The 55198-nt window shown below is 44.3% G+C and carries 66 protein-coding genes and 1 tRNA gene (1 of these 67 running past the window's edge); 31 read left to right on the forward strand and 36 right to left on the reverse strand.

Annotated features, from left to right (window positions below; translation table 11 throughout):
- Positions 1-112: 112 nt before the first annotated feature.
- A complete protein-coding gene (locus J7623_RS16455; protein ID WP_291922311.1) occupies positions 113-511 on the forward strand; it encodes a helix-turn-helix domain-containing protein in 399 nt (132 codons plus the stop codon).
- A 137-nt stretch (positions 512-648) separates the two neighbouring features.
- Here the strand turns inward: J7623_RS16455 and J7623_RS16460 are convergent, their stop codons facing one another.
- On the reverse strand, positions 649-1167 hold the full coding sequence (locus tag J7623_RS16460) for a dihydrofolate reductase family protein (protein ID WP_291922313.1): 519 nt from the start codon (positions 1165-1167) through the stop codon (positions 649-651).
- Between the two features lie 206 nt (positions 1168-1373).
- On the opposite strand from J7623_RS16460, the gene J7623_RS16465 reads away from it, so the two are divergent.
- A complete protein-coding gene (locus J7623_RS16465) occupies positions 1374-2336 on the forward strand; it encodes a TlpA disulfide reductase family protein (protein ID WP_291922315.1) in 963 nt (320 codons plus the stop codon).
- Between the two features lie 9 nt (positions 2337-2345).
- On the opposite strand, the gene J7623_RS16470 is transcribed toward J7623_RS16465, so the two are convergent.
- Positions 2346-3401, reverse strand: coding sequence for a hypothetical protein (locus tag J7623_RS16470; protein ID WP_291922317.1), 1056 nt, complete (start codon positions 3399-3401; stop codon positions 2346-2348).
- A gap of 396 nt (positions 3402-3797) precedes the next feature.
- Here J7623_RS16470 and J7623_RS16475 point away from each other — a divergent pair, with 396 nt between their 5' ends.
- Both J7623_RS16475 and J7623_RS16480 read left to right on the forward strand, forming a co-directional pair.
- Positions 3798-4157 carry a response regulator gene (locus J7623_RS16475; protein ID WP_291922319.1) on the forward strand — a complete coding sequence of 120 codons (360 nt, stop codon included), beginning with the start codon at positions 3798-3800 and terminating at the stop codon, positions 4155-4157.
- Between the two features lie 32 nt (positions 4158-4189).
- A complete protein-coding gene (locus J7623_RS16480) occupies positions 4190-4450 on the forward strand; it encodes a hypothetical protein (protein WP_291922321.1) in 261 nt (86 codons plus the stop codon).
- Between the two features lie 30 nt (positions 4451-4480).
- On the opposite strand, the gene J7623_RS16485 is transcribed toward J7623_RS16480, so the two are convergent.
- Together J7623_RS16485 and J7623_RS16490 are read right to left on the reverse strand one after the other, a co-directional pair.
- Positions 4481-5242, reverse strand: a complete 762-nt coding sequence (locus J7623_RS16485; RefSeq protein ID WP_291922323.1) for a LytTR family DNA-binding domain-containing protein — start codon at positions 5240-5242, stop codon at positions 4481-4483.
- Positions 5223-6245 carry a histidine kinase gene (locus J7623_RS16490; RefSeq protein WP_291922325.1) on the reverse strand — a complete coding sequence of 341 codons (1023 nt, stop codon included), beginning with the start codon at positions 6243-6245 and terminating at the stop codon, positions 5223-5225. Before J7623_RS16490 ends, J7623_RS16485 begins: the two co-directional genes overlap by 20 nt.
- A gap of 254 nt (positions 6246-6499) precedes the next feature.
- Between J7623_RS16490 and J7623_RS16495 the strand changes: the two genes are divergently transcribed.
- Genes J7623_RS16495 through J7623_RS16510 form a run of 4 tightly spaced genes read left to right on the forward strand, consistent with a single transcriptional unit; the run spans position 6500 to position 9140 of the window.
- Positions 6500-7420 carry a heme-binding domain-containing protein gene (locus J7623_RS16495; protein WP_291922327.1) on the forward strand — a complete coding sequence of 307 codons (921 nt, stop codon included), beginning with the start codon at positions 6500-6502 and terminating at the stop codon, positions 7418-7420.
- A gap of 7 nt (positions 7421-7427) precedes the next feature.
- The gene (locus J7623_RS16500; protein WP_291922328.1) at positions 7428-7889 is read left to right on the forward strand and encodes a hypothetical protein; all 462 of its coding nucleotides are present in this window, start codon (positions 7428-7430) and stop codon (positions 7887-7889) included.
- A gap of 19 nt (positions 7890-7908) precedes the next feature.
- A complete protein-coding gene (locus J7623_RS16505; RefSeq protein ID WP_291922331.1) occupies positions 7909-8676 on the forward strand; it encodes a thioredoxin family protein in 768 nt (255 codons plus the stop codon).
- Positions 8677-8732: 56 nt separating this feature from the next.
- A complete protein-coding gene (locus J7623_RS16510) occupies positions 8733-9140 on the forward strand; it encodes an organic hydroperoxide resistance protein (protein WP_291922333.1) in 408 nt (135 codons plus the stop codon).
- A gap of 66 nt (positions 9141-9206) precedes the next feature.
- On the opposite strand, the gene J7623_RS16515 is transcribed toward J7623_RS16510, so the two are convergent.
- Both J7623_RS16515 and J7623_RS16520 read right to left on the reverse strand, forming a co-directional pair.
- The gene (locus tag J7623_RS16515) at positions 9207-9704 is read right to left on the reverse strand and encodes a DinB family protein (RefSeq protein ID WP_291922335.1); all 498 of its coding nucleotides are present in this window, start codon (positions 9702-9704) and stop codon (positions 9207-9209) included.
- Between the two features lie 3 nt (positions 9705-9707).
- Positions 9708-10145, reverse strand: coding sequence for a PaaI family thioesterase (locus tag J7623_RS16520; RefSeq protein WP_291922336.1), 438 nt, complete (start codon positions 10143-10145; stop codon positions 9708-9710).
- 120 nt (positions 10146-10265) lie between these two features.
- Between J7623_RS16520 and J7623_RS16525 the strand changes: the two genes are divergently transcribed.
- The gene (locus J7623_RS16525) at positions 10266-10814 is read left to right on the forward strand and encodes a CHRD domain-containing protein (protein ID WP_291922338.1); all 549 of its coding nucleotides are present in this window, start codon (positions 10266-10268) and stop codon (positions 10812-10814) included.
- A 41-nt stretch (positions 10815-10855) separates the two neighbouring features.
- Here the strand turns inward: J7623_RS16525 and J7623_RS16530 are convergent, their stop codons facing one another.
- Entirely contained in the window at positions 10856-11068 is a 213-nt protein-coding gene (locus tag J7623_RS16530) for a hypothetical protein (protein ID WP_291922340.1), read from the reverse strand.
- Positions 11069-11212: 144 nt separating this feature from the next.
- The gene (locus tag J7623_RS16535) at positions 11213-11779 is read right to left on the reverse strand and encodes a sigma-70 family RNA polymerase sigma factor (protein WP_291922342.1); all 567 of its coding nucleotides are present in this window, start codon (positions 11777-11779) and stop codon (positions 11213-11215) included.
- A gap of 263 nt (positions 11780-12042) precedes the next feature.
- Here J7623_RS16535 and J7623_RS16540 point away from each other — a divergent pair, with 263 nt between their 5' ends.
- Positions 12043-12708: a hypothetical protein gene (locus J7623_RS16540; protein ID WP_291922344.1), complete on the forward strand. Its 666-nt coding sequence runs from the start codon at positions 12043-12045 to the stop codon at positions 12706-12708.
- A 5-nt stretch (positions 12709-12713) separates the two neighbouring features.
- Positions 12714-15491: a TonB-dependent receptor gene (locus J7623_RS16545; RefSeq protein ID WP_291922346.1), complete on the forward strand. Its 2778-nt coding sequence runs from the start codon at positions 12714-12716 to the stop codon at positions 15489-15491.
- Positions 15492-15534: 43 nt separating this feature from the next.
- Here the strand turns inward: J7623_RS16545 and J7623_RS16550 are convergent, their stop codons facing one another.
- Positions 15535-16053: a hypothetical protein gene (locus tag J7623_RS16550; RefSeq protein WP_291922348.1), complete on the reverse strand. Its 519-nt coding sequence runs from the start codon at positions 16051-16053 to the stop codon at positions 15535-15537.
- 178 nt (positions 16054-16231) lie between these two features.
- Here J7623_RS16550 and J7623_RS16555 point away from each other — a divergent pair, with 178 nt between their 5' ends.
- From J7623_RS16555 to J7623_RS16565, 3 genes are all read left to right on the forward strand, one after another.
- Positions 16232-16729, forward strand: coding sequence for a low affinity iron permease family protein (locus tag J7623_RS16555; protein ID WP_291922350.1), 498 nt, complete (start codon positions 16232-16234; stop codon positions 16727-16729).
- Between the two features lie 131 nt (positions 16730-16860).
- Entirely contained in the window at positions 16861-17334 is a 474-nt protein-coding gene (locus tag J7623_RS16560) for a CYTH domain-containing protein (protein ID WP_291922352.1), read from the forward strand.
- 192 nt (positions 17335-17526) lie between these two features.
- Positions 17527-17877 carry a DUF2200 domain-containing protein gene (locus tag J7623_RS16565; RefSeq protein WP_291922354.1) on the forward strand — a complete coding sequence of 117 codons (351 nt, stop codon included), beginning with the start codon at positions 17527-17529 and terminating at the stop codon, positions 17875-17877.
- 22 nt (positions 17878-17899) lie between these two features.
- Here J7623_RS16565 and J7623_RS16570 read toward each other — a convergent pair whose 3' ends face one another.
- Both J7623_RS16570 and J7623_RS16575 read right to left on the reverse strand, forming a co-directional pair.
- Complete coding sequence (locus tag J7623_RS16570; protein WP_291922356.1) at positions 17900-18646, reverse strand: hypothetical protein; 747 nt, start codon at positions 18644-18646, stop codon at positions 17900-17902.
- 84 nt (positions 18647-18730) lie between these two features.
- Positions 18731-19324, reverse strand: a complete 594-nt coding sequence (locus tag J7623_RS16575; protein ID WP_291922358.1) for an alpha/beta hydrolase — start codon at positions 19322-19324, stop codon at positions 18731-18733.
- Between the two features lie 326 nt (positions 19325-19650).
- Here J7623_RS16575 and J7623_RS16580 point away from each other — a divergent pair, with 326 nt between their 5' ends.
- From J7623_RS16580 to J7623_RS16595, 4 genes are all read left to right on the forward strand, one after another.
- Entirely contained in the window at positions 19651-20085 is a 435-nt protein-coding gene (locus tag J7623_RS16580) for a hypothetical protein (RefSeq protein ID WP_291922360.1), read from the forward strand.
- Positions 20086-20138: 53 nt separating this feature from the next.
- Complete coding sequence (locus J7623_RS16585; RefSeq protein WP_291922362.1) at positions 20139-20852, forward strand: hypothetical protein; 714 nt, start codon at positions 20139-20141, stop codon at positions 20850-20852.
- Between the two features lie 70 nt (positions 20853-20922).
- Complete coding sequence (locus J7623_RS16590; protein WP_291922364.1) at positions 20923-21528, forward strand: hypothetical protein; 606 nt, start codon at positions 20923-20925, stop codon at positions 21526-21528.
- A 93-nt stretch (positions 21529-21621) separates the two neighbouring features.
- The gene (locus J7623_RS16595) at positions 21622-21993 is read left to right on the forward strand and encodes a helix-turn-helix domain-containing protein (RefSeq protein ID WP_291922366.1); all 372 of its coding nucleotides are present in this window, start codon (positions 21622-21624) and stop codon (positions 21991-21993) included.
- Between the two features lie 51 nt (positions 21994-22044).
- On the opposite strand, the gene J7623_RS16600 is transcribed toward J7623_RS16595, so the two are convergent.
- From J7623_RS16600 to J7623_RS16610, 3 genes are all read right to left on the reverse strand, one after another.
- The gene (locus tag J7623_RS16600; RefSeq protein ID WP_291922368.1) at positions 22045-22917 is read right to left on the reverse strand and encodes an NAD(P)-binding domain-containing protein; all 873 of its coding nucleotides are present in this window, start codon (positions 22915-22917) and stop codon (positions 22045-22047) included.
- Positions 22918-23052: 135 nt separating this feature from the next.
- On the reverse strand, positions 23053-23451 hold the full coding sequence (locus J7623_RS16605) for a VOC family protein (protein WP_291922371.1): 399 nt from the start codon (positions 23449-23451) through the stop codon (positions 23053-23055).
- Position 23452: 1 nt separating this feature from the next.
- Entirely contained in the window at positions 23453-24022 is a 570-nt protein-coding gene (locus J7623_RS16610; protein ID WP_291922373.1) for a hypothetical protein, read from the reverse strand.
- Between the two features lie 106 nt (positions 24023-24128).
- On the opposite strand from J7623_RS16610, the gene J7623_RS16615 reads away from it, so the two are divergent.
- Positions 24129-25094 (forward strand): helix-turn-helix domain-containing protein, encoded by a 966-nt coding sequence (locus J7623_RS16615; protein WP_291922375.1) that lies wholly within the window; start codon positions 24129-24131, stop codon positions 25092-25094.
- 140 nt (positions 25095-25234) lie between these two features.
- On the opposite strand, the gene J7623_RS16620 is transcribed toward J7623_RS16615, so the two are convergent.
- A complete protein-coding gene (locus J7623_RS16620; RefSeq protein WP_291922377.1) occupies positions 25235-25840 on the reverse strand; it encodes an SRPBCC domain-containing protein in 606 nt (201 codons plus the stop codon).
- A gap of 200 nt (positions 25841-26040) precedes the next feature.
- On the opposite strand from J7623_RS16620, the gene J7623_RS16625 reads away from it, so the two are divergent.
- From J7623_RS16625 to J7623_RS16640, 4 genes are all read left to right on the forward strand, one after another.
- On the forward strand, positions 26041-26436 hold the full coding sequence (locus J7623_RS16625) for a DUF1801 domain-containing protein (protein WP_291922378.1): 396 nt from the start codon (positions 26041-26043) through the stop codon (positions 26434-26436).
- A 134-nt stretch (positions 26437-26570) separates the two neighbouring features.
- Entirely contained in the window at positions 26571-27719 is a 1149-nt protein-coding gene (locus J7623_RS16630; protein ID WP_291922380.1) for a heparan-alpha-glucosaminide N-acetyltransferase domain-containing protein, read from the forward strand.
- A gap of 6 nt (positions 27720-27725) precedes the next feature.
- Positions 27726-28130, forward strand: a complete 405-nt coding sequence (locus tag J7623_RS16635; RefSeq protein WP_291922382.1) for a hypothetical protein — start codon at positions 27726-27728, stop codon at positions 28128-28130.
- A complete protein-coding gene (locus J7623_RS16640; RefSeq protein ID WP_291922384.1) occupies positions 28130-28615 on the forward strand; it encodes a hypothetical protein in 486 nt (161 codons plus the stop codon). Before J7623_RS16635 ends, J7623_RS16640 begins: the two co-directional genes overlap by 1 nt.
- Before the next feature lie 113 nt (positions 28616-28728).
- On the opposite strand, the gene J7623_RS16645 is transcribed toward J7623_RS16640, so the two are convergent.
- The 3 genes from J7623_RS16645 to J7623_RS16655 all read right to left on the reverse strand — a co-directional run bounded on the left by J7623_RS16645 (position 28729) and on the right by J7623_RS16655 (position 31149).
- On the reverse strand, positions 28729-29346 hold the full coding sequence (locus J7623_RS16645; protein ID WP_291922386.1) for a YdeI/OmpD-associated family protein: 618 nt from the start codon (positions 29344-29346) through the stop codon (positions 28729-28731).
- A gap of 75 nt (positions 29347-29421) precedes the next feature.
- Entirely contained in the window at positions 29422-30333 is a 912-nt protein-coding gene (locus J7623_RS16650; protein WP_291922387.1) for an AraC family transcriptional regulator, read from the reverse strand.
- A 159-nt stretch (positions 30334-30492) separates the two neighbouring features.
- Positions 30493-31149, reverse strand: a complete 657-nt coding sequence (locus tag J7623_RS16655; RefSeq protein WP_291922388.1) for a hypothetical protein — start codon at positions 31147-31149, stop codon at positions 30493-30495.
- 92 nt (positions 31150-31241) lie between these two features.
- Here J7623_RS16655 and J7623_RS16660 point away from each other — a divergent pair, with 92 nt between their 5' ends.
- Complete coding sequence (locus J7623_RS16660) at positions 31242-32039, forward strand: helix-turn-helix domain-containing protein (protein ID WP_366839194.1); 798 nt, start codon at positions 31242-31244, stop codon at positions 32037-32039.
- 58 nt (positions 32040-32097) lie between these two features.
- Here the strand turns inward: J7623_RS16660 and J7623_RS16665 are convergent, their stop codons facing one another.
- On the reverse strand, positions 32098-32700 hold the full coding sequence (locus J7623_RS16665) for a hypothetical protein (RefSeq protein WP_291922392.1): 603 nt from the start codon (positions 32698-32700) through the stop codon (positions 32098-32100).
- Between the two features lie 259 nt (positions 32701-32959).
- Here J7623_RS16665 and J7623_RS16670 point away from each other — a divergent pair, with 259 nt between their 5' ends.
- The 4 genes from J7623_RS16670 (at position 32960) to J7623_RS16685 (ending at position 37617) form a co-directional block, all read left to right on the forward strand.
- Positions 32960-33871: a helix-turn-helix domain-containing protein gene (locus tag J7623_RS16670; RefSeq protein WP_291922394.1), complete on the forward strand. Its 912-nt coding sequence runs from the start codon at positions 32960-32962 to the stop codon at positions 33869-33871.
- A 78-nt stretch (positions 33872-33949) separates the two neighbouring features.
- The gene (locus tag J7623_RS16675) at positions 33950-34954 is read left to right on the forward strand and encodes an aldo/keto reductase (protein WP_291922395.1); all 1005 of its coding nucleotides are present in this window, start codon (positions 33950-33952) and stop codon (positions 34952-34954) included.
- A gap of 379 nt (positions 34955-35333) precedes the next feature.
- The gene (locus J7623_RS16680) at positions 35334-36239 is read left to right on the forward strand and encodes a winged helix-turn-helix domain-containing protein (RefSeq protein ID WP_291922397.1); all 906 of its coding nucleotides are present in this window, start codon (positions 35334-35336) and stop codon (positions 36237-36239) included.
- A 346-nt stretch (positions 36240-36585) separates the two neighbouring features.
- Positions 36586-37617, forward strand: a complete 1032-nt coding sequence (locus J7623_RS16685) for a two-component regulator propeller domain-containing protein (protein WP_291922399.1) — start codon at positions 36586-36588, stop codon at positions 37615-37617.
- Positions 37618-38079: 462 nt separating this feature from the next.
- On the opposite strand, the gene J7623_RS16690 is transcribed toward J7623_RS16685, so the two are convergent.
- Positions 38080-38724, reverse strand: a complete 645-nt coding sequence (locus J7623_RS16690; protein ID WP_291922401.1) for a hypothetical protein — start codon at positions 38722-38724, stop codon at positions 38080-38082.
- A gap of 615 nt (positions 38725-39339) precedes the next feature.
- Between J7623_RS16690 and J7623_RS16695 the strand changes: the two genes are divergently transcribed.
- Entirely contained in the window at positions 39340-41166 is a 1827-nt protein-coding gene (locus tag J7623_RS16695; protein ID WP_291922403.1) for a hypothetical protein, read from the forward strand.
- Between the two features lie 278 nt (positions 41167-41444).
- Here the strand turns inward: J7623_RS16695 and J7623_RS16700 are convergent, their stop codons facing one another.
- The 5 genes from J7623_RS16700 to J7623_RS16720 form a co-directional block, all read right to left on the reverse strand.
- Positions 41445-41738 (reverse strand): hypothetical protein, encoded by a 294-nt coding sequence (locus J7623_RS16700; RefSeq protein WP_291922404.1) that lies wholly within the window; start codon positions 41736-41738, stop codon positions 41445-41447.
- Positions 41739-41989: 251 nt separating this feature from the next.
- Positions 41990-42063, reverse strand: a tRNA-Pro gene (locus J7623_RS16705).
- A 64-nt stretch (positions 42064-42127) separates the two neighbouring features.
- Positions 42128-43225: a DegT/DnrJ/EryC1/StrS family aminotransferase gene (locus tag J7623_RS16710; RefSeq protein WP_291922406.1), complete on the reverse strand. Its 1098-nt coding sequence runs from the start codon at positions 43223-43225 to the stop codon at positions 42128-42130.
- Positions 43203-43574, reverse strand: coding sequence for an FdtA/QdtA family cupin domain-containing protein (locus tag J7623_RS16715; RefSeq protein WP_291922408.1), 372 nt, complete (start codon positions 43572-43574; stop codon positions 43203-43205). The genes J7623_RS16710 and J7623_RS16715 overlap by 23 nt, the downstream gene beginning before the upstream one ends.
- Positions 43575-44417 (reverse strand): beta-1,6-N-acetylglucosaminyltransferase, encoded by an 843-nt coding sequence (locus tag J7623_RS16720; protein WP_291922410.1) that lies wholly within the window; start codon positions 44415-44417, stop codon positions 43575-43577. It lies immediately after the preceding gene.
- Between the two features lie 316 nt (positions 44418-44733).
- Here J7623_RS16720 and J7623_RS16725 point away from each other — a divergent pair, with 316 nt between their 5' ends.
- Positions 44734-45006, forward strand: a complete 273-nt coding sequence (locus J7623_RS16725; protein WP_291922412.1) for a DUF4242 domain-containing protein — start codon at positions 44734-44736, stop codon at positions 45004-45006.
- Positions 45007-45127: 121 nt separating this feature from the next.
- On the opposite strand, the gene J7623_RS16730 is transcribed toward J7623_RS16725, so the two are convergent.
- The 3 genes from J7623_RS16730 to J7623_RS16740 all read right to left on the reverse strand — a co-directional run bounded on the left by J7623_RS16730 (position 45128) and on the right by J7623_RS16740 (position 46987).
- Positions 45128-45661: a class I SAM-dependent methyltransferase gene (locus tag J7623_RS16730; protein ID WP_291922414.1), complete on the reverse strand. Its 534-nt coding sequence runs from the start codon at positions 45659-45661 to the stop codon at positions 45128-45130.
- Positions 45652-46638 (reverse strand): helix-turn-helix domain-containing protein, encoded by a 987-nt coding sequence (locus J7623_RS16735; protein WP_291922416.1) that lies wholly within the window; start codon positions 46636-46638, stop codon positions 45652-45654. The genes J7623_RS16730 and J7623_RS16735 overlap by 10 nt, the downstream gene beginning before the upstream one ends.
- Before the next feature lie 94 nt (positions 46639-46732).
- On the reverse strand, positions 46733-46987 hold the full coding sequence (locus J7623_RS16740) for a hypothetical protein (RefSeq protein ID WP_291922418.1): 255 nt from the start codon (positions 46985-46987) through the stop codon (positions 46733-46735).
- 142 nt (positions 46988-47129) lie between these two features.
- On the opposite strand from J7623_RS16740, the gene J7623_RS16745 reads away from it, so the two are divergent.
- Positions 47130-48938: a serine hydrolase gene (locus J7623_RS16745; protein ID WP_291922419.1), complete on the forward strand. Its 1809-nt coding sequence runs from the start codon at positions 47130-47132 to the stop codon at positions 48936-48938.
- A 52-nt stretch (positions 48939-48990) separates the two neighbouring features.
- Here the strand turns inward: J7623_RS16745 and J7623_RS16750 are convergent, their stop codons facing one another.
- The 8 genes from J7623_RS16750 to J7623_RS16785 form a co-directional block, all read right to left on the reverse strand.
- Positions 48991-49269: a DUF4342 domain-containing protein gene (locus J7623_RS16750; protein ID WP_291922420.1), complete on the reverse strand. Its 279-nt coding sequence runs from the start codon at positions 49267-49269 to the stop codon at positions 48991-48993.
- A gap of 101 nt (positions 49270-49370) precedes the next feature.
- Positions 49371-50282 (reverse strand): helix-turn-helix transcriptional regulator, encoded by a 912-nt coding sequence (locus J7623_RS16755; RefSeq protein ID WP_291922421.1) that lies wholly within the window; start codon positions 50280-50282, stop codon positions 49371-49373.
- A 72-nt stretch (positions 50283-50354) separates the two neighbouring features.
- Positions 50355-51251, reverse strand: coding sequence for an SDR family oxidoreductase (locus tag J7623_RS16760; RefSeq protein WP_291922422.1), 897 nt, complete (start codon positions 51249-51251; stop codon positions 50355-50357).
- Between the two features lie 90 nt (positions 51252-51341).
- Positions 51342-52115 carry an isocitrate lyase/phosphoenolpyruvate mutase family protein gene (locus tag J7623_RS16765; protein WP_291922423.1) on the reverse strand — a complete coding sequence of 258 codons (774 nt, stop codon included), beginning with the start codon at positions 52113-52115 and terminating at the stop codon, positions 51342-51344.
- A gap of 87 nt (positions 52116-52202) precedes the next feature.
- A complete protein-coding gene (locus J7623_RS16770) occupies positions 52203-53018 on the reverse strand; it encodes a helix-turn-helix transcriptional regulator (protein WP_291922424.1) in 816 nt (271 codons plus the stop codon).
- A 72-nt stretch (positions 53019-53090) separates the two neighbouring features.
- Positions 53091-53582 (reverse strand): peptide-methionine (S)-S-oxide reductase MsrA, encoded by a 492-nt coding sequence (gene msrA / locus J7623_RS16775; RefSeq protein ID WP_291922425.1) that lies wholly within the window; start codon positions 53580-53582, stop codon positions 53091-53093.
- Between the two features lie 87 nt (positions 53583-53669).
- The gene (locus tag J7623_RS16780; protein ID WP_291922426.1) at positions 53670-54497 is read right to left on the reverse strand and encodes a glycoside hydrolase family 16 protein; all 828 of its coding nucleotides are present in this window, start codon (positions 54495-54497) and stop codon (positions 53670-53672) included.
- Between the two features lie 84 nt (positions 54498-54581).
- Positions 54582-55198, reverse strand: the final stretch of a protein-coding gene (locus J7623_RS16785; protein ID WP_291922427.1) for a sialate O-acetylesterase. It continues 1273 nt past the right edge of the window; the window shows 617 of its 1890 coding nt (coding positions 1274-1890); the start codon falls outside the window, past its right edge; the stop codon is at positions 54582-54584.

The following is a 55198-nucleotide window of genomic DNA, read 5'->3' on the forward strand; positions in this document are numbered from 1 at the left end:
TGGGAAGTGTTAAATTATGTGCCGCAAATTTGCCAGTTATTTGAGTTGTTTTATTTTACATACTCATTAGTATGATACTTACTTTTTTGAAAGAAATAAAACCAGATTGGATATGCCCGAGTTTACCCACAACGGAAAACTGTACTACAACCCGATAGAACTGGCGCTTTCTCATATTGGCGGAACCTGGAAAATGCCGATACTCTGGCGGTTAAAAGACCAGGTGCTGAGATATGGTGAATTAAAAAAAGATATTCCGCATATTACAGATAAGATGCTGACCACACAACTAAAAGAGCTGGAGGCAGTAGGTTTGATTTTAAGAACCGCCTATGCAGAGATTCCACCACGGGTTGAATATAGTATTACTGAGAAAGGGCGCAAGGCGCTACCTGCCGTTGAAATGCTGATCCGGTATGGGCTGGACCTGATCAAGGAATATAATATTGACATACCTGTTACCGATTTGCCGGAAGAAATTGCCAGGATTTTAGGTCTTCCGGAGAAGTAATTCGCCGGCAGCATATTTTTCGTACCCAACTGAAGAATAAGTTCATATTGTTGACCTGTAATGACAATGCCTTGTGTGTTACGATCATTTCCATCATGTTTCTGCCGGCAGGATGCGATTTATTTTGGTAACAACGCTCATTTACCTTTCACCGCATAATGCAATTCCACGGTATGGTTGTTCAGTTTTTCTACGGCCACCAGCGATAACGGCACTTCAAATTCCACTTCTTCTACCAGCGACAATCCTTTGCCAAACAGTACCGGTTCTACCACCAGTATGATTTCATCTACCAGTCCCGCTTCCATAAAGGCGCTTACGACCTGGCGTCCGCCAATGATAACCGCCTCGGTATGTCCTTTGGCAGCCAGTTGCGCTATAATTTTCTCCGGGCTGTTGTCAGTAAACAACACATTAGCCTGGGGAGGAACCGTGTCCTTATCATGTGTGAGCACTACCAATGATCCACTGTCCTTTAAGGGCAGATAGTCAGGCGCCAGGATATGGTAAGTGGTTTTACCCATGATCACGGCCTGGGTGCGCTGGCTGATAGCCATAAATCCCTGTCCGTATTCCGGCGATAACCAATCGGGAACATTTCTATTATTGCTGATCATGCCATTGGCCGATGTGGCGAGGTAAACTATAATTTTCATCGTATAACTTTTTATAAATGTTGGTTAACTGTACACAGGCCTATCCTGCTACTGTACAACGAAGTTACCGGGAGAAAGTAAATATTGGGCGCCCTGGAAACGACATTTCAGGGGTGCTTTACGACACTCCGGAAAAATTTATCTCCCATTGACTTCACCCTTTTTGCCGGTTGCGATGTCTTTATATAATTATTCAACCAGTAAATATGAAGAAAATCTTTCTTTGGAGCATACTCCTTTTTCCCCTGACGGGATTTTGCCAGGAACAGCCAGAACAGAACATTCCCGACAGTTGCGCATTTGATGAGAGAATAGCCGATGTGATGACAGCGCTGAAGAAAGATAGTGTGAAGGAAAGCGAGGTAATGGATGATTTTAATGCCATGAATTCGATTCTCAGGAAAGATATTGGGGAAATCGCCATGTTTCAACAGTTACGTGCACTGGATATGGTAAAGGATAGTGCGGCCTTTGTTCAATTTGTGACCACTAAGCCGGCAGCGCTCCAAAAGAAAAAATTGCTGCTGAAACTGGACTTCATCAAAGCGCATCCCGATTCATGGATGAGCTTATATATGTTGGACGCCAACAACGACATGTACACTGCCGCGTCTTATCCGGTGGCCTATGAGGCGCTGAGCGAGCGGATGAAGCAATCACATTTGGGACAGCAGATTCACAACAGGGCAGAAGAGTGGAAGAAAGCATCGCCCATTGGTAAACAAGCGATAGATTTTACACGTAAGAACCAGTTTGGTAAAACTATTAAACTGAGTGATTATAGGGGAAAATTAGTGATGCTGGATTTCTGGGGCAGCTGGTGCGGCGCCTGCCGCCAATCTCATCCTCATATCAGGGAGGTATATGATGCCTACAAAGGAAAAGGCCTGGAAGTGATTGCCATCGCCAACGAAAATTCGCATGGACAAAAAACAATGGATGCGCGCAAAGCCGCCTGGCTGGGCGCTATTAAAAAAGATGAAGCCAACTGGATACATGTCCTCAACGATGATATGATGGGAGGATTAGATATCATCAAGGCTTATGAAATCACCAGTTATCCAACAAAAATCCTGGTCGATAAAGACGGTAAAATATTGATGCGTGTTTCTTCTGTATTAAATGCTGAAATGGATAGCCTGATTAAATCCATTTTAGATAAGCAGTAATAACGGTATCTAACGACTTACTTTCTGTAACGTTACGCTCATTGTATCTTTTCCCACAGTGCCGGTTAATGTGAGTGGTGCATTTGCATTAACCGGTGAAATAACCCCTTTAAAAACCGGTTTATCCGCCGGGTTATGCCATTGTATGGTCAGTTGGTTATTATGCCGCTGATATTTCCCGTACCATCTTCGTTGCACGGTATTGAATTCAAATACACAACCATTTTTTATATCGAAGTATACCGTGGTGAGCAGGCTGTCTGCGCAACCCGTGCGGTGAAGCTCCCGGCGATTGACGGATAATTGTTTTACTTCGTATTTGCCCATCAGGTCAGGATCCCTGTTAGGTTTGGGGCGACTGGCAAGGAGCAGCAAGGGAATATAAATAATAGAAAGACGGACTGCTATTTTTAAAAATTTTGAAAGATGAAAACGCGGCAACTGATCTTTTGCTGCAAAGAAGAATTCCTTCAGTCGTTTAAATTCTATGAACAGGAAGTACAGCAGGCCCGATAACATAATGGAGGCATGAATGACCACGGAGGTACCTATCTTATAAAATATATCCATTAATAAGATGTTGGCCAGCACCGGCAGTAATATGAAAACGCCCACCAGCCTTGTACGGCGAAATAACAACAGCATACTACCCAGGATCTGGCATCCGGCTATGATACAGCCAAAGGTATAAGACTGGCCGAAGAAACACCAGAAGAGATCTGAGGAGGAGAGGCTGCTGTAAGGAAGATCAAACTTGCTCCCCGGCATAGAAAACTGGGAGTGGAAAATTTTTTCCCATCCGAACATAGCCAGATCAAATGCCACCCCATACCGTATCAATCCCTGCCAGAAAGCGAGGGTAGCCGGATGATTGGTTTTTCGGAACTGCCATATAAACGCATAGATAATAGCGCTCACCACCAGTAACGTAGGCACATTTACGATAACACTCATTGGTAGCCGGGTGAGCATAAACGTAAAGCCCATACGTAACGTAGTGGCGCCAATAATTAAACCCGCAAGGGTACAGGTAATGAGCTTTTGGGAAAACGGGATTGGCTGCATGTGATGATACGTGGTTGATAAAGTAGTGTAGAAGTCAACGTACAAATGGCAATATCTGCCATTACAGGAATAAATGTAAGTGAAAAAAATCAAATGAGAGTGGACGTACTTTTGGTGCTATTATTGAAGCGTTGCTGCGCTGGCGAAGGATATCGCGGCGTGTTTTCTGGGGGGAGAACAGGTAATAACATAGGGAGGTGTTTTAAATGGATTCCTCGCTAACTATACCAGTATCAGGCAAGGAAATCCTTTGCAGTTGATGCCGGGATATTTATGCATGTTGGCACACCGGATCTGTTGGTTTCTGCGAAAAAGGAACTATATTTACTGACTACATAACAACAAATACCGGATAAAGGCACATCAATACAGCTCTCTCATCACTAAACTTGCATAATGCCGAAAGTCCTTGTCGTGGATGACAACCGCGATATACTGGAAGTGGTGGCGTTTATACTATCAAGGCATGAAATGAATGTGACAACCTTACTGGATCCCGCCCTGGTACGCCAATTTATTGCTATTCATCGCCCAGATATCTTATTAATGGACATTGCCATGGGAAACTATGACGGGCGGGTGTTATGCCGGCAAATAAAGCGTTCATCCTGGAAAACATTGCCTGTTATCCTGTTTTCAGCCAGAAATTATCCTTCAGATTCTATCGCGGAAAGTATGGCAGACGGTATCATTGAAAAACCTTTTAGTATTAATGATCTTTGCGGCGCAATACAGCGGCTGCTGTCAACTGCCTGATGAACCTGGTATCACCTGCATAAACAATTTTTATGGTACAATCAGTAAATGTAACTATCGGCAACAAAGACTATCACCTCGATGTGCAGTCGGAGCGGTACAACGGACGTACGATTTACTATTTGTTAAATGAACACATCAGCCAGCTTTTTGATCATGCCGTGCCTGATAACCTGGTATTGATGGAAGAAGGCGATGGCTTCGTGAGTTCTCCCCGGCTTTCTGAAATGCAGGGTGGGTATATTGTACAGCAGATATGGCAGGAAATTAAAAAGAGCACCGGTAATAGTTGAATATCGAAAGACAGGTAAGACATGATTGCCTTACCTGTTCTCCATCCATTGCAGAAATTGCGTCATCTTATCTTTACCCACTACCAGCTGCTCTTCCGTAGCCACCGTCAGATGTAGTCCCAGCTTGCGGGAGGAATAATTTTCCACTTCTTTGATCGCATCAAAGTTCACCAGGTATTGCCGGTTCAGGCGATAGAATTGTTTGGGAGATAGTTGTGACTGCAGTTGTTCCAGCGTTTGCTGAATGATGTATTTCTGTTGCTGGAAGGTAACGATATAAGGTGCATCGTATTTAATGTAGATATAGGCGATCTGTTCTGTGCGTACCGTGATATAACGGTTGTTATGAAAAATCAAAAAGCTGCTTTTGCTCTCCGGCTTATCCAGCCGCTTGATCAGGTCCTGCCAGCTGGCTTCTGATTGTTGCTGGAAGAAATTTTTGAACTGTGCCATCTTCTGAAACGCTGCTTCCAGGTCGGCCGCAGCAAAGGGTTTGAGCAGGTAATCAACGCCATTCGATTTGATGGCATCCATCGCGTATTCGCCGAATGCCGTGGTGAATATTACCGGGCTGGAAATTTTTGCCTGCCGGAATATTTCAAAACAGAGCCCGTCGGATAACTGCACATCCATAAAAATCAGGTCAGGTGGTGGAGTAGCAGTTAAATAAGCCACCGCTTGTTCTATACTGTGCAGCATCGCTTCTACTGTAGCATCGGGGCGGATTTTAGCCACCAGGTTTGCCAGCGATTTCGCTGCTTTAACTTCGTCTTCAATAATGACTATCCTCATGAATAATCGGGAGTTTTACTGTAAAGGTGTTTGATGTAGGTAATATATCAATATTTTTCCCGAGAAGATGATCATATCGCTCGTTGATATTCTCCAAACCAATCCCGGTAGATACTTCAGGGGTCATCTTAGGTTGAACATTATTGGAGACAACGAGGTAGTCATCTTCAGAAAAAATTTTCACATACAATGTTTTATCAGGAGCCACCACATTATGTTTGATGCAGTTTTCCACCAGCAGTTGCAAGGTGAATGGCGGTATCATGGTGGCACCGTGTGCGGGTGTTACCGTTATCTCTACATCAAATCCTTCCTCGAAACGCGCTTTTAGCAGGTAAATATAAGCATGCAGGATTTTTAGTTCTTCTGATAACCGGATCAGGTCCAGCTTCCTGTTTTCCAGGGTAAACCGGTAAAAGTCGGATAGCTTGAGAATAAAATCTACGCTGTGTTCATCACCACTTTCTACCATGTACTTTAGCGTATTCAGGGTGTTAAACAGGAAATGCGGGTTTACCTGTTGCCGCAACAGTTCAAACTGTGCCGCGAGGTTATCCATTTTACTGCGTTCCAGCTCTATGCTTACCCGCTGGTTCTGATAGGTTTGATACAGCAGGTGAATGAACATGTAGAAAGTAAGGTTGATCAGTATCCCTCTTACCTCAAACATCAGCATCACTGGCCCAAAATTGATATGGGTAAGTATCTGCTGTTGTAAATAAGATAACAGGAACATCACCACCACACCTACCACCAGGTTTTTGAGCAGCGGGTACAGCGAAAATCCCCTGGCTACTTCCTGCGAAGTATATACGGGTAGCGTATACATGTTATAGTACCATACAAACAGCGAAAACAGGAAAGTAATTGCTGAGTTGGCGATCACTTCGTACCCGTTATACTGGTGCTGAATCAGGCTGGGTAATGATACGATCACTCCTAAAAACAAGGAGCTTAACCATATGATGCGGCCGGATATTTTAAATGGCTTTCTTTTATTCATAGCGCACCAAAGATAATAGTATTTCGGCGCCATGGCGAATAAGGAAGGGTGAACCCGGCATTTCTGGCCCCGAACCCGGCAACCGGGATGCTCATCCCGGAAAATACGCTGCAATGGCTGTTTTAGCCGCAAAAAGGACCTTGCCGGTTCAGGCGGGAATCTGTCCGGCTCGCGCCCTCTTTTGCCGGATACAGGGTATTCCGTTTTAATGGGACCGCTGTTTTTTTTCTCTTTGTGGCATAATACTTCGGCACATGAAAATAGCAAACAAACGCAGCTTAACAGGAATCATTGCAGGGATCGCAGTACTGGCCACCGCCGCCTTTTCTTTTACTACCACCGTGGCGGATCATCCGCCGGTAACGGGCGACCTCGATGCGCCGGAAGCCGTAAAACAGATTTTCCAGCATGCCTGTTACGATTGCCACTCCAACACAGGGCAGGTGCAATGGTTTGACCGGTTGCCCGGCGTTGCCTCATTCGTTAGCCGCGATATCCGCGAAGCCCGCAAGCACCTGAACTTCTCTGAATGGGACCGGCTCTCTGCGGCAGAAAAGGAAGGTGCACTGTGGCAAGCGTATAACATGATCAACTCCGGCATCATGCCATTGCCGGCCTACAAAACGCTGCATCGCAATGCCACAGTATCTGCATCGGAATTAGCCACACTTCGCAATTACCTTAACACCAGGCGTAAAGCAGTACCGGCAGTTGCCGGTAAAACGGTAACGGATACACTGACCACGCCGGCTACTTTACCCGTAGCCGCCACGGGAATACGCTTTATGCCGGAGTTCCGCACCTGGCAGGTGATGAGCACCACTTCCCGCTTTGATAATACCACCATGCGGGTGATGTTTGCCAATCCCATTGCCATGCAGGCCATCAAAAACAAACAAATCCATCCCTGGCCGGATGGCGCTATCATCGCCAAAGTTGTATGGGAAAAAGAGCGGGATAGTGAAGGATATATTCACCCCGGCAAATTCCTGAATGTACAGTACATGGTTAGAGACCAGCAACGCTACAAGGATACCGGCGGATGGGGCTACGCCAAATTTGAAACGCCGGCACTCAAACCCTATGGTACAGTGCTTACCGCACAAACCTGCGCCTCCTGCCATAAAGCAGCCGCTAATACCGGCGGTATTTTCGATCTTTCCACTTTTAATTAATTTAGTCATGCGTGTTATTATCTTATTCACCGTTTTACTCACCGGCATCAGCAGTTGCACCAGCCATAAAGCAGCGCTGCCCGCAATCCGGCCCTTTGCTTTCAACGATAGTGGCATGCAGGTGATTACCACCATCATCAACGAAAAATCCGGCGAAGTAGCCATGCTATATGGCAACCCCGCTGCGATGGCCGGTCATTTTAATCAGCTGGCTACCCCGCAGCCGGGTGCACAGTACAAGCTGGTCACCTACCGGGAACAGGCTAATCAATTTTGGTTCGGCAGCGATATCAATGGCGAATTGCTCCGAGTAGAAACGGTAGACATGCCGCCCGTGACCTCCGGAAAGGCGCCGGCCTATTCGCTGCAGAACTATAACGGCGATCAATACACGCCGGCAGATGCGGGTGAACGGGCAACCTTCATACCCACTATTGACCGCGCATGGTATCCATGTGATCCTCATTGATCTTTTAAAAAACAGGTATATGAAAACAATTATGATATCCTCCATTTTTGCGCTGTTATTAGGCGCCTGCAATATTTCATATGGCAGCAACTCCCGCACCTTGTTGCCTGCGACCGATAGTACCAACGGCTTCGCGGTAGTAGAACTGTTTACTTCTGAAGGATGCTCCAGTTGCCCGCCTGCCGATGAATTATTGGCCCGCCTGGAAAAGGAAAGTCAGGGTAAGCCCTTGTACCTGCTGGCATTTCATGTGGACTACTGGGACCACCAGGGCTGGAAAGACAGCTTTAGCCAGCATACATTTTCCGAAAGACAGGAAGCATACGCCGCCTGGTTGCATCTCAACAGCGTATATACGCCACAGGTAGTCATCAATGGTACCAGTCAATACGTAGGATCTGATGCCGGGAATATTATCGGGCGCATCAACGACGCTTTCAACGCCAATAGCGGCCCGCAGCTCGTACTGGAAGGGCAACCCGCCGATGGAAAGATGAATGTTTCCTGGACTGTTACTATGCCGCAAAAACATACCAGGCTGCACCTGGCCTTTGTACAAAAAAATGCCCAAAGTAATGTGCGGGCGGGCGAAAATGCGGGCAGGAAATTATCGCATGTGCAGATTGTGCAGCAGTTGACCACGGTGGATCCGGATAAAAGTCAGCATGCAATGGTAAATATACCTGCCGGCTTTAATAGCCGCGACTGGGAGCTGATAGGCTTTGTGCAGCGCAACAGCGATGGAAAAATTATTGCAGCCGGCAAAGCCACCATTGCACATCAATAATCGTATTACACGCATATCAGTATTTATCTCACAAAAAAAAATAAAAACACTTCACCATGAACAAAGTATTATATACCGGGAAAACACATACTACAGGCGGCCGCGAAGGCCAGGCGATCAGCAGCGATGAACAATTACAAATTAAGCTGGGCACACCCGGTAGCGGAAAAGGAACGAACCCGGAGCAACTGTTCGCCGCAGGATGGTCGGCTTGCTTTATTGGTGCCATGGGCATTGCGGCACAGGCAAGAGGTATTCGCCTGCCGGAAGGTACGGCGGTGAATGCTGAAGTAGACCTGGTGTTAGCCGGCAGCGACTATCACTTACAGGCACGGCTAAACGTAGCATTGCCTGGACTGGATCTGGCGATGGCGCAGCAGGTAGTGGAGGCTGCACATAATACCTGCCCGTATTCAAAAGCAGTGAAGAATAATATTCCGGTTACGATAGATTTTAGCCTTTAGCTATTAGCTTTTAACAAAATGCAGCGAAGAGCATATGACGTGGTCTTCGCTGCATTTTGCTAAAAGCTAAATGCTATTTTGAGCTACTTCTTCAGATGTAAGTCCATACATGGGCGGTGTTTTTACACCCAGCAGGTTCAGGTAGATATACAATTCGCCCCGATGGTGGATTTCGTGTTCTACCATGGCCCGCAGCCATTTCCAGGTGCGCATATTGATATTACCCGGTGTAGTACAGGTACGTTGCAGATCTTCATCGCTTAAACCACGGAAAATATCGAGTGATTGTGTGTGCAGTTGATGAAAGAAGGCCAGTACATTGTCGTAACCATCGGCGAGGTCTTTGCCACAGCCCTGGTAGGCGCTTTTCCTGCCGGCAATGGTTTCTGCAAACATATATCTTTCGATGGTGGCAATATGCCTGATTTGATCGCCGATACTGAATTTACCTGGACGGTAGGCCCAGTCCAGCTGCGCTGGCGGCACCACTTCTATCAGGCGAAGCGTACGCGCGCGTACTTTATCGTAGTACTCCAGGAAAGGTTGTATAGTAGTGATTTCCATGGTTTATTTACTTGCTTTCATGAATGTGAGTAATGCAGTGGCTACCTGTGATTCTTTGCCGGCGTTCAATATAAACAGATCGGTTTGCACCACGGTAATGGTAGCACCTCCCTTGATCACCCTGGCCCGTGCGATCAGCTTTTCTCCTTTGGCTTGCCGGAGATAATTGATTTTAAATTCTATGGTCAGAAAAGAAACATCTTCTGCATAAAGCGTGGTGGCGGCGTATCCACCAGCGGAATCGGCCAGTGCGGCAATAACGCCTCCATGAAAAATACCGTTGGTACGCAACAGGAAATCGGTAGGAGGAACGGTGATGGTAATGGCGCCATGGTCAATATTTTCGAGGGAGGCGCCATAAAACTGCATGAGTTTTTGCCGGCCAAAACTGGCGTTGATTCTTTCGCTGATCTGTGGGTCAAACATAAGTAATTGTTTCACGGGAAGATAGACATTTTTATGTATTTATATGGTAGAAAAACCGCATTGGCGCAGCGTTAATGTAACGTTAATTAAGCAACTATTCACACTCGCTGCACGTATTATCTATAAACAACTGTTATGAAAAAGATATCTCTCTCCCGCCTGTGGAAGAGACAGTGGATTGCATACAGTTCTTTATTTTTCGCTGTGTGTATGACTGCCTGTAGTGGCGGAGGTTATAGTAGTAATAATGGTAATCCTGGTGGCGGTAATACGTATTCCATCAGTGCATCGCTGACCGGGGCGCAGGAAACACCTGCCAACAGCAGTGTGGGTACAGGTACTTTAACGGGTACTTACGATCCATCCACGTATAAAATTACTTATACCGTTACGTGGAGTAACATCAGCGGTGCGCCCATGGGAATGCATTTTCACGGACCAGCAGCAGCAGGGGTTTCAGGGCCGGTAGTAGTGAGTATTACTGGTTTCCCCACAACGGCCAGTGGTACGTTTTCAGGAACAGCCGTGATCATGCAGGACCAGGCAGGCGATTTGTTGTCCGGCAGGTGGTATATAAATATTCATACCGCTACTTACCCGAACGGAGAAATAAGGGGGCAGATTACCAGCACCCAGATGACCAGTAGTTCGGGCTCAAATTCAGGATCAGGCTCAGGATATTAACGGTAACGGGGATGCATCTTTTTAGATGCATCCCCGTTGCGTCATGATGGGTTCTTATGTTCTGACTGTTTTGGCCTTGTCATACGGCGAAGGCTATACGCAATGCTCATTGTAATGCAGAGCGGACATACGCCAAACCGGAACAGGGCCAGGAAGGCTTTTTTATACCAGGGCAGGTGAGCCGGGATAATGGGACAATGTGGTCCTGCCTCTTCAAATTCTTTGATCCCCCAGATATTAGCAGCTGTTTTCATGGTCACTGTTTTTAACCGAAGAAATGATAAAGGCAAATACCCGTTAATACCAGGGAGACCATGCAAAGAATTATTTTTGTTTTTGTAGACATATGGAATTATTTTAAAGGTGATTTGTAGATTAATACCTGTTAGGCAACAGGATCACCCCAACAATCCGTTGTTTTCTTCCGTTTGTCTTATTTTTTTAACCTGCTGAATACACTTGTATTGTTGGCTAGCCGCTGTATGCTTGTTTTTCCACTTCATTTTTTTTATCAACGACTCCATCGGTTCCCGGTAAAAAAAGATAGCTTTTAGAATGCGTTGGCAATTCGCGGTAATCCGTTTTATCCAGGATTGTACTTTTTCGTCTTTGCTTTTTTCGGGGTGCAGGGTAGTTACGAAGGCTTCTTCGGGGCATTGGTAGACCGCGATATCAGTGACCGGCAGCAGTTTGTTATCCCGCAGGCGTTTCAGCCAAAGATTCCTGGCGATGGAGAAGAGGTAGGTTTTCAGGGAAGCGGTTAGTTGAAAATCAGGTTGCCTGATTTTTTGCAATAACACGATAATAGCCTCCTGGAAAATATCTTCCGCATCATGGGAGGTGCCATGGTTATGAGTGATATAGCTGGTGATGGCCGGGAAATAGTAGTGATAGAGCACCTCAAAAGCGGCATTTTGTTCGCTTCTGAGCCGGATAAGCAAGGTATCGTCTGAAATTGTTTGCATGCCAGGGTGGTGTTTAGTTGCTACTATATACCGGTAAACGTGTTTTATCACCCGTTAAAGGTAAAAATATTTAACAAAGCAGTTGGAAAGTGTCGAAAGCCGCTGCGGTAGCTATTTATCATAGTAGGTTATGCTTTAAGTGAGGGCCGGATTTTTATCCAGTTCTTTTTTGCCTTCACCCTTTTTGCTGTATTGATTGTCTATTGGAAAAATCAACCATGGTGTTTCGCCGCATACTGTACCTGTTATTATTTATTTGCTGTATGTGTGGCAAAGTAGCTAATGCCCAGTCACCGGGGCCGGAGCATGTTAATGTAGACGGCAACCTGGCTGAATGGGGGAAATCGTTGCGCAATTATGATAAATCGGCGGTGCTTTGGTATGATATCCATAACGACGCCGACTTTTTGTACATCGCTTTTAAGCGACCCAGCCTGGGTTGGAACATTGCCTTGCCTAAACGTTTGGTCATTGAGATCAGCGAGCCCAATAAGCCGGGCGTTCAAATTGTTTATCCGGGGCATTACAGCGACAATAAGGATGAGATGTGGAACCACCTGGAAATTAAGAGAATGGGTGCTACAGCATTTGATACCATGACCATTTATAACGACTTAGGTATCCAGGCGGCTGGTGGTTTCTGGGATAAGAAGGTGCCTGCAAAAGAAGTAGGAGGTGCGCCTGATGAAGGAGAAACGGCCTATATAGTAGGGGCGGATGGAGAATTGGCAATTCCGCGGAAGTTATTACCGGTGGCCACGGGTACCTGTACCATTAAAATGACTATAGGAGGGGGAGAAAGTGATTATATGGTTGCACTTAACAAGTTAAATCAAAATGCACATTTTGATTTGGGAAGGGGATCCGGGGATGGACTCACTGCATTGATTAAGGAATTCAAATTATCTGTTACCTATCTTTTAAAATAAATCTTTTGCATAAGTTCCTATTAACTGTCACATTGTTCTTAGTAACCGGCGCCGCGCTTTTTGCGCAACTGCCGTCTCCTCCCAAGCCTAAACCGTTAGCGATACGGAGGGTAAATGGCGTGGTTCGGGATAGCCTGGGTAAGGTTATCCCGGCTGCTGCCGTGAGGTTAATTGCTGCATCGGACACTTTGCATACATTGACATCTGAATATGGCGTATTTAATTTCCCGGAAGTGCGGAGTGTATACTTTACGCTGGAAGTACAGATGGCCGGTTATCATCCCTATTTCAAGAAATATTTCCTGAATGATGTGAAGCCTATCCTCGTATTACCACCGCTGGTGTTGACTTCCAGCCTGGTGCAGTTGAAGGGGATTACCGTTACCACGGAGAAGGGGCCGCAGCAACGGGGAGATACCACCGAGTTTTGGGCAAAGGATTACATTGTTCGCGATTATGCCCGCCTGGAAGATATGCTGAAGCGGATGGAAGGATTTTCTACAGATGCCAATGGCATGCTGAGTTATAATGGGAAACCTGTTAACAAAGCGCTTTTTAACGGCACAAAGTATTTTGATGGGGATGTAGCGGCGGCTATCAAAGAATTACCGGCGGATATTGTGGAGCGTATACAGGTGATCCAGGACAATGAAGATGGTACAGGTCCTAAAAAATCCATGTCTGCGGCTTCGTCTCAAACACTGAATATTGTGACCAAACCAGATAAATCTGCCGCCAGGATGTACCAGGCGAGTGCTGCTGCAGGTACGCAGGACCGTTATACCGGCGTGCTTTCCGCCAAATCATTGGATGGCAACAGGATGTGGGGCATTGGTGTTTCCAATACGCAGGAGCCCCTGGGTATCAAAAGAGAGGCGCCTTTAGGTACTATTAGTAATATGATGGAACGCATGGTATCCGCCTGGCAAACGGGAGGATCTGGCGGGATGTTGAAAGGATCAGCGGCCCGGTTGAATTACAATGATAGAATAGGGAAAATGTCATATAGCGTTGCCTATTTGTTTAACAGGACGCATATGTTAAACGAGACGGAAAATATGACCGAGGAGTTTTATAAGGATGGAAGTTTGAAAAGAAATACTACAAGCCGGGAAGATGACACCCGCACGGAACATGGCCTCATGTTGAGTGCGGATCTTCACCTGCCTGATTTCAGTATGATGACGCAACTATCCGCCAATACTACTGCCAGCGTGAGTAATAATACCACCGAAACCCGCCAGACCGGGATAATAGATAATTTGCAGCGGGGCGCAACAGGCATGCATACCCAAACACCCAACTACCGGTTTTCGGCTATGTTGAATTTTTTCGAGCATAAAAAGCTGAGGATGTCTGTAAGCCTGAATTCCGGCCTTAACGCCACAAATGGATCAGGACACGATAACACCGATATTTACAGTAGTGCCGGTGCCGGGAAACCAGATAGTTCCCTGTATCTGCTGCAACAACAAAAAATTAGCAACGCCAATCATGCTGTGGGCGTCACTTTTGCCTATGGCCACCGGGAGAAATATGACATTAAACTGGAGATAATCCCCTCACTCTTCAGAACGATCACCAATAATTACCGGGACCAGGTGATCGGCGATCAGCCGGCAAAGCGTTTGAATGACCTCAGCAATGATGAGGCGTTAACGAATGCCAGGCTGCCGGTTGCTTTGTCTGCTACTTATAATTTTACAAGGAAGCTGGCAGTGGAAGTGAGGGGCGAATATCAAACCATTTGGCAACAAACCCAACTTCGTTTGAAAGACCTGGATCTTTCTACCCGTTCTTCTTTTTTCTCACCCCACATCAGTTTCAGTTATCGTCGCTCAAATACCAGCGTGGTCAGAGCGTCGTATCAACGCAATGTAAATACGCCTTCATTGCTGCAACTGAATCCCAAACCTTATTATACAAGCCCTTTTGATGTGATGTTTGGAAACCCGGATCTGAAAAATGGTGTTATGACCACAGCATCGGCTGAGTATCAGAATTTCGGCACCCAATCAGGGATCATCGTTGATCTCTCGGGCCATTATATGTTCACGAATAATGGTATTGGAGCCAACAGGATTGTTCAGGTAGATTCGGTGACTAATACCATCCGTACGGAAACCCACTATCTGAATCTAAAAGGAGGAGATACTAAAACGATCCGTGCTTCCATCGCTAAAAACTTAAAGCCGATGAATATGATGTTTCGTTTGGCTGGAAACGCACAATGGGCAAAACAACTATTTTTCGCAAGCAGTCATGCTGAACAAACGGATCAGCGTACTTACGATGGTAATTTTACTGCTGCAATAACACCGGTAAAATGGCTGGACCTAGCGCCCGCAATAGCCTATACAACAACTAGTAACAATAATTCCCTGCAACCAGGACGTCCTTTGTTTAACAATGAACTGACGACGCAGTTAACTGCTGCTATCTTCCTTCCGGCAGATGTGAAAATGAATATCAATGCCAGGCAAACCGTGAGCCGCGCCAGCAGCCTGCCGGTGAGCCAGCATCCTTTTGTACTCAACGCCAATATTGAGAAACGTTTCCTGAGGAAAAAAGACGCCATTATCAGCTTTATGGTAATGGATGCCTTCCAGCAGAATAACAACAATATCATTACCCAGTCAACTACAGGGTTCTCTAATGCTGTAACAAATCTTAAAAGCCGGTATTTCTTATTCCAGTTGTCGTGGAATCCACAGCAATTTACCCGCAGTAAATCTGTTATCGGATCGCGTAGGGGAGATGGTAGTTTTGTGCCGGTGAAATAATGCTATTATAAAAAAGGTCCCTGAGAAGAGACCTTTTTTTACCTTATATCTTTTCGATGGACCGGATCGTAATGCCCCTGAAGCAATCATCCATGCACCCATTTTCTACGTAACCACAACTGGATATCATCCCGTTATTGGTTGCTTCAAAGTAAGTTTTTACATTACCTCTTTTTTGTAACCAGTCATCTTTCGCCTCGCGGTAAATATCATCTAAGGTGCGGAGCGCATATCCGTTAGCATGGGAACCCAGTTGCGCGGCATTTTCCGTCCATTCTTCCACAATTCGTATCGGGGGATTAGTTCGATCTACAGCTTTGGCAATGTAAGCACGTTGCACTACTTTGCCTTCTTTCACAGTAATCGTTGTTTCCGTGCTGAACCCTGTCCAGGAAGCAGAACTTACCGTATAGCGGTAAGAGTTACCAGATGCTGCTTTAAAGCCTGCCCAGGCGTCGTAGCTCCGGTTAAAATCCTTTTGGTAGGCGATCGTATCCTTTTTGCAGGAGATGAACACGGTACTGGTGAGTAATAGTAAAAAGAAGTAGATATTCGCTTTCATACATGGGCGTTTAGGTGGTTGAACGCACGAAAGGATGTAAATGTTACTGCCCCGTATGTTTTATTAGTTAAAGGTAAAAACCCGCGTTGGTACCTAAGCTCTGATAGCTTTCCGCTTTTCCATCATGGCACACATTTTATAGTACTTTAAAAATATTGTAGTGCTAATAACATACGTTATGGAAAACATGGACATTAACTCCACCAGGAAGGCCGGATTCTTTGAACGGATGGCAGCCATTGCTGTATCTGTTACCGGTAGCGCCGGCGCTTTTGTAGTAGCGTTGCTTGTCATCATTGTTTGGGCAATAACAGGTCCCATTTTTAAATATTCTGATACCTGGCAACTGGTGATCAACACTGGTACTACCATCGTTACTTTTCTGATGGTTTTCTTAATACAGAAATCACAAAATAAAGAATCCAAGTCCATACAACTCAAGCTGAATGAGCTGATTGCCGCTAATAAACTGGCCAGCAACCGCTTAATTGATGTAGAGAATTTAACAGAAGAGGAGCTGGATGTATTGCATAAGTACTACTGCAAAATGGTGGAAATCACCAGTTCCAAAGCCAATATACAGGAGTCACATTCCGTAGAAGAAGCCATATCAGCGGCATTGGGCAAACATGAAGAACTACTGATCAAGAAGAAAGGTAGGGAAAAGGGGGCATGAGGTTAGCATAGACGGCGGATTCAGCGGTATTTTGAGTGCCTGTTGATAGCACATTTTGTGAAAATAAATCTACATTTGAAATATCCTGCATACCTTTTTTGAGGCGTGCACCTTCATTTGAAAGAAATATTATGCCCAAAGAAATAGAAAGAAAATACCTGGTAGATCTGGATAAATGGCAGCAAGTAGAAAAGCCTGCCGGCCAGCATTATCGGCAGGGGTACCTGGTAACAGATCCTCAGAAAACCATCCGGGTAAGGCTTACGCCAACCCAGGGTTTCCTGACAATTAAAGGCATATCTACCGGTGCCTCAAGGCTGGAGTATGAATATGAAATACCTGTTGCAGAAGCAAAGGAATTGCTGGATAATTTCGCGGTATCAGAGTTATCTAAAATCAGGTATCATGTTGACTTTAAACAGCACACCTGGGAGGTAGATGAATTTCTGGGAGATAATGCAGGACTCTTTATTGCCGAAATTGAGTTGAGCAGTGAGGATGAGGCGTTTGAGATACCGGAATGGGTAACGGAAGATGTGACCGGGGAAAAACAGTATTATAATGCCAACTTAACAATACATCCTTATAAAAACTGGCAGCGATAATATGGATATTCATAAAGAAAATATAGCGGTGCAGATCATGGACACAGAGTACATGGTCAGTTTAAAATGGTATCGCGGCGCGAGCCGATATAACAATGGGGCAACACGGTATAAGAGAAAGTACTTGATGCGGTTGATCATATCAAGGGCAAAGGAATTAACTAGCAGGAAATATGATAAAGGTACTGTAATATGAATAATACAAAAATATTCAAAACAGCTTTCGCCGGTGTTTATCCGCTTTACGTGCAGAAAGTGGAAAGGAAAGGTCGTACCGCGGAAGAAGTAAATGAAATTATTTTTTGGTTGACGGGGTATGATAAAAAGTCCCTTCAGCAGCAAATTGATCAGAAAGTGGATTTTGAAACGTTCTTTGGAGAAGCGCCACGCATGAATCCCAATGTTTCAAAAATTACGGGCGTAATTTGCGGGTACAGGGTAGAAGAAATGGAAGAAGGACTGATGAAGCAGATCCGGTATCTGGATAAGCTGGTAGATGAACTGGCGAAAGGGAAGGCGATGGAGAAGATATTGAGGAAGTGAGGAGAAATTATTCGTACTACTATTATGGATTACCATATCCTTCCCACAATGCTTTCTCATACGCTGCGTCGTTAGTGTCGCTTAATATTCGTTTTGTTACGTTTACAGTATCCCCCTGGAGCCGATAATATTCCAGCGTCGACATGTTACTGGTATCGTCCATCCTGGTGGTATTGGGAATGAGCCTGACTCCAGCCAGGAGTTTTAATGTGTCATTTACCCAGTGGTATTCCTCCTTAAATTTAGTAGCATACCAGCTGCCTTCCCAACTGGAACGTATTACATTCCTTTCCGGCACATATGCAAAGTTCCATAGTTTACAATCTTCTCTAACGCATAAGCTGCCATCCTTCCTGGATAATATCGGTATTGTTGGCCTATGTCCATTCATTTGAGGGATGCCTGTGGCAAGAATATCCGTATAGCCGTCGCGGTTAATATCCGCTGTATCGATATAAGAAAGACCCATATCCATAATAGTGTCCTGCAGGTACCACTTGTTGTCATGTTTCCGGGCTATCCAAAGTTTAAAATCCTGGTCGTAAAAATAGAGTGTATCCGTCCTCCAGCCTAATATCATTACGAGGTTCGGATCTCCGAAGCCGCTATCCTTAAAATAAGAGGGTGTTGCAAAGCGTTGCATCGGCAAGCGAATACTATCGGGCAAGAGCGATAGGGAGATAAATGGCTTATTGGAAATTGGTTTACAGCTACTGTAAATGGTGAGTAGCCCAGGTAGTATTATTTTGAACCAGGAATAGGGAGACATAAAATAGGTTGAATGCGAAAATAATGATTTCAGTGAAGCGGAAGAAATTCCCCTTCACTGAATATCTTTTAAAGCAAATTGTTATTACTCGCCAAAATAATTCGTAATAATATGCCCAATCGTATCCGCTTTATCCAAAATCATCAGATGGCCACCGCCTTTGATCCGGTAATCCGGGTGTACCAGCCTGCTGGTAATTACTCTGTCCGCGGTGCCGTGTATCTGGATGGTTCGTTCTGGTGCCTGTTTATTGTTCCAGTAGGCCAATCCTCTTAGTGCCCAGCGAAAAAAGGTCACATCAGTATCCTTCAGCAGGTTCGTCAGCGCTTGCTTGTCTTCCGGTGATTTAGCGCCAAAGTAGCGATAGGTCAAAAAATTGGTACGTTTTATCAATGACCCGGGGATGATGCGGTACATACCTATCTTCATGAAGAAGAACTGTACCGGGTTCAATTCTTTCTTTGTTCGTACGGAGGAGATCAATACCATTTTTTTGAAGGGGACCAGTTTCGATACTTCCACTGCAACGATACCGCCGAAGGAGAGTCCGATAAGATATGGATGTTCCACGGTGATCTGGCTTTTTATCCTGCCGGCGTATTGCGTGAGCGATTCACCCGGTAATGCGGGTATCCAGTTGATAAATACTTTGTGATAGCCGGGGAGCTGCAAGTTCATGAATATACTTGAATCCGCACCAATACCACTGAAAAGATAAACTGTTTTTGTTGTGTCCTCCGGCGTTTGGGAAAACGCACGGAAGCTGATTGGCATAAGCAAAACTAAAAAAATCACCTTTACGCGGTGCACCATAAATGTTCTCATTTCCTCACTTTTTTCCTAAGCTGGCAGTTTTCGATATTAATAAAAAAGATAATCTGCAGGTCGAAAATCGCCATTACAGGCTATATCCTACCCGCATTACTCAAAAATATTGCCTAATATTGCATACCGCGGTCTCAAACGCGAAAACACTGGATTTAACTGTATTCCCGGAACTATATATGTACGATATAAAAATACAATCCCCATTTGACCGCTACCCGGTTGCCCATCCCGATTGCAATAGTGAAAAAGCCATGCACTTATACCAGCAAATGGATTGGGAACGCATTTACCGGGAGATAGAAGAAACCCGCAGCAGCCCGGAGAGCCCGTTTTATTACTTTGAAATAAACCGGAAAAATAACCTTGGAGAACTGGAAACGCTTTGTATTTCCGGGTTTGACGCCTACACTATTGGAATAGGATATATGCGGCCTAAAATGGAGCGGAAAGGATTTTTTGTAAAGAAGGACGTACTCAATCCCAAATTTTCCACTCAAATGGACGGTATGGAAATTCCCTTTGCATTATCCTGTTTGGAAGCATTTATGAAGGGCGACACCAACTACCTGGAAGAGAATTTACATAACAGGAGAGTGCCGCTCAGGCTTTAACTGCCGCGCTCCGGCGCCCTGGAACAATACTGCAGACTATTAAATTTTTTAACATGAAAAAGATGATCGCCGTATTGGCTTTATTAAGTACCGTGTTGATGGCCTATTCGCAGGATAGTGTAGTGTTGAACAGCTATTTAAAAGATAGCCTGGACATTATTTCCAGACGTGTAGAAAAGCAAATCATAAAGACCAGGTATATGGAGCAGGAGTTGGTCAGTACCACCGATACACTTACAGGATGGGAAGGAGTGACCGTGGCTTTGTACAAATATGTAGTGAAAGATAAAGTAAAGGGGCCGCTAACTGCATACGTTTATATGTTGAACGCGGATGCAAAACGACTCGCTTCCTGGATTATTTCCACTTGTGTACTGACCACCGGTAAGCTGGAGAAGAAGCACACCGATTTCATTATTGCGGCTGTTAGATCCGCCTCCGGCGGACAATTCCCTGTTTTAGGTATTGTATATGAAGATATGGACGGAACCGGGTTCAAACCTTATTTCTTTAAAGATGGGGTTACTGTATTTCTGAAGAAAAATGATGTGATCGATATCAGCCAGATCAATGAGGGAAACATGAAAGGTGCCGGCAAGTTTGCGAGGGTGATCAGCACCACCCGGGAAGAATACACTGCGAAATACCCGGCTACCCATCCGGAAGGTGCTAATTGGCTTGCGGTAGTAAGCGCCGCATATAAAGAAGCGATGAATTCAAATATCAATACCTTGTTTGTGGCCTGGGCAAATGGTAAGCTGCACTAGAGGCAGTGCTATTTACCTTTTTAAAGATAACGTTGTATATATTGTTTGTAATTATTTAAGTATCATACCTATGGGTTTAGTTGCCATCCCCTTTGCTGTTTCCCTTGATAAAGTAAAGGCTGTTTTTGGGTCAAAAGATGCGGCACTTTTAGAGAAAATAAAGGCCGCGCATTTATACGATCACTATGCCGGCGAGGACAAAGGCGATGGTCTTTTCGATCAGGCATTGGAAGATATTGTTTTCCATTACGTATGGCCGGATTCAGGACTGAAAAAAAATATAGGGCATCGTTATGGTTATGCACTGTTAGTTGTTTGCGATGCGTTGGGTACACATTTACTGCCTCAATGTGACGGCTTTTATACGGGATGGGACCTCGAAGAGGCAGTTACTATCTTAAATGAAAAAGGAATGGGGTGGAATGCAAACGATATGTTTGAGTCAGATAATGCATTTGGCCTTCCCTATGTTAACGACTTCCCTGCCATAAAAGTATTTTCCAAAGAAGAGATAAGGCGCATAAACGATGTGCTGGATAGCGTGGAAATTGATGAAAATAAAACAGACTTTGAAAAAGATGATTTCGATGAAGTACAGTTAATGCTGGAAAATCTGCGTAGCAGCTTCCGGACCTGCAAAGAGAAGGACGTAGAAATGATCACATTCCTGCATTGATGCCAACCATCCGATCCCATACGGATAATTTTATCCGTATGCCCGTAATTCAGGGATAAGGGATAATTTTGTCCTTGTTCAAACAGTACGACTATGTATGAGAAAAAGATGCCTAAGCAGTTAACCTGTGGGATGGCCATTATCATGGAAATTATTGGTGGGAAATGGAAATCATACCTCGTTTTTTTAATCAACAAAGGGGTGAAAAGACCTGGTGAGTTACATAAAGCAGTTCCTTCTGCCAGCAGGCGGGTATTGGATCTGCAGTTGCGGGAACTGGAATTTCATGGCATTATTAAACGGGTAATCTACCCGGAATTGCCTCCTAAAGTAGAATATTACCTGACAGAATTTGGTGAATCGTTATTACCGGTAGTAGCCGCCATGGATAAATGGGGAGAGCAATACCAGGGAGTATTTGAACAATTAATGCAAAAAAAGGAGCACCTGGCTGTTGCACAATAAAGATAAAAAGCCGCACTTAGTGTTTGTGCGGCTTTGATGGCGGAATATATATTATTTCAGAATTTTAAATACCGATGCCAACTGCTCATTTCCATAGCCGGCAGCTTGTGCTCTCTTGAAAAGACCCAGGATAAAGGAAGGAATTTCTGCATTGATACCTGCATCCTTTGCCTGTTGCACGAAATACTGTACTCCATCCGCGCAGATATTCAATGAACTTTCCGGGTTAGAATAATCGCCTGCCTGAATTACATCTGCCTGTCGTTTTATCATCTCTCCCAATACCGGTGCGGTATGTGCTATCATTGCACCCAGGGCTGCTATTGGGATACCCTCTGATTGAAAAATCTGAGCGCCATGAAAGAAACCTGTGGTCATACCGAATAGTGTTGACAGGAAGCCCATATCCCAGGTAGCAGCGGCGCCTGCTTCTTCTCCCATATATTGCAAACCTCCTGCAAGCGCTTTCAGTATATGTTCGTGTTGTTCATATGCTGGTTTGGAACCCGAAACAAAAATAGGAGTGTCTGGTCTTCCGATCTGGCTGGGCGTAGCCAGGATGGCGCCATCGATGTAATCCATATTTCTTTCCCGGGCCCATATGGCGCTGTCACGTGCATTTTTGGGAGTGCCGGAACTCAGCTCGATCTGTACTTTTCCTGCCAGCACCGGGGCTACTGCCGGGCTGCCTAATATGCTGCGGGTTTTGTCGTAGTTGGTAACACAAGTGATCATCACCGGACTGGCCGCGATAGCAGTTGCTACGTCCGGAATAAATATCGCCCCTTCCGCTATCAATGGCGCCGCTTTGGCCGCGGTACGGTTCCAGATGGTAACCTTATAACCGTGTTTCAACAGGGTACTTGCCAACACCGTTCCCATATCTCCTAATCCAATTACTGTTACTTTTTTGCTGCTTTCCATAATTACTGTTTTATTGACAGCAAAGGTGGATATATTCAAAGCGGCAGACAATCGGGGAGAAAATTTTCAGGGGCGGATAATTATGACCATATGGAAGAATGGGGCAGGCAGGCCACTATCGTGCAAATTGAATAGCTATAACTTCAACATCCAATGGATACCAAATTGGTCGACTAACCCGCCAAGCTTTCCGCCATAAAAATGGTGCAGCGGATATTTTATACTGCCTCCTTGCGATAACTTGTCAAAGTAAGTCGTGATTGCTTCTTCATCTTCACAGATCAGTGATAAACAAATGTTGTTGCCCACAAAGAACCCTGCAGCTTCCACCATGTCTGTGGCCAACAGCATCAATGGCCCTTTTTGCAAGGTAGCGTGCAAAATTTTTTGCTGCGCTTCTTCGGGCCAATCATTTGCCATAGGAGAGTGCTTTACTGTTTCCAGTGTTAGTTCTCCGCCCAGGCATGTTTGATAGAATGTCATGGCTTCGCGGCAGTTGCCGTTGAAAATAAGATAAGCGTGGAGGGTGGTCATATCAGTAATGATTGGGTTTAGCAGAAGGAGGAACAATAGCGGCAATCACCAGGCCTGCCAGCAGGCAACCGGTCACCTGGTCTATGCACTGCGCCAGGAAGAAGGCATGCGGAAATTCATACCAGTTCCAATAAATAGTACTCACGGAAGCACAAGCCAGGGCGCCCAATAAGCCGGCCGCCAGCACCCGTATCCAGTACGATGCCGCAAAGTGCGATAAGATAAAAGCAATGATCAGGGTGGTGATAAAATTACTGGCAAATTGCGTCAGTAACTTATTAGCCGACACCGGTATACCGCCAACAGGCCGGTAAATGATCATGCCCACCGGCCCCGTTTCAAACTTTTTCTCAAAGGTGGCTTCCTGTGTAGCGGTGGTGTGTTTGAAGTCTTTCCCCGGAAAGAAGTACAATCCTTGTTTGGGAAGGTTGCTTTCCAATGTCCTGATAATTGTATCTTCATCCGGGAGTGGCGTAAATCCTGCACCTGTGAACAGGACCATGTGTGAAACCGCTCCCCATATAAACAGGGCAACACACCCGGTGAAAGCGGCAATCAATATTCGTTTCATGATAGCTGATTTATAGCAATATTACTGTCATCTTCAAAATAGTAAGCATGGCAAAAACGACAATCTTATATGTTGATCGCGACAATGGTTTTATTAAATTCACAGTATGAAACACATTTCCATCCTGGCGTTGAATGATGCTACTATGACCAGTATCGACGGAAGCCTGCAATTATTTTCAAGGGTGAATGATTTCCTGAAATACAATGGCACGCCACCTTTTTATACCATTGAAGTAGTGGGCCCGGCGGCACATACCACGCTGAATGGTGGATTGTATACGATTAACGTGGATAAAAATATAAATGACGTCAAAAAAACAGACCTGGTGGTGATACCGATCATCTGTGGCGATTTTCAAAAAATACTGCGTTCAAATGAGAGATGCTGTGACTGGATCCGGAAGCAGTACCAACAGGGAGCGGAATTGGCCAGTCTTTGTGTAGGCTCCTTCTTTTTGGCGTCAACAGGGTTGTTGGATGGCCGGAAATGTGCCACGCACTGGGCCGCCAGGCATGAGTTTGAAACGATGTTCCCCGCGGTGAATTTGCTGGAAGATGCGATTATCACGGAAGAAAACGGTATTTATACCAGTGGCGGTAATTATTCTTATTTAAACCTGCTGTTGTACATTATTGAGAAGCACCTGGGAAGAGAAATAGCTGTGTTGGCTGCTAAAATGTTTGAGATCGATATTGAAAGAAAAAGCCAGCATCCTTTTCTCATCTTTATGGGACAAAAAAAGCATGATGATGCTGAAGTATTGAAAGCGCAGGAGTATATCGAAGATAATCCCGATAAGCGTTTTACAATTGAAGAGATCAGCGAAAAATTTGGCGTAGGCCGCAGAACATTTGAGAGAAGGTTTAAAAAGTCTACCGGTAATTCTCTGATAGAATATATACAAAGAGTAAAAGTAGAGGCCATCAAAAAGCAGTTGGAACTGGGGACTAAAACGGTCAATGAAATTGTTTTCGACATCGGGTATAATGATGTCAATGCTTTCAGGAAGGTGTTCAGGAAATATACCGGTATGTCGCTGGTGAATTACAGGAAGAAATATCAATCGTAGCATGCAGTGGCCGCTGGAAGGAGCGAAAAAGAAACAAGCCGCCCCGGTTGAGAAAGGCAGCTTGTTTTAAGGTATTAATTTCTACACTAAATGATGTACGAAGATGAAAGAGAAGCGGCGTAGATGACAGCCCTGTTTTCTCAGAACAACACATTCATTCCTTTCCCTGTTGTAATCAAACTGAACAGGCTTTTTTCAACAAGTTTTTCCCAGGCCCCGGAGCAGCCATCGTAGCATTCAAATGTTGGTACCAGCCCGTGATGGGTGAAAGTAAGTTTGGTTTTATCTCCTTCTTTAGAGATATCAAAAATTATCTTTGTACTGGTCCATTCGTCTTTATGGGGAACAAAGTTTAGCTTGCTTTCTGTTACCAGCCATTCCACTCTTTTGTTGGGAATAAGGTCTACTATCTTTTGTTTTGAATAGTGAATGTCTCCTGCACGATAGGTAAACTCATCATTGAGTTTGTCGGTGCTTCCGGTAATTTCTCCCTGCCACCAGCCACGAACGTTATTAATGGCATTGAACACCTCCTGGGGGGATTGGTCTACTAAAATGCTGGTCGTATAATCTTTCACTTCCATGGTTTTGGTATTATTTTTATTACATGATGTTGACTTATCAACTGCCGTTTGAGCGTAGCTGCGAGGGATCATTAAAAAAGCCGTTAAGCAGCCAATGAGCATTACGCTCCGAACATTCATGTTCCATGCCCGTCTTGATTTTTTATAATTGGCGTTTGTCATTTTTGTTTTTTTAGATAAAGAGTTGTGTCTTTTCTTTCTTGTTTATCAAAGATATCCTCTTATTCAGGTATTGAAAGGGGGTGAAATGGACTTTATAACGGGGTAATTTGGCCAGATTTTTTTTCCGGTATAACCAGGGCATTTTGGGTTTCATTAACTTGTGTGACTACCAGCATTGGTATCATTGAAAACCAAATTGAATGTCGATGAAAATTAGGAACCTGGTTGAATTGTTTACCGTTCTACCTGAAAACGAAAGAATAATTACAGATGTGCTACGACAAGTAGTTTTAGCCACACTCCCTGAATATTGCAAAGAGAAAATATCTTACAATGTTCCCTTTTTTTATGGCAATAAAGGGATCTGTATCATCTGGCCTGCAACTATCCCGCGGGGAGGCATCACCAGTGGAGTGCTGTTAGGTTTCTGGCAGGGATACCTGTTGCGTGATGAGGATCGTTTTCTGTCGCATGGTACCAATAAGAAAATTTTTTATAAGATCTACCAGGCACCGGAAGAGATTGATGAACAGCCGATAGAACAATTACTAAGAGAAGCCGTTAAATTAGATCGCACTTTCAAAAGCGTATCCTGACAGGTGGAATTGTGTTGATTTGATCTGGTAGTGCGGGCTCACTGCGTAGCTATAATGTCTCATTTGTAAATGATGCAGATATCCCGGATTTTGATTAAATTTAATACATTCCTATACTTCCCAAACTTCTTTACATGAAAAACCGTATAGCCTCTTTAGATGTACTACGTGGTGTTATCATGGTGATCATGGCGCTTGACCATGTCAGGGATTTCTTCTCCAATGTAAGGTTCAGCCCTACTGACCTGGCGCTTACCACACCGGGCTATTTCTTTACAAGATGGATCACGCATTTTTGTGCACCTGTATTCGTTTTTCTCGCTGGTACCGGGGCTTTCTTTTATGGGGTGAAGGAAAATAGTCTTACACAGCTTTCCCGTTTTTTGTGGACCCGCGGTGTGGTGTTAATCGCCATCGAAGTAACCATTATGTATTTTGGTACAGCCTTTAACCTTCATTATAACATCATAGTATTGCTGGTGTTCTGGCTCATTGGTTGTTGTATGATTGTGATGGCTGCACTGGTACATCTTCCTGTAAAATGGATAGCAGCTATAGGTATTTTACTCATTGTTGGCCACAATGCATTAGATAGTATCGGAGCCGACAAGTTTGGTGCAGCGGGTGTGGTATGGATGATATTGCATCAGCCAGGGATAGTGCCTGTTACCGCCAACGTAAATGCGTTAATTGCCTATCCGCTTATACCATGGGTGGGTGTAATGGCGATGGGATATGTTTTCGGCAGGGTTTTTCAGCTGGAGCCAGCCCGCAGGCAAAAAATTATGCTGCAATTGGGCATTGGCCTGGTGGTGGCTTTTATATTGATAAGAGCGGTCAATATTTATGGTGATCCCGTACCCTGGTCGTCTCAGAAGAATGGGCTGTTTACTTTACTATCTTTCCTTAACACCAACAAATATCCTCCTTCGCTCAGTTTCCTGTTGATGACATTGGGTCCTGCATTAATATTGTTGTCTTTTATAGATAAGGGGAACGGTAAGCTGCATTCATTTTTCCAGGTATATGGACGAGTGCCGCTATTTTACTATGTGGTACACTTTTACCTGATCCATCTTTTTGCTTTAATTGTTGGAGTTGGACAGGGCTTTAAAGTGCATGATTTTGTACAGTTTCCCAATCCATTTCCTGTTGGCTATGGATTTAATTTATGGGGTGTATACGCGGTGTGGATGGGGATTGTGGTGGTGATGTATCCACTTTGTAAATGGTATGGGAATTTGAAGGGGAGGAGTAATAGTAAGTTATTGAGTTATCTTTAGGTTTGTATGAAGGATAAATTTATCAGGGTAGAAGGCATTGCATCAAAAAAAGTAGAAGTGTTGCTGAACGCCAAATTAGGTACATGGCCTATTCACGCGAGTAGCTGTATCCTTTTCGTCAGTTATTCAGACTTTGATATTCCCCTGGGAGAAACTTTTTTTTACCTGATTGATAGAGAAGAGCGGGACGCGATGTACATTATCCAGGCAAAGCTAATCCAGGTTACACAATCATGGCTCAAGCCCTTTGACGAAATTCCAAGGGGGCATAAGTCAATTTGTGAAATTAAGCTGGATGATCCTTCGTTAAAGCTATTGCAGTCAAAATTACCGGTGGTAGATGGATGGGGAGAGAATGGGGAGCTGAAGTTTTTATTGGCTACGGGAAACGATATAAATCTAAGGAATTAATGTGGAAACTTATCAATACAATTGCTGTTGGTGGACTTGAAAATATTGGCTTTGACAGTGGAGATAGATTAGTGGTGTTGTCCAGCCAGGGAATTGGCATATTTGATTGCCTGACTGGAGAAAGGATTTTTCGGGATAGGGAATCGTCGTGGGAGGACTTTGACCCTGTTAGTGCTACTGTGCCCGGCATGGATGTATTATCCGGTAGCCTTATCCGGGTTTGTGGGTTGGATGAACCAGATTTTCTTCATAAAGAAACAACAGATGGATGGATGCTTGAGTGCATCGGGCCGGTGCCGGATGACGCACCTTTTGAGAAGTACCTCGTACACAAAATTTTCCTTACGCATAAAGAAGGGCAGTACCGTGAGCTGGTGGATAAGGATGGTCCCTGCGAGTTAAGAGCATATGGTTTTTCCCCAACTGGTAATACGCTTGTAGTAGCACTCAGTTGTGATCTGACGATCTGGTCCAGAGTACATTAAAGGCTTACATTTTCTTTTCTTGAATACCGTTTCCTGTAATTTCTATTATGCCAGGCCAGCATCGTCGATATCAATAGCGAGTTTCTTGCCCTATATGCTGGCCATGGCAGTACTTACTTCTTATGCTTCCAAAATCTGCCCTTTCCCTCTGCTATCCATTCCAGTGCTTCAGAAATTCTTTTCTGTCTGGTTTCGTCAGTTTTAGCGTCACTTATCCATACAATGTATTCTTTACGGAAAGAATTGGATTTGCTTTCATAAACCTCTTTAGCTTTGGGATTACCCGCTAATGCCTCCTGGAAATAATCGGGTGTCTCTAATACCTTTGGTTTCTCATTTACAGGTTTTTCCCTCTTTATCTTAGTTCCTTTTTCATTCAAAGCCATGGCTTCTTTTATAAGCGCAATAAACTCCTGATCGGCAGGTACTTCGTCCAGGCGCGTGATCTTTCCTAAAAAGCGCTTGATGGGCTTAACATCCTTATCTGCTTTCAGGCGCGGATCGCTCATCAGCTCACCTTTTAGAAACGTAAAAGAACAATGTTTGCTGTAGGCGGCCATTACGCACATGTGATCACCTTTATAATCAAAATGTGGGATGCCCCATTTAATAGCTTCTTCAACTTCCGGACAGTTCTTAAGAATCAGCTTGCGCCAGTGCGCTAATATAGGTTTTGCAAAATCTTCCGCACTGGTGATGTAAGCATCAATTGCTGGATTGGAATTCATCATATTATAATTCAAATTGGTCCTGCAAAGAAAACTAATGAAACACAAATTGATCTGTCAAAAACTTGGTTTTACCGATCAATTTGATTGCCTGCGCTGCTGACGGAATGTTGAGGGCGACATGCCTACCTGTTTCCTAAAGAACCGGCCAAAATTGGTTGGGTCGGAAAAATTAAGCTGGTAGGCAATCTGTGCAATCTCAAAGTTGGTGTACTGGATAAGTGATTTGGCTTCGGTGGCCAGGCGCTCGGCAATAAAACTCAGCGCGTTCCTGCCTGAAACCTGTTTAACAGATTGGGAAAGATAATTTGAGCTAACCGATAGCATGTCGGCATACTCTTTAATGGTGCGCTTATGGATATAATTGTTATCGACCATCTGGATAAAGTTACGCAGGAGTTGTTCCTGCCGGGTTGTCGGCATTTCAGCCCTATTTCTTTCGAGGGCAAATCCTTCCAGGTGGCAGAGCAGGCCTAACAGTTTCAGACGTGCTTCGAGGTGCCCGTCCTTATCCGAGTGTTCATAGGCAGAGAAAACAGCTTCAAAATGCTGTGCCAGCTGGCCGAACATGCTATGCCCGAACTTGAACAGATTGGTACGATGCGAGTCAAACAGTGTGAACTGACTGTGAAAATCAGGTCTGAAAAACGAAAATGCCCCTGGCTTAAAGTAGACCAGATACCCTTCCAATGAATTGTTATGGGCAAAACTGTAGACCAGGCCAGGCGAGTGGAATACCAGGTACGCTTCGGGGTCACTGGCGCTTTGGTCCCCATAATTGACGTGGACCTTACCCGAATTCAACAGCAATGCAAAAAAGTAAAAGGAACGCTTGAATGGTGGCCTGTAAACAGGAATATTCCCTCCTTCCAGAGGCTTTAACCGAAGACAGAAAAAATCAGGATTAGCCGTTCTGGATGGCCATGGAATAGACGCAAGAAAATCATTAATTTCTGTATAATATGGAATGGGCGTTTTTATTTTTTCCATAAGGGACATAAAGGAGCCTGGCCAAAATTAGCAATAAATTGCAGGCAAAGAAAAATAAAAAAGCACGTAAATCAATAATTTAAGTTTTTTTCCGTCCAGGCAAAACAATATTGGAACCATTTCTTACATGATTTGAGATAACTATTTGCCAATAGAAAATCAGTAAAGATTTATGCTCATATCCCGCCGGAAAACCAGGGTCTCCGACGTAATGGAGCCAATCCCATTTTGAGCGTCCGGATGATCAATCAAACCACTTGACTTACCATACTCTTCAAAATTATCTGATCCGATGAACACAATTAATTGGTTCAGGTCACCGCCATCTACCACCTGGTAGGCGAGGAGTTTCCGTACTTTTTGTTTGAGAGTGCTTACTAATTTAACAGCTGCGTCGGTATTGGTGATCCTGATAGTCAGCAGGCGTATAAACCGTGAACCTAGCACGAGGCTGTCTTCCGGGTCAGATACTGCTAATCTCACCGCTTTATACCCCACCATAAAATTGGCGAAAGGCTCGGTATGCAAGGCATTATCAGCGGCATCGCCTGAGGGATTAACGCGGTGGTCGAATTCATTCCATGAATGGCCGAAGGTAGCATCCAGGAACTGACCATCACGTGGACCCGCGATGAAGTACCAGCCATACCAGTTCCATGTATCATTATTGGCGAGATGCCAGCGGAGATGCTGTTGATAGCCTGCTTCAAAAGTGGCGGCCTGACCGTCTTTAGGTTTCCAAATAGAAAAGCTGGCAACGTTCTTCTGCGCATTGGCCACAGTCGCCAATACGAGCAAAAAGGGAATCAGTTTCATAAGTTTTGCAGTAAAGCTACTGATTCTGATACCGGTAGAATTGTAAAAAAATGAAGTGGGTTGCTAAGTGTATTTTTAGTTAACTTTCAATTATGATACTTTTCAAAAATCATATACCAGTAACTATAGCCAAATTCGTGAAATCGATCTGGTATATGGAACTGACAACGGACGACCCGGTGTATGAAGAAGAGATCATCCCGGACGGGCACCATGAATTGATTTTTTACCTGACCTCCAGTTGTTCCCAGCGGCAAGTAGGCGCTAACATGTGGAAAGAGGAACCGTATGCGCTGCTCGCCGGACAAACACGGGAGTGCTATCGGTTAAAGATGTTCTCCGGGGCAAAACTTTATGGCATCCGTTTTTTTCCTCATACCCTGTATCATCTCTTAAATTTACCACTTCATTCCCTGAATTCCGCCGTGCTGCCTTTGGATGAGCTAATGCCCGGTCATGGATTCTGGAATCACATCACCGATAACCCGGAACAAACTTTTCAAAATATAGAAAAATACCTCGCAGGTCTACTCACGCCCGGGAGCAATCCATATATTGAATATTCACTCCCGCAAATACTCAACAGTAATGGCACGGTAGCCGTTGGGGACCTGGTTAAAAAGAGCGGTATCACCACCAAACATTACGATGACCTTTTCAAAAAATATGTAGGGATTACTCCTAAATATCTTTGTGCGATACTGAAATTTAACTTCTTTATCAGCTACAAAAGATGTTACCCGGAAAAGACATTAACGGAATGTGCTTATGAGGTGGGATATTATGATCAATCGCATCTCATCAAGGCCTTTTATCAGTTCGCACAGACGTCGCCAGGAAAGTATTTTGATTCAAACCCGATAATCGGCCAACAGTTTGCTGGTCTTTGATATTCAAGATCCCCAAATTATTATCTGGCGCAATAGATCTGCATTCAATGAATTAAAATTATTTTTTTACCAGCGAATCTGCCAGGGCAATTGTTTGATTTTGCTCTTTAATAAACCCTTTCAATTGTTTCGTATCTGGTAAATTATCTTGTTGGTATTTTTCAATGACGGGCAAGGTTCTTACAATTTTCAACACCTGGTGAAGATCTGCGATGCTGATGTCGTTTTCTGTAATTGTCTTCAGCAGCTCATTGTGTGGCGCTATACGCGCATGATAGGTGGCCAGGTGATTGGCAATCAGCGTCTTCATTTTGCTTCTCAGCAGGGAGTCTTTAATAGTAGAAGTGTTTCTATCCGCTGACCTGAAATAGGATTGTATTTTGCCGTCAAACTTGTTAAAAGATGCTGTTGAGTCCTGCTTACTGTTATCAAGGTCGTTAATGTTGAGTTCCAGTCTTTTTAAGGCGGCGTCCTTACTGATAAGTTCACCGTAAAGGCTTTCAACTAAATCATCACCGGGTCCTCTTTTTGAAATGATTTCAAAAGAACTTTTGTCTTCGAGCGCTTTGGGGGTTTGTGGTGGTGGATCCTGTGCACGTCTGTTGTGGCAGGAAACAAGCGTAAGTACAAAAACTGCTGATAGGCATACTTTCATTGTCATATAAGGGATGGTAAGGTTTAATATCCGGAGGCTGCATAGATCCGGAACATATAATCAATTGCTAATGGCAATCTTTAATTAAATATAGGAAAGAAAAAACAATGCGCGCTAAATACCTGCCTGCTCGTTTCGTATAGTTGTGAGCGTAAGCCATTATTCATCTTTCAAAATTTCAAAGGTTTACCAAAGATTGGTTGAATTGTCAAAAACTGTTTTTAGTTATTTTTCTTTGGATTATGTTTGATTTTTATAATTTTATATGATGAAAACGACAGAAAGTGTTGAAGATTTTTATAAAAGACTGCCAGGGCAGGTGGCAACTCCGCAATCAACAAACAATGCAGGAATAGGGCATTTTAATGTTTTCAGCCGGGAGTCAGGGGCGGTCATGTCACCTTACAGCCGCCGGGATTTTTATAAAGCCTCCCTGATCATCGGGCAGGGGAAGCTCTACTACGCTGATAAATGGGTACAGATAGATCGCCCGGCCATGCTTTTTTCAAATCCGGTAGTTCCCTATGCCTGGGAACCGGAATCTGAGCAGCAAGCGGGATGGTATTGCTTATTTACCGAAGCATTTATCCAGCATAGCGAACGGGTGGAAAGCCTGCGTGACTCACCACTCTTTAAAATAGGAAGCAATCCCCTTTTCTTTCCGGACGAAACGCAGCTTGGCGAAATTTCAGCGATTTTTCAAAAAATGATGACGGAGATAGCCGGAAGCTATCCGCAGAAGTATGATGTGCTGCGCAGTTATTTGCACCTGTTGATCCATGAGGCCATGAAATCCAATCCCGCCAGTAATTTCGGAACTTATGTCAATGCATCGGCGCGGGTTTCGGGCCTGTTCCTGGAGCTGTTGGAGCGGCAATTTCCCATAGATTCTCCGTTGGCATGTCTGACATTGAAAACTGCTGCTGATTACGCTAATGCGCTGTCGGTGCATGTAAATCACCTGAACCGCGCTGTAAAAGAGGTGACCGGCAAAACGACTTCTGAGCAGATCGCCGCCCGCATTGCTAAAGAAGCGCGCGCATTGCTGCAACATACCGACTGGAATATTGCGGATATCGCTTACGGACTAGGGTTTGAATACCCGTCTTACTTTACGAATTTCTTCAGGAAACATACGGGCATGTCTCCTAACCAGCTTCGTCATACCACTGTTTGAATAGTTTAAGTATCTGTTTGATTGTTATAAACAAACTGTTTCTCCCGTTTCTACTTTTGCATAAAACAAATATCACTGATGATGCAATACAGAAATCTTGGAAAAACGAATGAACGGTTATCCGCTATTGGGCTCGGCTGCATGGGAATGAGCTTTGCTTATGGTCCGGCCGATGAGAAAGAAAGCCTGGCAACGTTGGAAAAGGCGTTGGATCTGGGCATTAATTTTTGGGACACAGCCGACATGTATGGCAATGGTGCCAACGAAGAGCTGATCTCGAAAGTATTGGTTCCAAACCGACAAAAAATATTCATCGCAACAAAGTTTGGTTTTCGTTTCAGGGATGGCATAGTGGGACCGAGCGGATCAGCCAACACCTACTTTGATGGTTCTCCGGCCTGGATTAAACTTGCCGTGGAGCATAGCCTGAAACGCCTGAAAATTGAGACTATTGATTTGTATTATGCCCATCGGGTGGATCCGAATATACCAATCGAGGAAACGGTTGGCGCTATGGCGGACCTGGTTAAAGCTGGTAAGGTTCGTTACATTGGCTTGAGCGAAGCTTCATCGGACACTATTATAAAAGCAAATGCTGTCCACCCCATCACTGCTCTTCAAAGTGAATATTCATTGCTTACCAGGGATGTGGAAGGAGAAATTTTAAAAACGACAAGGCAGTTACAGATTAGCCTGGTGCCTTATGCTCCTTTAGCTAGGGGACTATTTTCCAATGTACTCAATCTTGATAACCTGGCGGAAGATGATTTCAGAAGGACAATACCGCGTAGTCATGGTGAGTATGCAGCCAATAATGCACAACTCGTGGCTGATTTTGCCTTATTGGCGAAAGACAAAAATTGCACGCCTGCACAATTGGCGTTAGCCTGGGTATTGGCACAAGGCGATGATATCATCCCGATCCCCGGAACTAAAAAAAGAAAGTACCTCGAAGAAAACGCCGGTGCAACCGAGGTTCAATTGACACCGCAGGAATTGGAGCTGATTGATACAATTGCAGCAAAATACCCAAACGTAGGCGCCCGCTATAGCGAAGGAGCGATGGCAATGATCGATCGTTGATACCAGGTAGATAGTTTTTTATGATAAAAAGAGATATTACCCCAATGAAGTAATAGGCGTCATATATTATGCAGGCAAGGATTGGGCGAAAATAAAAAGGACAAAACAGCAGCGATGCTGTTTTGTCCTTTTTATGTAACGATGACTGGATTCGGACCTGTTAACGGAAGATGGGATCCCTGTTCATAAGTTCTTTATTTAAGCAGAAATATCCGAACCAGTTTAAACTGATGGGCAACCAAAGATTTCCTTTAATCGGGCTGTTCAAAAGGGATCCCTTCTTTTTCGTACCATATCAAAATTTGATACGCCGAAATTACTTTGATATCTTTGAGTACCGGAGATAGAAATGTAAACTTTGCAAATAAATCGCAATATTATGTTCGAAAACCACAAACTGCCTGAGGGGAAAGTGAGGTACCTGTACGGATTGGCGCTTCTGTTGCTGGTCTCCGTAACCTGCGTGGCTTTCAGTATGCGGGGAAGTGACGACTTTGATATTGCCAGGAGGGAGGTTTTACTCCGTAGAGTTGGACATGAACTACTTTTGCAGTCGGGCGACAGCACGTCAAGAGTGCTCCCGGTAGAAAAGATTGCCGAAAATGAATATCTAATCAGGTTTGAGCATGAGCTGACTTTTCAGCCCGGATCGCTGGTGAATACCACCCGGCGTTTGCTGGCCAGGGATCCGCTGGCAGCTGATTATGTTGTTAACGTTCTGAACTGCAACAACTCCAGTGTTGCCTACGGATACGCCATATCCCAAAATGTAAAGGATGATATTGTAGCATGCCTGGGAAGAGTGCAACCCAGAGCATGTTATATGATCAATATTAAATTTAAACAGACAGGAATAAATACTGCAAAGAATGGATACCTGCTGGCCAGCCTGCCATTTTTAGCAATTGCCGGTTTTGTTTTTTTGAGATCCATTAAGCCACAGAAAGTTTTACCTGGGGAGCAGAAAAATCAGGAAGGTCAGGGGAACCGGGTATTTGCATGGGGTGGGGTATTGTTTGATGCGGATAACCGGCAGTTGACAATAAATGAAAAGACGATAGACCTGACAGGAACAGAAACGCGGCTGTTGCTTATTTTCGCAGCATCTCCCAACGAGACAATAGAGCGAAGCCGGTTGCAAAAAGAGATATGGGAAGATGAAGGTGTTATTGTAGGACGCAGCCTGGATATGTTCATATCAAAACTCAGAAAAAAGTTGGAACCCGATCCAAGCAGTAAAATTGTTGTTATACGGGGAAAGGGATATAAGCTGGAAGTCAGCTAGAAAGAAGAATCTTCTCACAAAAACCTGATCCGTTTCTCTTCTCCGGAAATTATCAGAAAGAAAAGTCTTGCGTCACCGCAGGGCTTTTTTCTTAAGTCACCTACATATCTTATTGGCTATTTAGCTGCTTCAAGTTACCACGCAAAGCAGGAAATCAGGACTGTGAGCAGTTGTCCCCAATAGCTATCGTATCACCGCCTTTCATGCTGAAATCCGCACAGATAAAGGAGATACATGTTGTTTACAGTTTATTTACAAAGGTTACATTCTTATTTACAATCCAGATTTCCGTGCTGAAAGATGTCAATGTAATTTCGCTGACCTGTTACAGCAAATTACATAAATCATGAAATACATACACTTATATGCTTTGTTCCTGGTACTTGTTTGTAACACCTCCTGTGGACAAAAGCAAACAGTACCCCATATAGATAATATCAATTACGAGATCAAAGACACGATCACTTCGTATGGGCCTTACACAATGGTTCGGAATGTAAAGCAGGACAGAAAAGGGAATATTTTGATTGCGGCATCATGGGGCGGTGTTTTTCGGTACGATGGAAAAGCATTTACTAATCTCACGAGTAGTAAAATAGGTTCGCGCAGATTCTGGGATGTACTTGAAGATCATCGCGGAAACATTTGGTTCGCTTCTACTGATTCAGGAGTTTATTGTTACAATGGGAAATCCCTTCAACATTTCACCACAAGGGAGGGCCTCGCCGATAATCTGGTGATGTCTATTTATGAAGATAAAGCCGGTAATATTTGGTTCGGCGGCGGAGGACTAAGCCGTTACGACGGTAAATCCGTTCAAAATTTTACAACGAAAAATGGACTGCCTCGTAGCGGTAGGGCTATCATGGAAGACAAAACCGGGAACTTATGGATCGCCACAGGGGACGGGCCTTGTTTTTATGATGGAAGGACATTTACCGTTTTAAAAAACAAAGATGGCAAAGCGTTTAAAAACGTTTGGTCAATAATCGAAGATAAAAAAGGAAGCATTTGGTTCGGTGACGTTGATGGTCTTTGGCGCTACGACGGCACAACTTTTACTAAGGTATCGCAGAGAGGACCTTATGCAATAATCGAGGATAAAAAAGGAAACATCTGGACTACCGGTGAAATAAATCCGAAGGTTTGGGCGCTTTCACGTTATGATGTAAAAACCTTGTACCATAAAGTGCCCACTGTTACAGAGATTAAGTCAGGAGGAGGAGGCGATTTTTTAGGGCTATTGGAGGCGAACGACGGAAGTATTTGGTTTGGATCAGGAGGTGGAGTGTATCGTTACGATGGAAAGACCATAACGGACTTTAAAAGTGCAGCCGGGCAGAAACTGATTTCAGACTTACTTCGAAAACGACAATGACGTATAGTTAAAGCAACCTCCTACATAGGTACACACTTAGTGTTACCTGGGAAAAGAAGGCCTGGTGATAAGGAGTACCAGGTTTATTTTACTTCTGATACTGATTTTTTTATGTTGGAAATCGCTGGATCGGAACAAAGATTTATAAAAGATAAAAACAATAAAGTAACAGGCTTTGAGATTAATGACAATGGTTATAAAATGCAGGCCGCTAAAATTGAATAGTTAAGCTATAGCCCATATCGGTTCGTTATACATTATTTTAAAGAAAAGAACCTTTAGCAAAAGAGGAGCGAAAAAGCCAAATTACAACTTGCACCTGCGGGTATTTTAACAGGACTCGGACCACACTATTATTGTATTTGACTAAGTTGTAATCACCGAGAACTATCTAAATGATGAAGCCCTTCACCAGGAAGGGCTTCATCATTTAGTTGTGTGCGTATTTCATAATTTATTTACTCAGCAGCCGCCTTTATGAGGGGGGCGTTTATAAATTATTTTACTATCCCGTTCTACATAGTCGCCTGATACTATTGGATATGAATACTTAGGCGCGTGCGATAAATGGTGGCTTCTTATAATGATGTTGTCGTTAACTTTTAGATCGTGCAGTTGCCGAAATTCATTGTTAAAGCTCCAAAAACTCTTGTCAGATTTTTCCGGCCCAAAACTGAGAATATAATCGTCACCATTAATCCTGACCATTATTCCAAAACCTAATCGTGATCCTGCCGGAAGAGAAAGAGAAGTTACCACTGCCTCCATGTTGGTAAAATCACTTATGTTTTTCCTTATTTTCGCTTCCCCGGCAAACACTTTTTTACCTTCGGGAGACGCTTCCCATTTTTCGTATTTCATACCCTCAGGGGTAGCCAGCCATTTTTCCCTTTCGGCTTTTATTTCAGCAGCAGAGAGTGGCTTTGGCGTTGGGTTTTTAGAAGTGTCATTTTTGATTTCGCGATTAGCAAATACCAGTCCGCTTACCACGATAAGTGGTACCATCAGCAGGTAGATAGCTTTTTTCATTTTTTTTGCAGGTTTAATTGACAGAGATCTGTTTCCTGGTAAACCAGATCTGTCTAAGGCATTTTTTTTATTTTTCATAGCTTATAAAATTGATTTCAACGAAATTAACTTCCTGCTTTTCAGGCAGGAAATCTGGATTGTAAATAATAAGGTAACCTTTGTAAATAAATTGTAAATGGTATTTGGGATTGGTAAAATGCACTCTCCGGGGCAGTCTGGCGCTTCTAAGAAGAATCGTTCTGTCCGAAACTGATGTTTCTCTTACCGGGAAATTGCTGAGAGGGAAGAAGGGGTGTCAAAAGTATTTTGAAGGTGTAATGGATCCTATATTGAACTACTGTACTAAGTTAAAATAGGCTGTCTCAGATTTTTGAGGCAGCCTATTTGATTTTTTAAGTCGGGATGACTGGACCGAGTTCGAACCTTTTTATTGAGGATTTGGTCTAATTGACACTTTCTGTGCACACGTAAGTATAATTGAGCCTTTTAAGGATAGCCCCAATGACTATCCTTTAGTTAAATTCAGTTAAGCCCAAAATAACTTCATGTGATGATTTAGGGTTAGGATATAGTCCTTCCCTGGTATTACCAGCGATAATTCTCTTGTGATAGGTAACGCGTTTTAAAAATTTCAGGTATTCATTATATATCAGCAATATTTCGCTTATTTTTATATAAATCTATCTCTATCTTATGTTAAGGTGCTTTCCTGCCGCGGCAGCGTTATTTATCATGTATTTTTTGTTAACCGGGTGCGAGCGAAAGCAACACACAAACACCCCTTCAGCTTCTACAGACTCGATAGAAGCACCCGTTCCTTTGCGAAATAAGAGGGTAAATGCCACTTTAACCGGCAATATCCGTTTCGAAGAATGGGATCCTTTCATACTGCAATATTATCTGGATGGCTTTGGAGAAAGCATCTCTACTAAGCGTGCAACAAATGACTTTGGTTTCTTTAGCGTTAGCAGTGATCAAATGCCTGAAGACGCCACGATCCTGAACTATTCAATATCCGGGATACCCCTATCTGCTCCAGTGCTCATGCAACAGGGCCGTACGCACTTCATAAAAAGAATCATCTTTCAGCGATATAAAGTTTGGAATATTTCGACATCGGGTCATTCATTTAATGACCCATCACAACCTGATTTCGCCATTCAATATGATGCAGGTAGCTGGTTAAAGAACCAATCTTCATCTGACGCGAGATTTAATATCAACACATTTGTAGTTGGTAATAAAGCTGCAGAGTTGGAGAAATTTCAGCCTGGAGATCTGCGTGGTATTAATAAGGATGGAAAAATGGTGGTATTGAGTCCATATCTCCTTGCAGGTTTTTTTCCCCAAGAAGAGCCTGACGGTCGCTATCAAATAGCTCCCGGTAAAATGGTTGGCGTCAAAGTAACGATTCCCAACGATGCCCAACGCATTGCACCGGATGAAGCTACTGTTTGGGTATATGATATAAAAGAAGCTCTATGGAAAGAAGGAGGAAAGGTTAAACGAACCGGCAATCAATATCTTTACAATGCATCCGTAAGCGGTTTTTTTTGTATTGCAGAACAGTCACCGGCTGTATTTGTACATCTAAAATTGGTAGATAAAAAAGAGAATCCCCTGCCGTTTCGACAAGTGGTTATCATGATACAATCACAGGATGCTAGCCGTGCATGGCCCCTCAATATATATACTAATAATACCGGGGAACTATCTGCTTATCTGCCCTATAATACTATGTGGTCTATGGTGCTTAAAGATGAATGCAATAGTATTTATACCTCCAGGACAATGCAACCCGTTACACAAAATACCTGGAAAGTATTGGAAATAGAAGCATCAAGTACCAATCAAAGCCGGGTGGAGGGAAAGGCATTCAGTTGTGAGATGACACCAATGGAAAAAGGTGCCATTATTATAAAAACCAATACCCTGGAGTATTCTTATCCCATAAAGAATGGTAAATACTCGTTCGACCTTCCCATGTGCGGTAATCGATCTGACAGCTATCAATTTAAAATATATGATTCCCTCAGCCAGCAGATAACAGCTTACAAGACTTTCAATCCCTATAAAGGGACTACTACCACTATGCCTGATGTAGAAGTATGTGCCTGGCTCACAAAATATACAAAGGGAGAGCTGATTGTTAACGTAGACGGCAAGACCTATACATTAACAGACAAGACCGACAGCCTAGCTATTCTTTTCATGATTGATCCATATCTGGGCCGTCGGATTACCGGCGTTACCGTGCTTCATACTGATATCTTTGTTACCTACCCTGGGGAAACTACCGGCACCTTCAAAATATATACCTGCGGTTTTAAAATTCCCTCCTCACAAAGCTATCTGGCGACTTGGGGCATTTATGGGCCAGGAACTATTACCGTAGATGAACTGGATATGAAAAGGGGAATTATGCGAGGTAACTTCACAAGTACTGTTAATAGAAATCCGCGAACAGACAACCTGTACGACACCACTACACTTTCAGGTACATTCAATCTACATCTCTGATGCGTTACTCAAAGAAGAAGCCTACTCAGAGATGAGTAGGCTTCTTCTCTTTAGTCGGGATGACTGGACTGAGTTCGATCCTTTTAATGTAAGATTTGGCCCAATTTGATACTTTTTGTACCGAAGTGGAGATATCTGAACCGTTTTAACGATTGGCCTTTCTTTGTAAGGGAATTAAAGAATACTGTTCAAATCTGTTTACACTAATAACAATTGAATGCATATTATTACAAATCCACTATCCTGCTATTGCTTATAGAACTTCAGCAGCGGGGATTTTACTCCTCCTCATCTTCTGTGTCAAAAGGATCTTCAATTTCGATTTCAATAGAAATATTGTAAAATCTCATAGTCATGAAAGGGCCATAGTACTTCCGCAAGCGGGAAAAAATGTCTTCGGGTGCGCTGTCCTTTTCATAGAAATTGTCAAAATCAGCTTCTGATATAGCGACTACATTACAAATATCATTATTGGTTAACTGAATATTCTCAAGAGCAGCTTTTCTTTTCAGGTCATCAATCGTAAATCTGAAAGATTCAGTTTGAGTGTACTTTTCTTTGGCTTCGCTCATGTCTATTTTTTAATCAGAACTTAAAGTATCAACACTATTTTTATGTAATGAAATTGTTTTGTTTGATATGGGGCTGATGGAGCATCAAATATAGCAACAATTTACCCAAAAACCGAGGTGAAATCAGCATATGAGGCTGGCAATTCTGGAACGGGTCAAATCCAATAAAGCTTAAAACAGTCAAACCCCTCAACACAAAAGTGGGAATAAATGAACCTATTCAGTCCCATTTATTCCCATTTGTATATCTGTCGGGATGACTGGATTCGAACCAGCGGCCTCTTCGTCCCGAACGAAGCGCGCTACCGGGCTGCGCTACATCCCGTTATTATCGTAATATAATAAATTTCACACAAACTCACTTATACCGTTAAAAAAGCTCAGTTGTTTTACCGGAAGGCATTCAACACGTCTATCACATGTAAAATATCTTCTTCGGTATGAATAAAGGAGCAGGGGAGGCTTAAAGTAGCCTGGTGGATATTGGCTGCAATTGGATAATCATACCGGGTAAGATGCCCCTTTAGTGCTAATTGATCTGCAGGCGCTACCGGGTAATGTATTTCACTACCGATACCATTTCCGGCGAGGTATTTTTTCAGCCTGTCCCGCTCGGGGTGCAGGATATTATAGATGTGATAAACGTGATAGTAATCGGGATGCACTGCCGGCTTAATAAATGCCTCGCTTAATTTGGCGGTGTAAATCGCTGCCAGCTTTCTTTTATGTGCATTGATTTCATTAAGGTGTGGGAGTTTAACCCGCAGAAAGGCGGCCTGGAGTTCATCGAGCCTGGAATTGTGTCCAACGATGCTATTGTAGTATTTTTTCTCTGATCCGTAGTTCCTGAGTTTTTTAAGCGTCAAATAGTCCTCGGCTGATTTACAGATAACAGCGCCTGCATCACCAAGGGCGCCCAGGTTTTTGGTAGGATAGAAGCTAAAGGCTCCGAAATCACCAAAAGTTCCGGCCAGCTTATTTTTATAGGTGGCACCATGTGCCTGGGCACAATCTTCGATTAACTTTAGTCCATGCTCCCTGGTAATGTCCATTATAGGATCCATATCACAGCATTGGCCGTACAAATGAACTACGATAATGGCTACTGTTTTAGGAGTGATGGCAGCGCGTATGGATACGGGATCTATGTTATAGGTACGGGCATCCGGTTCTGCCAGTACCGGTACCAAACCACATTGTATAATAGCGAGAATGGTGGCAATGTAAGTGTTGGAGGGGACTATCACTTCATCGCCCTGCTTAAAGCCGCAACATTGCAGTGAAAGTATTAAGGCATCAAGCCCGTTAGCTACTCCAACAACATATTGTTCCTGGTGGTAGCTCGCAAATTCCTGTTCAAACAGCGCCACTTCTTCTCCCAAAATATACCAACCTTTCTCCAGGAACTGGGAGAACTTCTCTTTAAATGCTTCTTCGAAAGGGCGATTCAGTATTTTAAGATCTTCATAGATCATTATATGGCTCATATATATAGTCTGTAGGATCAAATGCAGTAGAGGCTAATACCAGCAGAATAGCATCTGCAGAGAAATTGTGCATCACATGCCAATCTTCGGGCAGTAATAACAAGCATTTTTCGGGGGAATCCAGGTGATAAACTTCCTTTATCCTATTATTGTTGGTAGTAACAGTACAGGCACCCTGAATACAAATGGCTGCCTGATAGGTTTCATGGTGCCGGTGCCCACCGCGGTCTGAATTGTCAACGCCGTATATATAAAACAGCCTTTTGATTTCAAAAGGAATAATATCATCAAGTACAGTGAGTGAACCCCTGCTATCACTAAATGTTTTTACGTCAATTAAGGTCGCCATTTAAACTATATGTTTGTCAATAATATCAAGTATTTGCGGGTGCTGCCGGATATCGAATTTTCTCGCGAACAGCATGCTGGAGTGAATAAGATTTTCGGCATCGCCTTCATCTAATATCTTTGGGCTAGACCCTCCGGCAGACCAATCAATATAGCGATAATTGTTGTTAATTATCCGGTTTTTATAGGCGGAGTTTAAAAGAATGGTTTGGAATACCACTTCATCGCTACCCCAACAAAATTTAAAGAAACGCTTCAGGGTCCGGTCATTACTGACTTTGTTCACTACATACATGGCTGCCTCGGGGCTTAGCATCCAGAACATCGACTGGCCATAAGGATGCATCCCATAAGGTAGCTTTCTTTTGGGCAAAATTTTATTAACCAGGTATTCGATGGCATATTTCCCGGTAAACTGGTAATTGGAAAGATAGTACCGCTCCATTCTAATCATGCCCTCTGTCCAGTCGTTTGCTATATCGCGATAACTTAAAAATTCCTTCCCCTTGTTTCCTAAAAAGAAATCGTGGATAAATGATGCTGATTTGATGGGATAGTCCTGGCCGCTGAGGAAGTTGATAAAGTCATATGAAATCCCCGTAGCTACAATCTCTTTAATGCATTCAAAAGTGGCCAGTACAGTATCGAATCCAGCCCATTTGACATCTGTCCGTTTGTTGATAAAGTAAACATTGGGGAGTTCCTTTAAAAATAAATGTGGACCAATATCACATTTCTTATCTACATGGATATAAAAATCAAAATCTTCATGAAACAGTCTATTAATCATCCTTTCCGTTTGTCCGGGATCTGTATATGTAAGAATAAGATGAGCTATACGCATATTCCTGGCTGGCTTAATGACACCAATATAATTTCCAATGGCTGTTGATATCCAATAGCTATTGGGCGTTAAATATAATGGATAATGTTGAAAGATAGTAGCAGATAGGAGATCCCGCCCTTCAAAAGGTTAACAGGACGGTGGTTTAAACAGAAAAGCCTTTGCCTGGCATGAAGGCGTCTTTTCAAATAATTGTTTATCTTTGGGTATATATTTTCTACTACTTCTTTGGCTTCCCCCAAAGCGCCAACCCCTATAAAAGCCCCGTAATAAGCAGGTTTTAACAGTCATGGTATAAAAAATTAAATCTTACATTATGCCTAAGTATGTTATCGAACGCGAAATTCCCGGTGCGGGAAAGTTATCAGGAGAGCAATTGAAAGCAATCTCACAAACTTCTTGTGGCGTCCTGAGAAATATGGGCCCGCAAATTCAATGGGTACATAGTTATGTGACAGGAGACAAGATTTATTGTGTTTATATCGCACCAAATGAAGAAATGATTCGTGAGCACGCAAAGCAAGGAGGATTCCCGGCCAACGTTATCAACGAAGTAGCTAACATTATTGATCCTGCCACAGCAGAGTAAAACAGATAAACACCTTTACAGCACTGCCATGTTTATAAAGGGAACGCCTGTAATCATCATATTTACCGGCGTTGAAGGCGGTTTTGTGTGGCTTCATCCGGTTTAAAAAAGCCGGGTACGATCAGCGCGAATGCGCATTTTTAGCGAACAACGCTGCATACATAGTGCCTGACTGATACACAGACGGCCTTTCCCCCAGTTTAACCGCCATCGTGAACCCTGCCTGGTGAAACAGTGTTTTCAGTGCATTAAAGGGCACCGGGTAAGGTACCCATGGATTGGCCCTGGTGGTTTCATATTCTACCATTAAAAAGAAGCTTTTCTCCTGCAGATGTGGTTTTATTCTCTCAATAAAAGCAGGCTTGTCGGCTACATAATGAATGGAGTTAGCCATGAGAATGCCAGTGAGGGCGGATACCGGTAAGTCGTCTTTCACGAAATCCACTTGCATTGGTTGAATAACAACCTGGTGCGGATTCGGTAAGGGCGATAAAGAAGGTTTGTCTTTGTCTAACGCATAAATAATACTGCCGGTGTCCAGGTAATGAGCCAGGGCATAGGTAAATAATCCGCTGCCACATCCCAGGTCTGCCCAGTTGCCGGTAGCAGGAATCACGTTGTTTTTAATGAGGGCAATAGCATCTGCTACATGCATGACATCTCAGCCGTTGTTTTATGAAACTTTTCTTTATAGTCAAGTGGGGATAGGCCGGTTATTTTTTTGAATACTTCCCGGAATGCTTTTTCATCGGAGTAGCCCACATCAATCATTACTTCCAGGACGCTTTTATTACTTTTTTCCAGCGTACTTTTGGCTACTTCTACTTTTACCCGCTGCAGGTATTCAACAGGAGTGTTACCGGTAGCTTTGATAAATCGCCGGTCAAAATTTCGCCGGCTGGTGGCCAGTTTGGAGGCCAGTTGCTCAAAGGAAATTCTTTCTCCCAGGTTTTCTTCAATGTATGTTTGGGCCTGGGTAATTAATTCATCGCCATGGTTTTTCTGCACCTGGAAAATCCGGAAAGGCGACTGGGAAGAACGTTCTATATCAATCTGAAATATTTTTGAGCAGTAAATGGCGGTCGCCCGGTCGAAATATATTTCCACCAGGTAAAGGATCAGGTTCAGAAACGAATAGCCACCACCGTTAGTATATATCCTTTGTTCAGCAGTAATAAGATGATCCGGTTGCAGCTGTACGTTGGGAAACAGTTGGCTGAAGTTGGCGGATAACCGCCAGTGGGTAGCACAGCTTTTGCCATCCAGCAGGCCGGTAGAGGCAAGCAGGAATGCGCCGGAACACATGCTGGCAATTTCGGCACCACCTTTATATTGCGTTTTGATCCAGTTAATCAGCGGCCCGTTTTTTTGTATCAGCTCATCATCGTAATCTACAGAGGGAATAATGAGTAAATCGGTTTTGTGGATGTCGCCCAGGTGGCTGGGGCGCACAGAAAAAAAGCCATGATCTACTTTCAGTTCCTTCACAAATCCGGCGATGTGTATTTCCATGAGCGGAGGATTCCCCATAGCCTGCCAATAGGCATGAGCACCCTTCAGTATCTCAAAAGAGCCGGTAATACTACTTAGGTTGATGTCGCCGGAAGGAACTACGATGGTAACGTGTTTCATGGATAATCTTTTGATAAAGATACACTTTTATAATGTCCAGAATGACCCGGAGTGGTCTTTATTTTGTATGTCGTCAGGCGCCGCTTATACAAGATTAATTCAGGCCAATCGCATCTGACAACTGCTGCTCCAACTGCAGGTAAGCCGGCGGACAAATATTCCGGTCAGTAATTTTGAAATTGATGCCATCATTGGCCTGCATGTGAAAACGTAGCTGCGCATTATTGTAAGGCGCATACACCTGGTACAGCTGCTTTTCACGGATATTTACCGGGTGCATGTCAAACGTTATTTCCTGGTCTTCCACCTGTGTGGTGAAAGTGAATTTCTTTATTACGGGTATCGCCATCGTTGTTTGTACTAAAGTTGGAGCGCGAAGGTCCGGTATTAAAACAGGAATTGCAAATTTGATCCATCATCACAAAATATCTGTGGGCATACTTGTGCAAGTCGCTTATTTACCGTAAACTTATTGGGTAATAACTAACCCGATGAGCATCTCTTTTGTACGCGCGGGCCTCAGCGCTTTTTGTTGTGTAGGTATCATGTCCCTGGCCAATGCCCAATCCCCGGCCCAGAAACTGGAAAAAATAGACGCCGCCTTGTCAGATATCCTGAAAGAGGAACATGGCGCTGGCTTTGCCATTGCGGTGGTAGAAAAAAATAAGGTCGTGTTTACGAAAGGCTTTGGCTATCGCGATGTAGCCGGTAAACTGCCGGTCACCCCGCACACACAGTTTGCCATTGGCTCCTGTACCAAAGCATTTACCAGCGCATTGCTGGGCAATTTGCGCAAAGACGGAAAAGTAGATTTTGATAAACCGGCTACTACTTATTTACCGGCGCTCGACTTTTCAGACCCCACCCTGAACTACCAGGTAACCCTGCGCGATATGATGTGCCATAGAACCGGCTTTTCCCGGTACGACCTGGCCTGGTACTTTTTTAATACCAGTTCCCGCGATACCCTGCTGCAACGCATGCACTACATGAAACCTACCGCGCCACTACGTAGCCGCTGGCAGTATAACAACTTCATGTTTATGGTGCAGGGTATGGTAGCGGAACGACTTACCGGCCAATCCTGGGAACAAAATATTAACAGCCAGATTTTTCAACCGTTGGGCATGAGTGAATCGTCTATCGGTACCGTGGCACTGGCGGCAGCGCCGGAGCCATCACTGGGGTATACAACAGACAACAACAATAAGGGCGTTGTCACCATTAAACTACAAAAGTATCATCCTATCATCGCGATGGGCCCTGCCGGCGCCATCAACAGCACCGCCACAGATATGGCCAAATGGCTTATTACCTGGGTCAATGGCGGCAGGTACGCACAGAAAGAGGTGCTGGCAGCGGATTATGTAAAAGAAGCCATTTCCTCGCAAATGATCATGGATGCCAGCGCCCCCAACCCGGAAACGCCGTTTGTACAATTTGGCAACTATGGCTTCGGCTGGATGCTGTATGCTTACCGCGGCCATTACCGCGTGGAACACGGCGGAAATGTAGATGGGTTTACCGCGCTGACTACCTTTTATCCTATAGATAGTATCGGCATTGTGGTGCTCAGTAACCAGGGCAATTCCCGGATTCCATCCAGGGTAATAAATGCGGTATCAGACCAGCTCTTTGGCGTTACTACCCCCGCTAAAAAGAAAGGCAAGCCGGTAGAAGATACCAGCAAACCCTATGTAGATCCCAATTTTAAAGCGCATCCAACCACCCATCCTATACAAGCTTTCACGGGTGTGTTCCGCAATAATGCCTTCGGCGACCTGAATATCTATCAGAAAGGAGATTCCTTATTTGCAGGACTGCCGGATTTTACCTGGCACCTGTATCATGAAGACTACAACATTTATTCTCCCTACGATGCCGCTGATACCGTGGTTGACAGGAGCGAAAAGTCAAACATGCGCCTGCAGTTTTTGATGAATGCTACGGGAGATATTGACCGCCTGAGTTTCACGTATGATCCGTCCGGTGATCCGGTGATCTTCGACAAGCAATTGCCTAAAGTAGAGATAGACGCGGCAGCTTACGCAAAACTCGCCGGCGTTTACCGTATCACCGGTACCGCCATCACCATCAGGTTATCGGATGCCAAAGAGTTGCAGATGGACGTGCCGGGGCAACCTGTTTATATACTGGAAGCCATTGATAAGGATATGTTCAGCCTGAAAGGAATAAAAGGATATAAGGTGCAATTTGTCAGGGATGACAAAGGAGATATTATTGGGTTGATATCTATTCAGCCTAACGGGAGTTTCCGGGCGCTAAAAGATAAGCAGTAGCAACGTATATCGACAGTGGCTCCAACCCGGGCGCCACTGTCAGTATGTAATATTATTTAGCAGCAGTACCGTCCTCAGGCTGTTCCTCCTTCGGCGCTTCTCTCTCCACCACAATACTACACTCCCCAATCAGCGCTGCTACAGCACCTACGCCGGCCAGTACGGGTGCAAACAAAACACCCACCACTCCCAGGGTAAGTGGAAAAGACATTATTTCTTTCCCTTCTTTATCTGCAATACTGATTTTCCGGATATTACCTTCTGCTATCAGTTCTTTTACTTTTTTTACCAGGTTCTCACCATGGAGGGTAAACGTTTCTTTGGTTGTCATAACAAGGTATACTTTGACGTTAAGGTATCGAAAATTGTGTAATAACCGTTGTATGATGGGGAGAAAATTTACAGGAGATAAATACCTTTACAAACCCGCTGTTAGTTAAATCGTTGCCGGAATTCCATCGGGGTCACACTGGTTTTCTGTTTAAATAATTTATTGAAAGATTGGGGATGCTCAAACCCCAGCTCATAGGCAATTTCACCGACAGACAAATCAGTGGTGCTCAGTTTCTCCATGGCACGGTCGATGACCTTCTGATGAATGAGCTGTTGCGTATTTTGCCCTGTAAGCATTTTGAGCAGGCTACGCAGGTAAGTGGGCGACATATGCAACTGGTCTGAAATATACTGCACGGTAGGCAATCCTTTGCTGATCAGCGCTGCATCGTTGAAGTAATCTTCCAGCAGTTTTTCCAGCTGTTCCAGTACATGGTGATTCGCTTTGTTCCGGGTAATAAACTGGCGTTGATAAAAACGATCCGAGTAATTCAGCAGTGTTTCCAGTTGAGAAATAATAATACCCTGACTGAACCGGTCGATGTTGGAATGATATTCCTGCTGGATATTATCAATGATCTGCCGGATTTTTAATTCTTCCTCTCCTGAAAGAAACAGGGCTTCATGTACCGAATAACCGAAAAATTCGTATTGCCTGATGGCCGCTGCCAGCGGCGTATTCCAGAGGAAGTCAGGGTGTATCAGTAACATCCAGCCGGAAGGATTTTGATATCCTTCTTTCTTTTCGATCCGTAATACCTGTTTGGGTGCCATAAAAAACATGATGCCTTCATCAAAGTCATAGTCCTGCTGCCCGTACTGGTATTTATAGTTCATCCCTCTTTTAATAGAGATATTGTAAAAATCGAAGATCAGGCTTTGTGCACCCAGTTCACCTGATTGATCCATGTCATCGAAATTGATCACACTGATAAGTGGATGCTTGGGTTTGGGCAGTCCCCGCAATGCATGATATTCCGATATGGTTTTGATGTGGAGCGGTGTAGTCATGGTAACATCAGTTAATCAACCACGCGGTGGCAATACAGGAGGTATCGCCGCCGCGTGGTAAATGTACGTGTTTTACTTGTTTGCGGGGAAATAGACGTCTGCTTCCATATCTTCCAGCAACGTGCTGTGCCGGGGAGTCCAGCCTAAACTTTGTTGGGTGAATTCGCTGGAAGCCAGGTTATTGAATTGGGCAAAGTGAGAGAACCAGGTAAAGTGGTCCGCTACTTCTTCCGGCTGAAGGGATACTACCGGTAAGTTGAGCTTTTTACCAATTACAGTAGCAATGTTTTTAAAAGGAACCCCCTGCTCTGCTACGGCATGATAATACGTACCGGGATCCACCTCTTTTTCCAATGCCAGGCGAATCAGGTGAGCCGCATCCCGTTTATGCACGGAGGGCCATACATTGGTACCGTCCAGGATCATCGCTGATTTCCCTTTTTCTTTCGCAATACCGCCTAACAGCGTAATAAAGCCGGGATCGTTTTCGCCATGTACAATGGAAAGCCGGATGATAACCGTATGCACACCTTTTTCTGCCAGCCGGGCTGCTGCTTTTTCAGAGGCGGTACGAGGCGCATTTTCATGTGTGATGCGATCATGTTCGGTCACCAATCCCTGTTTGTGAATGATCGCAGTGCCGGAAGCAATGAGCAATGGACGCTTAGTTCCTGCCAGCACTTCACCCATGGCTTCAATCGCTTTTTCATCCACTGCACACATGGCTGCGAAATTTTTAAAGTCATGGATAAAGCCCAGGTGAATAACACCGTCGGCGGCCGCTGCGCCGGATTTCAGGCTGTCTGTATCGTTGAGGTCACCCCGGTGTGGCACTGCACCCAGCGCAGCGATTTTTAAGGCTGCTTCTTCCGAACGTGCCAGTCCCACTACCTGGTGACCGGCTGCCAGCAATTCTTCCACTACAGCCATGCCTATGAAGCCACTGGCTCCTGTTACAAATACTTTCATCTGTTTGTGTTTTTGTATCACAAAAGTGATGGGAAATTTCACAGTATTTGTAGCCGGAACGCGGGTTGTTGTAGCCAAAAAAAAATCCCGTCAGAGAATAGGCGAGAAGCTGTTGGCTGTCAGCGTTTCGCGGGAAAGCGTTGCTGCCTGCTCATATGCCTTACTGAATAGGAACGGTCCCATGCTGGCTCTGCTTACGCCTAATTGCCGGAGGGCATTAAAATCAGGCAAACCAGGTATACACATCACATTCAATGGCAATGAAGTGTTACTGATGGCCACCGCGATATCTGCCGGCGTACTGATGCAGGGGAGAAAAATACCATCTGCCCCATTACTTTCATATATTTTTAACCGGTCTATGGTCTCAGATTGTTTGTCAGTAACGTTCAACAGGAAAGTATCGCAACGTACATTTACAAACAACGATAAATGCGCTTCCTGCAATTGCTGTTTGATATAGGCAATGGTTTGGGCAAATACCCTGGCATCTTTTAATACGCGGCCATTGGGCCCTATGGTGGAGTCTTCAATGTTAATCCCCGCCACACCCAGTTGTGCCAGTTGCCGGATATTGTTGAATATGGCTTCGTTTGTGCTGCCATATCCCATTTCTATATCTACGGACAATGGTACCTGTAACACGGCTAACATCCGTTGAATCACAAACATATAATCGCTGAAAGGCATTTTTTCGCCATCCTCATAACCAAGGGCACCGGCTACTGCCGCACTGGAAGTAGCTACTGCAGGAAAGTTGGCCTGCTGAAAGCCTGCAGCGCTTTTGGCATCCCAGGCATTAGGGATAATCAGTAATTGGCCGGATTGATGTAAGGCTTTGAATTGTTGAAAATTGGAAGACATGTTGAAATAAATTTGTATGCTGATGTAAATATTAACAACACAAAATTATTCCAGGTAAGACAGCCCGAATTGTACAAATCGGAACAATTAATTATTGGCTAAAGCCAAAGTAACGGGAGAAGTTTCCTTCGCATAGCCGGAAGGAGTATAGCCGGTAAATGATTTGAATTCCCGGATGAAATGTGACTGGTCGAAATAACCACAATCGTAAGCAATATCTGTTAACGACACCTCTTTTTTGACCAGGAGCTGCAAGCTGTGCTGGAAGCGGTGAATCTTGCTGTAAAGCTTGGGCGTAAGCCCGGTATATTGCAGGAATATTTTTTGAAGATAACGGGAAGTAATACCGTAGCGGGAAGCGACGTTGTCGATATTATCAAAGAAATCGTATCCCCTTATTTCACGCATTACGTCATTCACCACTGCTATTTTACGACCGCTCTGGGTAGAAATAGCGAGGCGTTGCAACAGGAAGTTTTCTACCAGCTGAATCCGTGTATCCCACAACGTTATATCCTGCAGCCGCGCATACAGGCCCTGCACTGCCTTATCACCGCAATCACGGAAATCTATAACCTGGTTGTTAAATAAGTCGACAGGATCCCGCAAAAACACAGCGGCAGCATGCGGGTAAAAACGAATGCCCAGCATTACATTCCGGCCGGTGGATTTAATCGCCAGCGGACGCGTAATTTGTCCCCACAATTCAATAGGAGGGGTGGTCACAAACGTATTGTTAGCAGCTGTTTGCCAATGTCCGCTACCAAGATTGAATATAATTTCCACGCAGCCGCTGGGGAATACCGTGTCATCAAAAGCCGCAGTTGTATCCGACTCATAGATGTAATAGCATTTTATGTAAGGAGCTAATGGCTTACACGGCTTTATTTCGTTATATCTCATGGCAAATGGTGTTAAGGAGTATAAAGCATAAAGCCTTCGCTATAATAGCTTTTTGCTTTATGCTTTCTACCTTTAGCTTAATTTCCAGTTGGGCCGTTCAAAATGACAGGTGTATCCGTGAGGATGCTTCTGTAAATAGTCCTGGTGTTCTTCTTCTGCATTCCAGAAATCGCCGGCAGGCACTACTTCTGTAACAATTTTTCCCGGCCATTTCCCGGAAGCTTCCATCTCTGCAATTAAAGCCTGCGCAGTAGCCTGCTGGGCTTCATTGAGATAAAAAATGGCGGAACGGTAAGAAGTCCCGATGTCATTGCCCTGCCTGTTCCTGGTGGTAGGGTCATGAATCTGGAAGAAATATTCCAGCAGTTCGCGGTACGATATCTTTTCCGGATCAAATGTAATTTCAATGCCTTCGGCATGTGTACCATGATGGCGATAGGTGGCATTTGGTACGTCGCCGCCGGTGTATCCCACCACGGTATGCAGTATGCCCGGACGGTGGCGGATCAGTTCTTCCACACCCCAGAAACAACCGCCGGCAAGAATGGCTTTTTCACTACCCATATAGCTGTTCGTTTAATGTTTATGTCGACCAATCTGCGGCCGACAGCTTACGAAAATAAACATAATCCGGGACTCCCGAAAATCGCCTTACTGGTATACCTTTACCCAGTCCACAATCATTTGCACCGGCAACGTGGCAGGATCTACCTTGCCTACCCAGTCGCCCCCCAGTTGCTGATCTATCAGGATATAAAAAGGCTGGTCGTACGGCCATTGCGAAGGATCCACGTCTTTCACACGGGGATAGGTAAACGTATCTTTTCCATTGACGGTAAATACAATACGATCAGGATACCAACTGATGCCATAGGTGTTGAAGGACTGCGGATCTACGGCAGCGGTGCCGCCATGCGGTGGATGGGCGGTTTGCTTCAGATCCAGCGTATAATAGGAATGGGTGGTTTGATAAATCAGTTGTTCATAGTTCAGGTGCTCCATGATATCAATTTCTCCATTCCGTGGATATTTGCCGTACTTATCAGTTTCCGCCAGCATCCACATGGCAGGCCATGCCCCCCGGGCACATTCCAGTTTGGCGCGTATTTCAACCCGGCCATATTGAAACGCAAATTTTCCTTTGGTATAGATACCGCCGGTGAGAAAGGGGCGGGGATCTTTTTGTGTATCCGGATTGTTAATGCCGCGGAGGTATATCTTCCCGCTATCCAGCCGGTAACATTGATCATCACTGGTCATATGTTTGCCCCAGGCAGCATGGTTAGGCGGAATACGGGTCCATTTGGTGGTATCCAGCGCCGGACCATTAAAATCGTCCTGCCATACCAGCTTCCACTGCTTATTTTGCCGACCGGCTCTTTGCGTATAGATGTACCCGTTTTTACCTTGTCGTTCTGTTACTTTACATGCGGAAAAGGCGGCCAGCAGCGCCAGCAGGAGCAATGCATTCTTTTTCATGATCACCGGGTTGTTGCTCCACCTGCTTCATTGCAGGTGGAGGGAATGCAAATATAATTGCTGTCACCTGGTTTTCAACGAACGCTATTTATCTGTCCGGAATGGCGAGGCAGGCAACTTTTCCCGGTTATACAAATTCGGATTTACCGGGTTGTCGGAAAAAGCGTAGCGAACATAGGCAGGATGCGGTATTTCGTCATTCCATACCACTATTTTATTATCTACTATTTTAGCCTGCGCCCACACAAATTTTTTATCGGCGCCCGCAATTTCAAAAGTAGCAGGCGCTTCACCATCCGCGGTGATGAGCCCACTGCCGGTTTGCGTAAAGCTCACGATGATATGGTGATCTTCTACTACGGCCGACTGGTACAGCGGACCACTATACACCACCGGTTCCCCGTACGCTACTTTCTGCGCCGCCAGTGCAAGGCGTTCACCTACATCTTTTTTATTGTCCGGATGAATATCGTTCCATTCCCCCAGGTCAATGGCCACGGCCATAGCGGTATGCGGTACCGTGAGCGCCTGCAGTTGCGCATCTCTCAGCAGTGCCCAGTTACTTTCTACCGGCCAATAGTTATAGTCCATGAAGCCGGGTAATTGTACGTAAAGAAAAGGCAGTTGTTCCTGCTTCCATTGGGCTCTCCAATCGTAGATGAGGGCCGGAAGTAATTGTGTGTATGCAGCAGGTTGGCCGG

Origin of the sequence: Chitinophaga sp. (genome assembly GCF_017745275.1) — a bacterium.
GTDB lineage: Bacteria > Bacteroidota > Bacteroidia > Chitinophagales > Chitinophagaceae > Chitinophaga.

Coding starts and splice junctions, on each gene's coding strand:
- J7623_RS16455 (WP_291922311.1), top strand. CDS start 113: ATGCCCGAGTTTACCCACAACGGAAAACTGTACTACAACCCGATAGAA.
- J7623_RS16460 (WP_291922313.1), bottom strand. CDS start 1,167: ATGAAAATTATAGTTTACCTCGCCACATCGGCCAATGGCATGATCAGC.
- J7623_RS16465 (WP_291922315.1), top strand. CDS start 1,374: ATGAAGAAAATCTTTCTTTGGAGCATACTCCTTTTTCCCCTGACGGGA.
- J7623_RS16470 (WP_291922317.1), bottom strand. CDS start 3,401: ATGCAGCCAATCCCGTTTTCCCAAAAGCTCATTACCTGTACCCTTGCG.
- J7623_RS16475 (WP_291922319.1), top strand. CDS start 3,798: ATGCCGAAAGTCCTTGTCGTGGATGACAACCGCGATATACTGGAAGTG.
- J7623_RS16480 (WP_291922321.1), top strand. CDS start 4,190: ATGGTACAATCAGTAAATGTAACTATCGGCAACAAAGACTATCACCTC.
- J7623_RS16485 (WP_291922323.1), bottom strand. CDS start 5,242: ATGAGGATAGTCATTATTGAAGACGAAGTTAAAGCAGCGAAATCGCTG.
- J7623_RS16490 (WP_291922325.1), bottom strand. CDS start 6,245: ATGAATAAAAGAAAGCCATTTAAAATATCCGGCCGCATCATATGGTTA.
- J7623_RS16495 (WP_291922327.1), top strand. CDS start 6,500: ATGAAAATAGCAAACAAACGCAGCTTAACAGGAATCATTGCAGGGATC.
- J7623_RS16500 (WP_291922328.1), top strand. CDS start 7,428: ATGCGTGTTATTATCTTATTCACCGTTTTACTCACCGGCATCAGCAGT.
- J7623_RS16505 (WP_291922331.1), top strand. CDS start 7,909: ATGAAAACAATTATGATATCCTCCATTTTTGCGCTGTTATTAGGCGCC.
- J7623_RS16510 (WP_291922333.1), top strand. CDS start 8,733: ATGAACAAAGTATTATATACCGGGAAAACACATACTACAGGCGGCCGC.
- J7623_RS16515 (WP_291922335.1), bottom strand. CDS start 9,704: ATGGAAATCACTACTATACAACCTTTCCTGGAGTACTACGATAAAGTA.
- J7623_RS16525 (WP_291922338.1), top strand. CDS start 10,266: ATGAAAAAGATATCTCTCTCCCGCCTGTGGAAGAGACAGTGGATTGCA.
- J7623_RS16530 (WP_291922340.1), bottom strand. CDS start 11,068: ATGAAAACAGCTGCTAATATCTGGGGGATCAAAGAATTTGAAGAGGCA.
- J7623_RS16535 (WP_291922342.1), bottom strand. CDS start 11,779: ATGCAAACAATTTCAGACGATACCTTGCTTATCCGGCTCAGAAGCGAA.
- J7623_RS16540 (WP_291922344.1), top strand. CDS start 12,043: ATGTGTGGCAAAGTAGCTAATGCCCAGTCACCGGGGCCGGAGCATGTT.
- J7623_RS16550 (WP_291922348.1), bottom strand. CDS start 16,053: ATGAAAGCGAATATCTACTTCTTTTTACTATTACTCACCAGTACCGTG.
- J7623_RS16555 (WP_291922350.1), top strand. CDS start 16,232: ATGGAAAACATGGACATTAACTCCACCAGGAAGGCCGGATTCTTTGAA.
- J7623_RS16560 (WP_291922352.1), top strand. CDS start 16,861: ATGCCCAAAGAAATAGAAAGAAAATACCTGGTAGATCTGGATAAATGG.
- J7623_RS16565 (WP_291922354.1), top strand. CDS start 17,527: ATGAATAATACAAAAATATTCAAAACAGCTTTCGCCGGTGTTTATCCG.
- J7623_RS16570 (WP_291922356.1), bottom strand. CDS start 18,646: ATGTCTCCCTATTCCTGGTTCAAAATAATACTACCTGGGCTACTCACC.
- J7623_RS16575 (WP_291922358.1), bottom strand. CDS start 19,324: ATGAACTTGCAGCTCCCCGGCTATCACAAAGTATTTATCAACTGGATA.
- J7623_RS16580 (WP_291922360.1), top strand. CDS start 19,651: ATGTACGATATAAAAATACAATCCCCATTTGACCGCTACCCGGTTGCC.
- J7623_RS16585 (WP_291922362.1), top strand. CDS start 20,139: ATGAAAAAGATGATCGCCGTATTGGCTTTATTAAGTACCGTGTTGATG.
- J7623_RS16590 (WP_291922364.1), top strand. CDS start 20,923: ATGGGTTTAGTTGCCATCCCCTTTGCTGTTTCCCTTGATAAAGTAAAG.
- J7623_RS16595 (WP_291922366.1), top strand. CDS start 21,622: ATGTATGAGAAAAAGATGCCTAAGCAGTTAACCTGTGGGATGGCCATT.
- J7623_RS16600 (WP_291922368.1), bottom strand. CDS start 22,917: ATGGAAAGCAGCAAAAAAGTAACAGTAATTGGATTAGGAGATATGGGA.
- J7623_RS16605 (WP_291922371.1), bottom strand. CDS start 23,451: ATGACCACCCTCCACGCTTATCTTATTTTCAACGGCAACTGCCGCGAA.
- J7623_RS16610 (WP_291922373.1), bottom strand. CDS start 24,022: ATGAAACGAATATTGATTGCCGCTTTCACCGGGTGTGTTGCCCTGTTT.
- J7623_RS16615 (WP_291922375.1), top strand. CDS start 24,129: ATGAAACACATTTCCATCCTGGCGTTGAATGATGCTACTATGACCAGT.
- J7623_RS16620 (WP_291922377.1), bottom strand. CDS start 25,840: ATGACAAACGCCAATTATAAAAAATCAAGACGGGCATGGAACATGAAT.
- J7623_RS16625 (WP_291922378.1), top strand. CDS start 26,041: ATGTCGATGAAAATTAGGAACCTGGTTGAATTGTTTACCGTTCTACCT.
- J7623_RS16630 (WP_291922380.1), top strand. CDS start 26,571: ATGAAAAACCGTATAGCCTCTTTAGATGTACTACGTGGTGTTATCATG.
- J7623_RS16635 (WP_291922382.1), top strand. CDS start 27,726: ATGAAGGATAAATTTATCAGGGTAGAAGGCATTGCATCAAAAAAAGTA.
- J7623_RS16640 (WP_291922384.1), top strand. CDS start 28,130: ATGTGGAAACTTATCAATACAATTGCTGTTGGTGGACTTGAAAATATT.
- J7623_RS16645 (WP_291922386.1), bottom strand. CDS start 29,346: ATGATGAATTCCAATCCAGCAATTGATGCTTACATCACCAGTGCGGAA.
- J7623_RS16650 (WP_291922387.1), bottom strand. CDS start 30,333: ATGGAAAAAATAAAAACGCCCATTCCATATTATACAGAAATTAATGAT.
- J7623_RS16655 (WP_291922388.1), bottom strand. CDS start 31,149: ATGAAACTGATTCCCTTTTTGCTCGTATTGGCGACTGTGGCCAATGCG.
- J7623_RS16660 (WP_366839194.1), top strand. CDS start 31,242: ATGATACTTTTCAAAAATCATATACCAGTAACTATAGCCAAATTCGTG.
- J7623_RS16665 (WP_291922392.1), bottom strand. CDS start 32,700: ATGACAATGAAAGTATGCCTATCAGCAGTTTTTGTACTTACGCTTGTT.
- J7623_RS16670 (WP_291922394.1), top strand. CDS start 32,960: ATGATGAAAACGACAGAAAGTGTTGAAGATTTTTATAAAAGACTGCCA.
- J7623_RS16675 (WP_291922395.1), top strand. CDS start 33,950: ATGATGCAATACAGAAATCTTGGAAAAACGAATGAACGGTTATCCGCT.
- J7623_RS16680 (WP_291922397.1), top strand. CDS start 35,334: ATGTTCGAAAACCACAAACTGCCTGAGGGGAAAGTGAGGTACCTGTAC.
- J7623_RS16685 (WP_291922399.1), top strand. CDS start 36,586: ATGAAATACATACACTTATATGCTTTGTTCCTGGTACTTGTTTGTAAC.
- J7623_RS16690 (WP_291922401.1), bottom strand. CDS start 38,724: ATGAAAAATAAAAAAAATGCCTTAGACAGATCTGGTTTACCAGGAAAC.
- J7623_RS16695 (WP_291922403.1), top strand. CDS start 39,340: ATGTTAAGGTGCTTTCCTGCCGCGGCAGCGTTATTTATCATGTATTTT.
- J7623_RS16700 (WP_291922404.1), bottom strand. CDS start 41,738: ATGAGCGAAGCCAAAGAAAAGTACACTCAAACTGAATCTTTCAGATTT.
- J7623_RS16710 (WP_291922406.1), bottom strand. CDS start 43,225: ATGAGCCATATAATGATCTATGAAGATCTTAAAATACTGAATCGCCCT.
- J7623_RS16715 (WP_291922408.1), bottom strand. CDS start 43,574: ATGGCGACCTTAATTGACGTAAAAACATTTAGTGATAGCAGGGGTTCA.
- J7623_RS16720 (WP_291922410.1), bottom strand. CDS start 44,417: ATGCGTATAGCTCATCTTATTCTTACATATACAGATCCCGGACAAACG.
- J7623_RS16725 (WP_291922412.1), top strand. CDS start 44,734: ATGCCTAAGTATGTTATCGAACGCGAAATTCCCGGTGCGGGAAAGTTA.
- J7623_RS16730 (WP_291922414.1), bottom strand. CDS start 45,661: ATGCATGTAGCAGATGCTATTGCCCTCATTAAAAACAACGTGATTCCT.
- J7623_RS16735 (WP_291922416.1), bottom strand. CDS start 46,638: ATGAAACACGTTACCATCGTAGTTCCTTCCGGCGACATCAACCTAAGT.
- J7623_RS16740 (WP_291922418.1), bottom strand. CDS start 46,987: ATGGCGATACCCGTAATAAAGAAATTCACTTTCACCACACAGGTGGAA.
- J7623_RS16745 (WP_291922419.1), top strand. CDS start 47,130: ATGAGCATCTCTTTTGTACGCGCGGGCCTCAGCGCTTTTTGTTGTGTA.
- J7623_RS16750 (WP_291922420.1), bottom strand. CDS start 49,269: ATGACAACCAAAGAAACGTTTACCCTCCATGGTGAGAACCTGGTAAAA.
- J7623_RS16755 (WP_291922421.1), bottom strand. CDS start 50,282: ATGACTACACCGCTCCACATCAAAACCATATCGGAATATCATGCATTG.
- J7623_RS16760 (WP_291922422.1), bottom strand. CDS start 51,251: ATGAAAGTATTTGTAACAGGAGCCAGTGGCTTCATAGGCATGGCTGTA.
- J7623_RS16765 (WP_291922423.1), bottom strand. CDS start 52,115: ATGTCTTCCAATTTTCAACAATTCAAAGCCTTACATCAATCCGGCCAA.
- J7623_RS16770 (WP_291922424.1), bottom strand. CDS start 53,018: ATGAGATATAACGAAATAAAGCCGTGTAAGCCATTAGCTCCTTACATA.
- msrA (WP_291922425.1), bottom strand. CDS start 53,582: ATGGGTAGTGAAAAAGCCATTCTTGCCGGCGGTTGTTTCTGGGGTGTG.
- J7623_RS16780 (WP_291922426.1), bottom strand. CDS start 54,497: ATGAAAAAGAATGCATTGCTCCTGCTGGCGCTGCTGGCCGCCTTTTCC.